Raw genomic sequence first — 42,576 nt, 5'->3', positions numbered from 1 at the left:
CATACCATCGAATCATTAAACCATTAACTCCCAGTCCCTACGTCTCCACTCCCCAAAACCTCTGAGCCCTTTGTGGTTTCTTTGCGCTCTCTGTGACTGAATTATTATTACCTCATCTCCCTATCTAACAGCAGCACCTCGCCAGGATGAGTTTAAAACATCAGCCGTCCATTTCTCGGGTTTTTTTCTGAAAAATTTACCAGCTAAAGCATGTTTATTCACACTTTTTGCTCAAAAAATCGCTTCAATTAAACGTAATTGCTTAAATTATAGCAATTGCATCCTAACATTCCTAAAATCGATAAAATGATTTCAAAAAACATCAACATCCTTCTTGCCGATGACGACCCATCCGATTGCCTTCTTTTTAAAGAAGCCTTGGATGAGCTGCCGGTAACGGCAAGTCTCACCATGGTGCAAAATGGGGAGCAGGTGATAGAAGAGCTTACCAAAAAAGGAAAGGAGCTGCCCGACGTGCTGTTTTTGGATATTAACATGCCGCGAAAAAGTGGCTTTGCAACCTTAGGAGAAATAAAACGCAACACCGGGCTGCAGAAACTCCCGGTTATAATGTTTTCCACTTCTTCGGATCTGGAATCGGTTAAGAAGGTTTTTAGAGATGCAGCTCACTATTATATCTGCAAGCCGGTCGAATTTTCACAGTGGAAAAAAGTGATTTACGAAGCGCTAACCCTGGTAATGAATAAAGACAATCCCTTGCCGCTCCAGGAAAATTTTATGATTACAGGTGCTTCTGTAATAATTCCAGATAACACAAAAAATTAAGCAAAAGGTAACACATGTCAGCGAGAGAAAGCTCGCTTTCAATACTATGATATTACCTGAATGACAATGAAAAAGAGCCAATCAAAATCCACCCGGTCCAAACCTCTTCCTGCATCCAAAAACCATTTTCCAATTGTTGCCATAGGTGCATCTGCAGGAGGTTTGGAAGCAATGACAGAGTTGTTACAATACCTGCCCGCAGACACCGGCATGGCTTTCATTTACGTGCAGCACCTAAGTCCAGATCACAAAAGCATGTTAACTGAAATTTTGTCCAAGAAGACAAAAATGAAGGTGCAGGAGATTGATGACATGGATAAAATAAAACCCGATAATGTTTTCATCATTCCCTACAACAAAGGGATTGAAGTAACAGATGGGCGCATAGCATTAATCCCAAGATCCGAAAACAGTACGGCCATTTCTATTGATATTCTCTTCTCATCACTTGCCCAGTCGCAAAAGGAAAGAGTGATCGGCATTATCCTTTCTGGTAGCGCTAGCGACGGCACCGCCGGTATAAAAGATATAAAGCAGGAAGGCGGATTAACGTTCGCGCAAGACGACTCTGCAAAATTCACGAGTATGCCTCACTCTGCCATTGCAGCAGGAGTGGTTGACTTTATTTTAACGCCAAAAGAAATTGCACAAGAACTGACGCGACTCAGCAAGCACCCGTTTGTAAAACACAGGGGTGACCAACCGATTAGCGAAAAGGTGATTGAGAATGACAATCCGGACTTAAAAGTGATTCTCACTCAATTATACAAAGCTACAGGTATTGATTTCGGTGAGTATAAAATGAATACCATCAAAAGGCGCATCGTCCGCAGAATGTTGTTATACAAACTAACAGACCTCAAGGAATATGCGGACCTGCTTTCCAAAGAAAACAAAGAGACGGATATTCTTTACCAGGATTTGCTTATTAATGTAACCAGTTTTTTTCGCGATACCGACACTAATAAATATTTACAAAGTGACCTTTTTCCAGAATTACTGGAAAGGAAGAAAAGAGGTGAGTCGCTTCGCATATGGGTGCCAGCCTGCGCAACAGGTGAGGAAGTTTATTCCATTGCGATGATGTTGCTTGAGATTAGAGAAAGTCAATCTTCCAATATACCCATTCAGATTTTTGCGACGGACCTCAGTGTAGAGGCCATTGGTAAAGCCCGTATTGGTGCTTACACCAAGCAGGAATTAGAAACCGTTTCTCCAAAGCGCATTCAGCGTTTCTTCACAAAAGCAGAAGGTAGTTTCCGCGTGAACAAAGTCGTGCGCGATATGTGTGTGTTCGCTCCGCACAATGTGTTGCGCGACCCGCCATTTTCGCGCCTTGATTTTATCAGCTGCCGCAACCTCCTTATTTATTTTGATTCCGCCGCACAGAAAAAAGCGATCAACACGTTTCATTACGCTTTAAACAGCGACGGGTTTTTGATGCTTGGCAGATCGGAAACCATCAGTCACTCAACCCATCTTTTTTCCCCCTACAACGAGAAGTATAAAATTTTTTCGCGCAAAAAGAATTCAGGCTCGAGCAGGTTGCCTGAGCTTTCCCCGCGCATTACGCATAGCGACGTATCTGAAAAAAAAACTCCTTCGGCCAATCGGGAAAAATTTCAGGTCAATATTTCTGTTTCTCAACGGGAGCTGGACGATGCTATTGACGACATGCTTGTTTCGGAATTCATGCCCGCAAGCGTCGTAATCAATCACCACATGGAAATTCTTCAGTTTCGCGGGAACACCGATTTATTCCTGACGCATCCTAAAGGCAAAGCCACTTTTAATGTTTTAAAAATGGCCCGACCTGAAATTTCTTTTGAATTGCGTACGGCCATTTCCACAGTCATTAAATCGGAAAACCGCATTCGCAAAACTGGAATTGAATTGAAAGTAGATTCGGGAGTGAAAGTGATCAGTTTTGAAGTAGTTCCGCTTGACATCGAATGGGACGAGCCTTTGATCCTTATTCTTTTCACCGAACACGAACAGTCAGAACTTTATTTGAAGCAAGCCAATAGCGAAAAAGACAATTCGCCAGCAAAAGACAGAAGGATCAAAAAATTAGAACAGCAATTGGCTGCAGCGCGTGCTGATGCGCTTTCTGTCTCACAAGAGCAGGAGGCATTTACCGAGGAATTGCAAAGTGCGCATGAAGAAGTGGTTTCGAGCAATGAGGAGCTGCAAACAGTGAATGAAGAATTGGAAACTTCAAAGGAAGAAATAGAATCTACCAACGAAGAACTCATTACCACCAATCAGGAGTTGCAAACACGCATTGACCTGCTCAATGAATCGTACGAATATTCCAATGCCATTGTCTCTACCATGCACGATCCCTTGCTGGTTTTAGGGAGAGACCTTCGGGTAAAATCTGCGAATAAGGCATTCTACAAAATGTTCGACGTGACCGAAGAGGAAACAGAAGGAGTACCTTTATATGAACTGGGTAACAAACAGTGGAACATTCCCGAACTGCGCAAACTGCTTGAAAAGATTATTCCTAATAACGCTGAATTCCATAATTTCGAAGTGAAGCATACCTTTCTGGACATAGGCGAAAAAATAATGTCACTCAATGCAAGCCGTGTTGTCCAGAAAACCCATCGTGAAGACTTAATCCTTCTCATTATCTCTGACATTACCGAAGTAAGGCGCCTGATAGTAGAAAAGGAACAGCGGGATAAAGAATTTCTCAAAAAGGAAATTCGGGATCGAAAGGAAGAAAAATTGAGATTGGAACAAGCCGTTGATAAAAGAACGGAGGAGCTAAAAGAAGCCAATGAATCCCTTGATAGCAGAAACAAAGAGCTGCTGAACTTGAACAAAGAACTGGAAGCATTTGCCTATGTTTCCAGTCACGATTTGCAGGAACCTCTCCGTAAAGTACAAACCTTTGCTGGAATCATTTTAGAAAAAGAGGAGGGGTCTTTATCTGATAAGGGAAAAAAATATTTCCACCTTATCCAGCAGGAAATAGAAAGAATGCGGCAACTCATTCAGGATTTACTTGCCTTTTCAGGTATCAGCGCTGGCGAACGAAAATTTGAATACACCAATCTCAATAAAATCATAGAAGAAGTAAAAAAGGAATTTAAAGAGGTAATTGATGAAAAAAATGCCGTTATAGAAGTGAATGAAATGCACGAAGTGTATATAATCCCCTTCCAGTTTCGCCAGCTCATGCACAACCTTATTGGTAACGCACTCAAGTATTCCAGTCCAAATCGATCCCCTCACATAAAAATAACGAGCAGGATTGTAGATAAAGAAAAATTAAGTGTGGAGGAGCTTTTACCTGACAAAGAATATTGCCAAATCACATTTAGCGACAATGGCATCGGCTTTGAGCAACGTTTCAGCACCAAAATATTTGAAGTATTACAAAAGCTCCACGGCAAAGATGAATATGCCGGTACAGGCATCGGACTTGCCATCGTAAAAAAAGTAGTTGACAATCACAATGGTATCATTACCGCAACAAGCGAACTCAATAAAGGTGCTACTTTCAATATTTACCTGCCTACTAGCCAGGAAGGAATTACTGGGTAACAATAAAAGTAAATCAACGTGGAAAACGAACCATTACATAATCTTCTTGCCGATGATGATGAAAACGATCGTCTTATTTTTAAAGAAGCTTTCGCTGAATTAAAAATCAAAACGGTTGTTGGTACGGTAAATGACGGAATACAACTCATGGAAAGACTCCATGATAGTACGATTCCTTTACCAGACCTCCTATTCCTTGATCTCAACATGCCACGCAAAAATGGATTGGAATGTTTGAAAGAAATCAGAGGCAATGAAAAACTAAAAGAGATTTCCATAGCTATTTATTCAACATCGGATAATAAAAAGGATTTGGAAGAAACTTTCCTTAATGGTGCGAATATCTACGTAATCAAACCCAATAGTTTTAACAGGCTCAAAATGGCATTAGAAAAAGCGTTAATGACGACCTATCACTATCAAGACAAGGAAATGAATAGGGAAAATTTTTTACTACTGGTTTAAATACTAGAAAGGACGGCAATTCGAAGGGTACGAATAAGTGTAATTAAAGACTATCCACAATATCGTGGAGCTTCTCGGCCGTAATTGGTTTAAATGTAAAATCTGAAACTTCATTGATGGATTTTGCTCGGGCCACATCGTCTGGTGAAATAGAGGAGAAACAGATGTACATGGTGATATTTTTTGATTTGAGTTTCAAAACCAACAACTATTTTTTCAAGGCAATTGTCCAGGTATAGTTTATCTGCAGCAATGCCTGTATCCTGTTTGACCTGTATGGATTCTACCAATTCGTTGAACACTTCCATTAGGTGATTTACAATCAAATCCTGGATGCCTCCAATAGCTGCTGAAAACTATTTGGAATTTAGGCAAAAAATTAACCATCCTCTTACTCACCTATAGAACGAATAGGGTTTCACGAAAACTCAGGGAGGGTTTAGCGGTGTTTCTTCCCGGTGGCGAGTGCCGCTTTATTTATTGTAATACCGTGCCTGGAAATTTGAACGCTATCAAATCTATATTAAAGAAGGAATTAGGTCAAGTTCATATTGGGCTTTCGCAAGAATCCGGAAAGAACCTGTACGGGTAAATAAGCAAATACATAAAAAATATTTATGGGTTTCATACTAAATCAAAATGAAAACTTATGTAAAATTTTTTTAAAATTTGTACCTGCAATCAATTGCTAAGGAAGATAGCATGGCCTATCAACATGCTTAATTGAATTCATTTAAAAAAACCATTTATGACAGAAAACTTTCTAACCTTACTTGCCACGCTCTCTCCTGCTGTGTTTGTCGCAACCGCCGTAGCCTCGTGGTTTCAGCCAGGATGTAAGCCAAAACAAATCATCGCCATAAGCAAAACCGCAACGATAGTTAGCATATTAGTCGTTGTTTTGAGTAGTATTTATGTAACAAAGCACGGCCTGTTAGAATCCGGGTTATTAGGCATTAGCGGGATTGGTTTCAGTATTCGCCTGGATGCACTGAGCATACTTATGTTGGGGATGATCGCGCTCCTGGGTTTTATTATTATCAAATTCAGTAGTAATTACCTGGATGGTGATCAAAGACAGGGGGCATTTATTGGAAAGCTCGCTGCCACCATCGCTTCAGTACAGTTGCTGGTAATTTCAGGGAACATCGGTTTGCTATTTGTTTCCTGGGTTTTGACCAGTATTTCGCTGCACCGTTTGTTGGTTTTTTACCACGAAAGACCGGGTGCGCAAGTTGCCGCAAAAAAGAAATTCATTTTGGCCAGGTTGGGAGATGGCTGCTTATTGGTAGCCATTGCCTTTCTCTACAACCAATTCGGTTCCGGGAACCTAGAGGTGATTTTCTCGGCTATAAAAGGGGGATTATCCGCAGAAAGCAGCTCCCTTCCCCTGGAACTTTCAGCCTTGTTTTTAGCCCTGGCAGCAATCCTAAAATCTGCCCAATTCCCAACTCATGGTTGGTTGATTGAGGTGATGGAAACGCCCACCCCCGTATCCGCCTTGTTGCATGCAGGCCTGCTTAATGCGGGCCCCTTCCTGATTATCCGCATGGCTTTTGTAATGGATGCCAGTACGGTGGCTCCCATTTTGTTGTTGAGCCTGGGAGGATTTACGGCACTCTTCGCTTCCGTGGCTTACCTGACACAAACGTCCATCAAAACTGCTTTGGGGTATTCAAGTGTCGGCCATATGGGTTTTAGTTTAATGGTTTGTGGATTGGGTGTATACCCGGCGGCCACGCTGCATCTGGTAGCACACTCCTTTTATAAAGCGCATGCCTTTCTTTCTTCCGGAAGTGTGATTGATCTGGTACGCGCATCAAAGGTAGCAGATCAGGCTCAAACACTTAGCCCAATAAAAGTGGCATCTGGAATTGCAATGGCCCTTCTATTATACACCGGCTTCGCACTGCTTTGGGGGATCGATCCGCAGAGAGAACTGTCTCTTTTGTTTATCGGTGCCGTTATCGTCATGGGGTTATCCCGGATTTTTACAGCAGCGATTGCCCGCTCATGGAACCCGCGACTGATGGCTCGGGCAGTACTTCTGGCGTTGACGGTTACTGCGGCCTTTTTTGCGCTGGAATCTGGGACCCACCTGCTGCTTGGCTCGCAAGTTCCGGAGCTAACGGTCCCGGGATTAGGCAAAATTCTATTAGTAAGCGTTATTTTACTGGGATTCGGGCTGATTGTTTTCATGCAGATCATTGCGCCACAGCTCTCCAAAAAACCATACTATCAGGAGCTGGCCGTTCATGTTCGAAACGGGTTTTACGCCAATGCATGCTTTGACAGGTTGATACAGGCCTTAACCATTTTATCTCCAGAAAGCAGGCAAGAATTGGTTGTTACTGCACCCACAAATTCCCATTCGGGATCAGGGCTGACAAAAAGAAAAAAATAACGGCTCCCAAAAACCTTTAGAAATTTTAGAGAAAAACGAATTGTTGATTTTATGAAAATGGAAGATCAAGTTTTAGTACGACCTAAGGAAATAAACAAAACCACGCTTGTAGACACACTTCGCAAAGCCTGTAAAAAAATTGCACCTGTTTGGCCCTTGGAAAATTTTGTGGCCGTGAACCCTTACCTCGGACTTACCGACCAGAATTTTGAGACAGTGGCCCAGCAGTTGGCTACTGTGGGCGGTATTCAAATGACCTTACCGGTATCTTTTTACAGGAATAAAATCAAGGAAGGAAAAATTACGCCAAAGGACCTGAAGGCAGCATTCGAAAAGAAATTTATCTATGAAGCAGATGTAGACGTATTTATTAATCAGTTGGAAAATAGGAGCGACGCTGAACAAAAAGGTGCTGCCATCGCTTCCGTGAGCGACGTAGCCATGCAGGTTTCGAAACAAGACTGGACTCGTTTTGTAACGGGCAGAATTTCAACCTGGGCGGCATCCTATTTTGACAATGACCAGGCTATTTGGAAGGCAGCAAATCAACAAGCCGGGGTTTTTGAATCCTGGAAAGCAGAGGCCGAAGTGGATTTAACGAGCGAAATCACAGGATTGAAGGGCTTTAGGAAAACGGTAAAAGTTTTACCGAATCATCCACTGAAGGCAGCTCAAAAAGCCTTGGATATACTTGCGATCCCGGAAGAAGCCCTGCCCACCTACTTGCATCGGTTGCTCTTGGGGGTAGGTGGCTGGTCGGCTTATGCCGCGCGATTGGACTGGGACAACGAATTGTATGGCAAAAAAGGAGGAGCGTCCATCGAGTTTCTGGCGGTTCTTATTTGCTGGGAAGCCTGTTTGCTTCAATGCCTGGACGGGCAGCAACTTCGGTCCCTTTGGTTGAAGGCGAAAAATGAACTTTTGGTAGCAAGTGGGAATACCGAAATAAGCCAGGAGCTATCTGAAAAGCTGGTCTTACAAGAGGCATTCGATTTAGCTGTTCAACGAGAAATCATCGAAAAATTTCAGGGTTCTAAAACCAATCCACCTCAAAAACCAGATCGGCCAAAGGCACAGGCCATTTTCTGTATCGACGTGCGCTCAGAAGTTTATCGAAGAAATTTGGAACAAGTAGACCGGAGAATAGAAACCATTGGGTTTGCCGGATTTTTTGCTTTCCCTATTCATTTTGTCCCTATTGCCCATAATAAAGGAGAGGCACAGTGCCCGGTGCTCATACCAGCAGGTCCCACCATCCTGGAAGAAATTCCAGATAAGGTGGCCAATAAGTCCGCGTATAACAAACGCGTCCTTGGCCATCAGGTATCGGAGGTTTGGAAATCCTTTAAATCCGGAGCCGTGACTTGTTTCAGTTTTGTGAGCCCCATGGGTTTGTCCTACCTCCCAAAACTCTTCACCGACTCGTTTGGACTCACGCGCCCTGTTCCTCATCCCGATCAGGCCGGATTGGACGCCAAGGTGTCGAAGCAAAAAGGTATTTCGCTGAATGTGGCCAATCATCACCGTGAAACAGTGGGCATACCGCTGGATCTACAGGTTGAAATGGCTAAAAATGCATTGAATGCCATGTCGCTTACCGAAAATTTCGCTGGTTTCGTGTTGATTGTAGGTCATGGGTCTACCACTGTCAACAACCCCCATGCCACCGGACTTGATTGTGGCGCTTGCGGAGGTCGTTCCGGAGAGGCCAATGCCAAAGTAGCCGCGGCTGTATTGAATGCCAAAGCAGTGCGTAAGCAATTAAAGGACGAAGGTATCGCTATTCCGGAGGATACGGTATTTTTGGCCTGCCTGCACGATACGACCACGGACACAATCCGCATCTATAACGAACAAGAGGTACCTGCTACGCAATCGGAAGCACTAGCAGACCTTAAAAGTTCTTTGGCAAAAGCAGGAAAGACCGCCCGCGCAGAAAGATCCTTGAGAATGGCCATCCATAAAAATGAAGACAAGGCGATCATCGCCCGTAGTAAGGACTGGTCGCAGGTCCGACCGGAATGGGGATTGGCGGGTTGTTCCGCCTTTGTGGTGGCTCCGCGTGAGCGAACAAAAAACCTGAACTTTAGCGGCCAATCTTTCTTACATTCTTATCAGTGGAAAAAGGACAAGGGATTTTCGATTCTTGAATTGATTATGACCGCCCCCATGGTGGTGACAAGCTGGATTAACCTTCAATATTATGGATCGACGGTTGATAACAAGAATTTTGGATCCGGAAACAAAACCTTACATAACGTAACCTCCGGGCTAGGCGTGCTGGAAGGGTATTCCGGAGACTTACGGGTAGGATTGCCCATGCAGTCGGTGCACGATGGCGAAAACTACCAACACGAACCGCTAAGGCTCAATGTGATTATCGAAGCACCCATTGATGCCATGAATGCCATCATAGAAAGGCATCGGTCAGTAAAAGATCTGTGCGACAACGGGTGGATTTACCTGCTTGCCATGGATGAGCATGGTGAAGTTGCCTATCGGTACGTAGGAAATTTACATTGGGAAGCACTTTAGATTCGTTGGTGAATAAAGAAATTGATAAGGTTTTGACGCTTGACTCAATCGTTAATAGGGACGGTGAAAAAGTTAAAAAACTGGATTCGCTACTAAATAAAGCTTCGTCAAAAATGGATTCGATTTCAAGCGAGAAGCTGAGACTTTTGGAAAAAATCATCCAATAAAAAAGAGTAGGTTCTCTTTATTTCGGTAGTTGAAGATGATTCTATTGACCTTTATGCCTGCTCTTTAAACCAACCTTTTTCAGGCTGAAATGGATAAATACAGACAGGGAACGCAATATGAAGAGGGGCTGGGTTTTTGTTACAAGATTTAGCCCGCTGCTCTCATGATGCGGCAGGCGGATAAGGGCAAAGGTATACAACAAATAAAGGTGACCTGATAGCAAGTCACCTTATTTGTTGAATTTGGTATGGAAAGACGGTTATTTTTTCAGGTCAAAACGGTCCAGGTTCATGACCTTATCCCAGGCTGCTACAAAATCCTGAACAAACTTTTCCTTACCATCACTACAACCGTACACCTCTGAAATAGCCCTTAATTCAGAATTGGATCCAAAAATAAGGTCCGCACGGGTGCCGGTCCATTTGCGTTCCCCGGTTTTGCGATCCCTACCTTCGAATACCTTGTCCGAATCGTCCAGGGCTTTCCAACTTGTTGCCATGTCCAATAGGTTGACAAAGAAATCATTGGTAAGTACGCCGGGTTGTTGCGTGAATATTCCGTGTCTGGACTGATCAAAATTCGTGTTCAGTACGCGCATACCGCCAACAAGGGCGGTCATTTCCGGAGCGGTCAGTGTCATCAACTGCGATCGATCCACCAGCATTTCTTCCGCCGCTACCTGATGTTGGGCATCCTGGTAGTTGCGGAAGCCATCGGCTGCCGGTTCCAGAATCGCAAACGCTTCTACATCGGTCTGCTCCAGGGAAGCATCTGTACGACCGGGTGTAAATGGAACAGTCAGGTCATGTCCCGCATCTTTGGCTGCTTTTTCGATTGCGGCGCATCCACCCAGGACGATCAGATCGGCAAGGGAGACTTTTTTATTTCCGGACTGAGATCCGTTAAAGGTTTCCTGAATACCTTCCAGCTTATTCAGGACCCTTGCGAGCTGTGTCGGGTTATTGACTTCCCAGTCTTTTTGGGGCGCCAGTCGGATTCTTGCCCCATTGGCACCGCCTCGTTTGTCTGACCCCCGGAAGGTGGAGGCAGAGGCCCAGGCAGTACCCACCAGTTCCGAAACCGAAAGACCGGTATCCAGAATTCTTTTTTTCAAATTGGCAATATCGCTGCTATCAATCAATTCATGATCCACCTCAGGTACGGGATCTTGCCAGATAAGGTCTTCCTGGGGTACCTCGGGGCCCAAATAGCGGGCACGTGGTCCCATATCCCTATGGGTAAGTTTGAACCAAGCCTTGGAAAAAGCATCGGCAAATTCATCTGGATTCTCCAAGAAGTTCCGAGAGATTTTTTCGTATTCCGGATCCATGCGCAGGGCCAGATCAGTTGTCAGCATAAACGGGGCGTGGCTTTTGGAAGGATCGTGTGGATCCGGCACGGTTCCGGCACCGGCACCGTCTTTTGGACGCCATTGATTAGCTCCGGCGGGGCTTTTGAATAATTCCCATTCGAAGCCAAAGAGGTTTTCAAAGAAATTGTTACTCCATTTGGTAGGCGTGGTGGTCCAGGCTCCTTCCAGGCCACTGGTAATGGTGTTGTTACCATTTCCAGATCCCAGAGTGGTTTTCCAGCCCAGTCCCATTTCTTCAATGCCTGCTCCCGCAGGCTCGGGTCCGACGTATTCGGTAGGGTCTCCTGCACCATGGGTTTTTCCAAAGGTGTGCCCACCGGCAATCAATGCTACGGTCTCGTAATCATTCATGGCCATCCTTCCGAACGTTTCACGAATGTCTCTGGCTGCCGCTACCGGATCCGGATGACCATTAGGCCCTTCGGGATTCACGTATATAAGCCCCATCTGTACGGCTCCCAGTGGGTTTTCCAGCTCCCTGTCACCGCTGTACCGTTTGTCTCCCAACCATTCGGTCTCGGACCCCCAGTACACATCTTCCTCAGGCTCCCAGATATCTTCCCTTCCACCCCCATAACCAAAGGTTTCTAGCCCCATGGATTCCAGCGCAACGTTTCCTGCCAGAATCATTAGATCTGCCCAGGAAAGCTTTCTTCCATATTTTTGCTTGACAGGCCAGAGTAGTAGGCGGGCTTTATCCAGATTGGCATTGTCGGGCCAACTGTTAAGTGGAGCAAATCGTTGAGATCCGGTGCCACCCCCTCCGCGGCCATCTGAAATCCGGTAGGTACCTGCACTGTGCCAGGCCATTCGGATGATAAAAGGTCCGTAATGTCCGTAGTCAGCAGGCCACCAGTCCTGAGAGGTGGTCAGCACTTGGTGTAAATCCTTTTTCACCTCCGCGAGGTCAAGGGAGTTAAATTCCTCCGCATAATTAAACTTCTCTCCCATGGGATTGGAAAGGGAAGAATGCTGCCGAAGAATGTTTAATTTTAATTGGTTAGGCCACCAGTCCCGGTTTCTGGTTCCTCCTCCTGCACTCTGCTTGAGGGCTCCTCCATGAAAGGGGCATTTCGCCACGCTCTCATTGAAATCTGATAGTTTTGCATTTGGGTTTGTGTTGTTTTCCATAACTACGTGTTAAATTTATTTCCTTCTTTGCCTTTCCAAGATACCAAATTTTACATTTATGAAAAATTTATTTCCATTGAAAAAATCTATGGCTCTTACCCAAACTCAATGATGTTTGGTGTCCGGTTTTATCTCTAAATCTAGGGTAAAAAAAAGTTGCACCACAGATTACTCAGATGAGCGCAGAGAAAAATCTGTGGCAATTGGTGTCAATCCGTGGTGAATCAAAAGTTTGCACCACAGACAGGATAGAGTAATAAAGATAGACCCAATAAATAATCTGTGGTGAATCTTTTGTGAATAAAAAAAGCAGCCGCTACGGGGTAACGGCTGCTTTTAAAGGTGTATAGGGGATGATCAACTCCCGCACATTTCACAATCATCCGGATTGTCTAGCGAGCAGGCAATGGCATCCTGGTGCTGTTTTTTAACTTCTGGTTCTGCTGCTGGCTCATGCTTTTTGTCTAGCTGGGATTTGTCCACGGTAAACTGAATGGCACTGCTGGCTGCTTTGGAACGCAGGTAATAAATCCCTGTTTTCAATCCTTTTTTCCAGGCGTAGAAATGCATGGACGTCAATTTTCCGAAGTTGGGTTCCTGTAAGAACAAGTTCATGCTCTGGGACTGGCACACATAGGCTCCCCGGTCGGCAGCCATATCAATGATCACCTTTTGAGAGATCTCCCATACGGTTTTGTACAGGTCTTTGAGGTTCTGCGGAATTTCAGGGAGGTTCTGTACGGATCCATTGGCCCCAATCAGCTTATTTTTCATGTTATCGTTCCAAAGGCCCAGACGAATCAGATCCCTCATCAGGTGCTTGTTTACCACCACAAATTCTCCGGAAAGGGTTCTGCGGGTGTAGATGTTGGAAGTGTACGGTTCAAAACACTCGTTGTTACCCAGTATCTGAGAAGTGGAGGCGGTGGGCATGGGAGCGACTAAGAGCGAGTTTCGTACCCCGTACTTATCCACTTTTTGTTTCAACTCACTCCAGTTCCATCGTCCGGACTTTGGCTTCACTCCCCATAGGTCAAACTGAAACAATCCCTGGGATACGGGAGACCCCTCATAGGTTTCGTAAGTCCCATGGAGTTTTGCCAATTCCATCGAGGTTTCCATGGCGGCAAAATAGATGGTTTCGAAAATATCTTCGTTCAGGCCTTTGGCTTCCTCTGAATCGAACGGCATGCGCAACAGGATAAAGGCATCTGCCAGGCCCTGAATCCCCAGGCCTACGGGACGGTGTCTGAAATTTGATTTTCGGGCCTCTGGCACCGGGTAGTAGTTGACATCGATCACCTTGTTTAGGTTTCGGGTCACCACCTTGGTTACTTCATAGAGCTTTTGATGGTCAAAATGTTTTTTACCATCTTTTGCGGTAGCTACAAATTTGGGCAGGGCAATGGATGCCAGGTTACAAACGGCGACTTCATCCGGAGAGGTGTATTCCATGATTTCGGTACACAGGTTGGATGATTTGATAGTCCCCAGGTTTTTCTGGTTGGATTTTTCATTGGCCGCGTCCTTATACAAGATGTAGGGAGTTCCGGTTTCTATTTGTGATTCGAGGATTTCAAACCAGAGTTCCTGGGCTTTGATGACCTCCCTGGCCCTGCCTTCTTTCTCGTATTTTTCATAAAGTCTTTCAAACTCCTCGCCATGACAATCCGCCAAACCAGGAGCCTCATGTGGGCAAAACAGGGACCAGTTCTCGTTGGCTTCAACCCTTTTCATGAAGAGGTCGGAAATCCAAACGGCATAAAAAAGATCTCTCGCACGAAGTTCTTCCTTACCATGGTTTTTCTTCAGGTCCAGAAAGTCCTTGATATCGGCATGCCAGGGTTCCAGGTAAATGGCAAAGCTTCCTTTTCTCTTACCGCCGCCCTGATCCACATAACGAGCGGTCATGTCAAAATTCCGCAACATGGGGACAATTCCATTGGATACACCATTGGTACCGCGTATGTAGGATCCTTTGGCTCGCACATTATGGATAGATAACCCAATGCCCCCTGCAGACTGGGATATTTTTGCGCACTGCTTCAGGGTATCGTAGATGCCATCGATGCTGTCGTCCTTCATGGTTAATAAAAAGCAGGAAGACAACTGAGGCTTTGGCGTACCGGCATTAAAAAGGGTAGGGGTGGCATGGGTAAACCACTTCTGCGAAAGCAGGTGGTAGGTTTCGATAGCTGCATCGATATCTTCCTTGTGAATACCAATCGAAACGCGCATCAGCATGTGCTGAGGCCTTTCTACTACCTTACCATCCAGTTTGATCAGGTAACTTCTTTCCAGTGTTTTGAAACCAAAAAAATCATAATCAAAGTCGCGGTTGTAATCAATGACTTCATCCAGCTTGGCGGCATGTTTTTTAACAATTCCATAAACATCGGGAGCAACCAGCGCTGCATTCTCGTCGGTTTTGGGATTGATGTAGGTATACAACCTTTTCATGGTATTCGAAAAGGATTGACTGGTGGTTTTGTGCAGGTTGGAAATAGCGATTCTGGCTGCCAGGACAGCGTATTCCGGGTGCTTCACGGTGAGGGAGGCACAAACCTCTGCGGCCAGGTTATCCAGTTCGGTGGTGGTCACCCCGTCATACAGACCGTCGATCACTTTTTTGGCTACTTCTATAGGCTGAATGTACCGGGCATCCAGGCCATAGCATAGGTTTTCTATGCGGGTAGTGATTTTGTCGAATCTGACGGACTCTCTTCTGCCGTCTCTTTTGATTACTAACATACTGATTGGTTATTAAAATGGTTAAAAAGTATCAAAAATCCTCTTCTACGGAAAATTTCCCTGAACCGTTGGCGACGTCTTTGTTTTTCATTACGCCTGCTTTTTGATAATCCCCAACCCTCTTCTCAAAGAAATTGGTTTTTCCTTGTAGGGATATCATGTCCATGAAATCAAATGGATTGGTACTGTTCCAAACTTTTGGACAATCCAATTCCTGTAGCAGCCTGTCGGCTACAAACTCGATGTACTGACACATTAATTCTGCATTCATGCCGATAAGTCTTACCGGCAATGCATCGGTCACGAATTCTTTTTCAATTTCTACCGCATCTTTGATGATGCCAATGATTGTTTCTTCCGGTAAGCGGTTAACAACGTGTTGGGTGTACAGATGACAGGCAAAATCACAATGCAATCCCTCATCTCTTGAAATCAGCTCGTTTGAAAAAGTCAGGCCGGGCATCAGCCCTCTTTTTTTCAGCCAGAAAATAGAACAGAAGGAACCGGAGAAGAAAATACCTTCTACTGCAGCAAAGGCAATCAATCGTTCGTGAAAGTCTCCCTGATCAATCCATCTCAAGGCCCACTCCGCCTTCTTTTTGACGCAATCCAGGTGCTCAATGGCATTAAACAAGCGATCCCGTTCATCTGCACTTTTGATGTAGGTGTCGATAAGTAAGCTGTACGTTTCGCTGTGTATGTTTTCCATGGCTATTTGGAACCCATAGAAGAATTTGGCCTCGGTGTACTGAACCTCAGAGACAAAATTTTCGGCAAGATTTTCATTTACAATTCCGTCACTGGCCGCAAAGAAGGCGAGGACATGAGATATAAAGTGTCTTTCATTATCACTCAGATTTTTCCAGTCATTGAAATCCTGACCCAGATCGATCTCTTCCGCAGTCCAGAAACTCGCCTCTGCTTTTTTGTAATATTCCCAAATGTCATCATGCTGAATGGGAAACAAGACAAAACGGCTGTTATCTCCTTGTTCTAATATTGGTTCTGACTTCATTACTCCAAATGGTTTAATAAATTATTATAAGGTATTTTAATCAATGGCTAAGATGCCTCTCGTTGGCTTTAACTTGGTATGGTTCGTTTTCGTAACAACACCTTAACAAATATGGGTAAGAAAATTCAAAAAGTAAAGCCCAAATCCGTCGTAAAGCTCACTAAACTGACCTATGGTCAAACTACTATAAAAGGCTAAACACCAATAATATAGATTCACATAACTAAATCATAACTTTAATTTATAATGCTTTAAATCGTTGCTACAACTTTTTTGAATTAATTAAAATTAATCTTAGAGCGCCTGAAAAAGACCATTTTTTTGACCTATGGTCAACCTTTTTTCAAATTTGATGATTTTACCGGACTTTCAACTCATTGAAAGCCAAAAGGATAGGATTCATATGTGAATTTTGTAAATTTAAATCCGAAATACATACCGCAAAAAATGCAGGTCTCCTTAATTTGAAAGGGGCTTGCTCGTATATGGAAGAGGTTTGTTAATTAATATGTCACTACTATTTTATGTATCTGCAATTTTTTCTTATATTTGCACCTCAATTTTGATAATTGTAATCTATCAAATCATTATGTACGCAATAGTTAACATTTCCGGTAAGCAGTTCAAAGTAACAAAAGAGCAGCAGATCTTTGCACCCAGAATGCAAGGTGAAGTTGACGCTTCCGTAGAATTCGATCAGGTGCTGTTGGCAGACGACAACGGTACGGTATCGGTAGGCGCACCCCTTTTGGAAGGTGCCAAGGTATCGGGGAAAATCCTCGATCACGTAAAGGGAGACAAAGTGATTGTTTTCAAGAAAAAGCGGAGAAAGGGCTATAAGAAGAAAAACGGCCACCGTCAACAGTATACAAAAATAGTAATAGAAGATATCGTACTTTAAGTATCCGAACAGGAAACTCTAAACAAATAAAATTATGGCACATAAGAAAGGTGTAGGTAGTTCCAGAAACGGAAGAGAATCAGAAAGTAAGCGGCTTGGAGTGAAAAAATTTGGTGGAGAGTCAGTCATTGCTGGCAACATCATTGTCAGACAACGAGGGACAAAGCATCATCCCGGATTGAACGTAGGTTTGGGAAAAGATCATACCTTGTTCGCGCTGACACCCGGTACGGTGGCTTTTGCCAAGAAACACGACGGGAGATCCTACGTGAATGTACTTCCCAGCGAAGCATAATATTCCTTTTGAGGAGTAAATTACATAAGGCCTCTGCTAGAGGTCTTTTTTTGTGTATATGCCCTTCATAAAAGGCATATTCCAGCAATAAACTATTCATTTTATTTCCGGTAATCAGCCGGATTCAAATTTTGTTTCTGTCATGAACTATACTGAAAATTACAGAGGAATCAAGATCGATGTGCAGTCGGTAAACCTTGACATCGATGGCGCGGTGCAGGAAGAAATCAGATCTTCCATTGACAAACTATCCAAGTTTACCCAGGATATCAATGCGGTGGATGTTTACTTCAAAACCGAAGGTCAGGGAGGAACGGCTAAGCATGTAGTTGGCATGCGGGTGGGCATACCCGGTCCTGACGTATTCGCCGAAGATAAGGGAGACCATTGGGTTCCACTATTGAAGGATGTGGTGGATAAATTGGTCCGGCAATTAAAAAAGAGCAAATAATCTGTTTCAAAAAAGCTTCCGTTAGAACAAACGGAAGCTTTTTATTTCCTCCCAAAAGTACAAGGCATTTTGAGGGGAGATCAATACAATGACAGCAATACCGAAAACAGCCCCATAGAAATGTGCATCGTGGTTGATGGCATCGTCTCCCATTTTTCCCTTGTAAAAGGCATACCCTAGAAATAAAAGGCCCAGTATAAATCCAGGGAGACAGAAAATTCCAAAAATACAGATATCAGACAGTGGCATCAACACGATGCTGGCAAAAACGGTAGCAGATGTTCCTCCCGATGCTCCCAGGGCATGATAGGAGGGATTATCCTTTTCTTTGAGATAAGTAGGTATATCAGCCACGATAATGGCCAGTAGGTAAAATCCGATAAATGCAAGGGCACCCATTCCTTGGCCAAATTTATACATCAGGTATTGCTCTACTACATTTCCAAAAAAATAGAAGGTAAACATATTGAAAAGCAGGTGGGTACCGTCTTTATGGATAAAACCGGAAGTTACAAACCGCTCATAGGATTTGTTGCGCTGTATCAGGTAGGGAGTAAATAACTGCTTCTGCAAAAAAGCAGGGTTATTCCATCCATAGTAGGAAACCAGGCATGTGATGGCGATGACAATGATCGTTAAAGATAATTCCATGGTTTTTATTTTTCCCGGTTTGCCAGGTTTCGCGTAAGGTTCCAGAGAAGCTGCAGGCCATCTGGTCTTTGTACCTTTAGGCTGCTGAGCTGGTTAAATCCCTTTTCAAAAAAATCAGTCGTTATTCGTAGGGTGTGCTCACGAATCTTCAGCCGGTCGTAAATAGCCGTAACTGCGCGGACTTTTTCGTCCGGGTCGGGAACCATCGCCTGAATCCAATTCTCTAATTCTATTTTATCGTCCTCCCGGGCCAGCTCCAGAGCTTTGATGAGCAGGTACGTTTTTTTATTGGCCAATATGTCTCCTCCTACTTGTTTTCCAAACTTTTCCTTATCGGCATAAACATCCAGCAGGTCATCTTTTAATTGGAATCCCAGACCTATGTTGACGCCAAAATCATACAGATGCTGCACGTCTTCCTTACTGGCACCGGCCAGCAAGGCTCCCAACTGCAGGGAAAAGCCGATTAATACGGCGGTTTTTAGTCGGATCATATTCAGGTAATCCGATTCTGAGACCTGCTCCACGCCTTCAAAATTCATGTCCAATTGCTGCCCTTCACAGACCTCAGCTGCTGTTTTGCTGAAAAGTTCCAGGCTTTGACGCAAATGTTCAGGCGATACATCCAGCAACAATTCATAGGCTTTAACCAACATGACATCCCCCGAAAGGATTGCAGTATTGGCGTTCCACTTTTCATGGACGGTAGCCATTCCTCTGCGCAAGGGGGCATTATCCATAATGTCATCGTGCATCAGTGTGAAGTTATGAAACACCTCAATGGCGGATGCCGGTGTAAGGATGCGTTGGTAATCCTCTTTATACAATCCATAGGATAGCAAGGCCAGCAGCGGCCGGATTCGCTTGCCACCCAATCCCATTAAATAGTCGATGGGATCGTATAATTCAGGTGGATGGCCCTTTAGTTGGAGGTGTAGAATATGCGCTTCCAGGGAGGCTTTAATTTTCCCCAGTTGTTTTTCATTTACCATCGTTGACAAATTCCAGGTCTATGGTTCTCCGGTCGATGTCGGTTCGGGTAACACGAACCATGACCTTGTCCCCCAGCGTGATGATTTTCTTGTTTTTAGAACCTATAAGACGCATGTTTTTCTCATCAAAATCGTAATAGTCGTCCGTCATGTCCTGTACGCGCACCATTCCTTCGCATTTGGTTTCGGTGATTTCCACGTACACGCCCCATTCGGTGATCCCGGTGATGATTCCCTCATAATCCTTTTCTTCGGCCAGCTTCATGTATTCCACTTGTTTATACTTAATGCTGGCCCTTTCGGCATCGGAAGCCCGTTTTTCCCTCTCAGAAGCGTGAACGCATTTTTCTTCCCAGGCCTGGTTTTCCGGTGGTTTTCCTCCGTCCAGGTAATGTTGCAACAGTCGGTGAACCATCAAATCCGGATAACGCCGGATCGGCGAGGTGAAATGCGTGTAATGCGGGAAAGCAAGCCCAAAATGGAGTTTCGGTTCGGTAGTGTATTTTGCCTTGGCCATGCTTCGGATTGCTAATTGCTCCAATACATTCTGTTCCGGCTTACCAACTATTTCATCCATCAGCTTGTTCAGGCTGTTGGCAACTTTTTTTTCATCACTGAATTTTAGATCATGTCCGAATTTTCGTGCAAAATTGGCAAAGGTGTTGAGCTTCTCCAGATCCGGGTAATCATGTATCCGATAAACAAAGGTACTTTTCCCTTTATTCTTATCGTAAATGAATTGCGCCACGGTTTTGTTTGCCAGTAGCATAAACTCTTCGATCAGCTTGTGTACATCTTTTCGTTCTTTGATCAACAGTCCTACCGGCGTGCCTTTTTCGTCCAGCTTGAATTTTACCTCTACCGTCTCAAAATTAATGGCTCCTTTCCGGAACCTTTCCTTCCTGAGTTTTTTTGCCAGGGTGTTGAGTTTTATCAGTTCATCGGCGAATTCTCCCTTGCCCTCATCCATGTTTTCCTGGGCTTCTTCATAGCTAAACCTTCGGTCGGAATGAATAACCGTGCGTCCTATCCAAAAATCCTTTACCTGCGCTTCATTGTCTATTTCAAAAACACAGGAAAAGGTAAGTTTATCCTCGTTGGGTCGTAGGGAACAAAGCCCGTTGCTCAGCCTTTCGGGCAGCATGGGAATGGTCCTGTCCACCAGGTAAACGGAGGTGGCCCGGTCGTAGGCTTCTTTTTCCATGATGGATTTGGGGGTGACATAGTGACTGACATCAGCAATGTGCACGCCGATTTCCATGTTTCCGTTTTTCAAATACCGGAAAGATATGGCATCGTCAAAATCTTTGGCATCGGCCGGGTCGATGGTAAACGTATCAACCGACCTGAAATCCTTTCTTTTTTCCAGCTCACGAGAGGGAATGCTGTCTGGTATCGCATCAGCTTCTGCAATGGACTCCTCCGGGTATTCAAAAGGCAGTCCAAATTCTGCCATGATGGAATGAATTTCCACCTCGTGATCGCCCGCCTCTCCAAGTACCCGGATGATTTTGCCGGTGGGGCTTTTGTCTCCTTCTTTCCAATCGGTCAGTTTGACGACGACCTTCTGATTATGTTGTGCACCGATCAGGTCTGATTTTTTTACAAAGATATCCTGGTGCATCTTTTTGAAATCCGGGACCACAAAGGCAAACCGTGGTGAAATTTCCACCCTGCCCACAAATTCGTCCCGACTACGTTCCGTGATTTCCAGTACTTTTCCTTCCCGTTTATTTCCTTTGCCTTTGTGGGGCAAAATCATTACACGAACCTTATCGCCATCCAAAGCCGTTTTGAGATCGGCTTCTTTAACCAAAATGTCGTTTTCCTTTTTTTCCTGGTCTTCCGGAATAATGAAAGCAAAGCGGGCATTGACAAAATCTACCTCTCCGATGATGAACTCGGGATCGGCAGCCGAAGAATAAAGGTTCCGGGGACTTTTGGAAATGCTCCCGGCAGCCACCAATTCCTGCAAGGCTTCGTCCAATGATTTTTTGGCGGCAGCGTCCCGCAGGGCCAATTTTTTGATCAGTTGTTTTTCTGCAAATTCCTCTCCGAAATGGCTATCTAAAAATTGCGTTAGTTGGTGTTTTACCTTTGGCAATCCGGTAGGATTCTCCTTTTTGTTTTTGAAGCCTGATTTTTTTCTTCCCATAAAAGTGATTTAATGCATTAAAGGTACGGATATTTATTTTAAATTATTCCGGGGCTTGAGTTTCCGGTGGCGCCTCCAGATCCAGATTGATGGTCTCAAATTCCAAATTTCCCGGAAGCCCCTTGTAGGCCAGGTAAATTCGTGCCGTCACCTCCACATCCCGGAGGCAATAGTTTCGGATAGCAGGCAGGTCGTTATCGGTATAGTAAGCCGCATTGACACCGCTACCATCGATACCGTCCTTGGAACTGGGAATGTCAAACAGAGCTGCGAGCAGGTCCAGACGCGTGTAATGCTTGTAGTCTCCAAATTTCCACAGTTCCAGTGTATCCAGATGGCGTATTTCCCAAGGACGCTTGCCAGCAAGTTGAAGTACCTCTGGCAACGGTAGTTGATTGATCAGCATGCGCCTGCACAAATAAGGGATATCAAATTCTTTGCCATTATGGGCGCAAAGGGTCCAGTCCCTTTTGCAGAGAAGCTCCCGAAATTCACGGAGCATTTCGTGCTCTGTTTCAGCGGCAAAAGATTTTGTCCGGTACTGAAGCAAATCTTCTTCTTTGCGATAGGTAAAATAGCCCACGCCAATACATAGAATTTTACCAAATTCGGCATAGATACCGGCTTTTTCGAAATACAAATCCCCTGGCTCTTTGTTCTCCTGCCCGGGAATAAATCGGGATTTTTTCTTCCACTCTTCCTGCAATCGGGGAGGAAGTTCCTCCAGGCTTTTGGCTCCCGAAATGGTCTCCAGGTCCAAAAACAGAATATCGTTGAGATGTTCAAAAAAATCAGCCATATGCTTCAGGTATGTACAATGCCGTGCAAATCAAGTTCAGGAATATAGCTCATGTGCTTTTCCTGTATACTGCCGGATACAAAGATAAACTTTTTGTCAAAAATCTGATCCACAATATAATAACTTATCCAAAATTCGTTCGTCAGGGCAAAAAGATCGGGATCGATCCCTTCAATCCGGGCAAAACTAGTGGGCTCCAGCCGTTCTACCATGTGCCGTAAAACGGAGGATTTTTTTTCTATACCCTCAATTTTTCCATAGGCCCGGGAAGTAATCAGCAAAGTCGTCAGTTCGATCAGGTTATTATTGATCAGGTAGGCGGACCATTCATCGGCATCGTTTTCCCTGACAATGGCCATCTTGACGCCTGTTACCGGATGAAATTCAATATCCTTCTTCATTTGTTTGTCATTTTTATTTCAGCGGTCATAACCTGTCCGGCACTGAAGGTCGGGATAGCCTGTCCCGAATTTTCGCGGGAGAATCTCGCGGGCATTATAATCATCCCTGTGACGTTCTCGTCATGCTCGATTTCATGTCAATTCCTGGAGTTCCATTTCGAAAATCTCGGCCAAATGCCGTTTTAAGCGCTCTTTTACCTCCCACTCGTCTACCGGCCTGCCCAGTTCCACATGCATTGAGGTGACAGCTTTATCCCGGATGCCGCAGGGGATGATGTGTTCAAAATAACTCAGGTTGGCATTGACATTAAAGGCAAACCCATGCATGGTTACCCATCGGCTGGATTTTACCCCCAAAGCGCAGATTTTTCGGGGATTTTTTTGGTGGATGTGATCCAACCAGACGCCGGTGAGCCCTTCAATTCTGCCCGCCTCTATTCCGTAATCCTCCAGCGTAGCGATGACCGCTTCTTCCAAATACCTCAGGTATCGGTGAATGTCGGTAAAGAAATTGTCCAGATCCAAAATGGGGTAGCCTACCAGTTGCCCGGGTCCGTGGTAGGTAATATCGCCGCCCCGGTTGATGGGGTAATAGCTGGCTCCGTATTTTTTTAATCCTTCAGCATCGAGGAGAAGGTTTTCAGCTTTGCCGCTTTTGCCCAGGGTATATACATGCGGGTGCTCGACGAATAGCAGGTAATTTTTGGTGATTTGCTGTCTGGCAGATTCCTGCTTTCGATTATGGACCTTGACAGCGACGATATCGGCAAACAATTGCTCCTGATAATCCCAGGTTTCCCGGTAATCTTTCCTGCCCAGATCCTGAAAAATAACTTTTTTATTTATAAATTCATTCACGTTAATCCGATCGTTTTTTCAAAGATAGTCAATATCACAGAATGGCCGAACACAATGACAAGGGAAGAGAGGCAGAACAGCTGGCCAAATGCTGGCTTGAAGGGAAGGGCTATGTGTTTGTAGAGGAAAATTTCCGATACAAGCATGCCGAAATTGATTTGATCATGACCTTTCAGGGCTTATTGGTTTTTGTGGAGGTGAAATTCCGGGGAGGAACCGGCTATGGCTATGCGGAGGAGTTTGTGGATTACCGAAAACGACAATTGATTATCCGCGCTGCCGATTACTTTATCCATAAAATAGACTGGCACCAGGATATTCGTTTTGATATCGTAGGCGTGTATCGGGACCGCCACGGAAATATAGCCTTTAAGCACTTTGAAGATGCTTTTTACTAATTGGTAGTCCGGTAAATGAGGTTTCCTTCCTGATCCCATTCTGCCCGTATATAAGGCTTGAAATTATTGGTAAATGCTTCTGCCTGGTATTGGATTTCGCGTTTTCTTACCCTTTTATCATCTTGTCCGGGCCAGTACTCTGTCCATAGGCCTACCTTTTCTCCAAACTCATACTCGCCGGTTACAGCCACCTGCCCGTTTTGGAAAAAATGGTAAAAATTTCCTTCCTCCAATTCGTATTCGATGGGAGTTAATTTCTCAATTTTCCGTTCTCCCCTATTATAATACGTGATTCTGGAGTCCTTTGGCCAGCCTTCTGCATAGTGGCGCTTGTCAAGGAGGACGTTATTGCCATCATAGGACATCCACCTGCCATGTTTGGTGCCGAAATAATACATGCCGGATTCGACCACATTTTCTCCGATGCGCCTTTCATAGGGTCCGTGCAGCAGGTACCCTTTTGAAGCTTGATAGCCCGAATTTTTGATGGCCTTGTTTCTGGAATCGTACCAATAGATATCACGTATGTAAGGATCGGGTTGTTGGTGACGTTGGGTGAAATGAAAAACCTGATAGGTGACCTGATCCCTGAAACTGGTTTTGATCAATGTTTTTTTTGTTTTTTCTCCAAAATAGACGTTTTTCTTTCGTTTTTTCTTTTTGCTTTTTTTATCCTCTTTTTCCTCATCCTCTACGGATGAAAAAAGGAGTACGGGCGTGGAGGTAGGGAGCAAACGGCTATTATCCACGCCTGAGGAATCGGGATCCTGAATCGGAGCGTTTTCCTGGCTAAATCCAGATTTAAAGCCGATTAGAGTAAGTAGTCCCAACAGGTAAAAATGCGTTTTCATATCAGATGGATAACGTTAAGATATTCACTTTATTTTGGAAGGTAAACACCCTCCTGCATAAAACGGACGTAGAAGCCCTGGGATCCAACCAGTCAAAACTGGTAAAAGATTTAGGAATCGTTGGCTTTATCCTTATTTTTGCAAAATTAAAAAATGTGCCGGAAGGATCATACGATTGCACGTACTATTTCCCTTTCGGCGCGAACATATTATACTGATAGTCATACATAAATAAACATACCATAAATGAATTCCATCCTATCCGATCGCATCAACAATATGGAAGAGTCAGCCACGCTGGCTATGGCAAAAACGGCCAGGGAACTAAAAAACCAAGGCATAGATATCATTGGACTTAGTCTGGGAGAGCCTGACTTCAAGACCCCAAAACACATACAGGAAGCCGCAAAGGCCGCCATCGATGAAGGAAAATATTTTTCTTACCCCCCAGTGGCAGGTTACCAGGATCTTCGGGAGGCAATTGCCAAAAAACTCCGGGAACAAAACCATATAAGGGAAGCCAAAGCTGAAAATATCGTAGTCTCCACCGGCGCCAAGCATTCCATCGCCAATATTTTTATGTGCCTGATTAATGAAGGGGACGAGGTAGTGATCTTTGCCCCTTATTGGGTTTCGTATTCTGAAATCATCAAATTGGCAGGAGGCGTACCGGTGCTGATCGAAGGTAATCTGGAAAACAACTTTAAAGCTACCGCTGCTCAACTTAAGGAAGCCATTACCGATAAGACCAAGGCAGTCATTTACTCCTCTCCCTGCAATCCATCAGGGTCCGTTTTCAGTAAAGCGGAACTGGAAGCCATCGCGGAGGTGGTGAAATCGAAAGAAGACCTGGTGGTGATTGCCGATGAGATATATGAATTGATAAATTTTACCGGTCAGCATGCCAGCATCGCTTCTTTTCCCGGAATGTTTGAAAGGACCATTACGGTTAATGGGTTTTCCAAAGGCTATGCCATGACCGGATGGCGGGTAGGGTACATCTGTGCTCCTCTGGCCATAGCCAAAGCCTGTGAGAAAATTCAGGGACAGTTTACCTCCGGCGGTACGGGTATTGCCCAACGGGCCGCATTGGCAGGCCTGGTAGGAGATCAGGGACCGACTGAAGAAATGGCAGCTGCCTATCTTAAAAGAAGGGACCTGGTGTTAGAATTACTTCGGGATATTCCAGGCATTAAAACGCATGTCCCGGAAGGTGCCTTTTATTTCTTTCCGGATATTTCTGCGTTTTTTGGCAAATCCACTCCGGAAAACAAAAAAATTGAAAGTGCAGATGATTTTTGTCTGTATTTGCTCAACGAAGCCCACGTATCTCTGGTGACCGGGGCCGCCTTTGGCGCTCCTAATTCTGTCAGATTATCTTATGCTGCTTCGGAAAGCGAGCTAAAGGAAGCCTTGAAACGAATCAAGGAATCATTGGCAAAATTGAAATAACCTTTTTCCAAGGCCCTGGATTGCGTATCCAGGGCTACTTTAATTTCTGGACAAATGCAGGCACTCGTAGTTACACCCGTAAAAGATGCCTTGGAGGCTTCCTTAGAGACCTTCCGGGCCGTGAAGCAATCTACTGGCCAGTTTGCATATTGGGTGTTTAATGATTTTTCCTCTGAAGAAACCAAATCTTCGCTTCAGGCTGCCAGCCAGAAAATGGATTTTAAGCTGATTCACCTGGAAGATCTTACCGATCACCCCTCTCCGAATTATGACAAGGTACTGTGGATGTCCCAGAAGGAAGCGCTGAAAGCCAACGTGCCGCTAATCATCATCGAATCGGATGTGACGGTACAGCCAAACACCATCGAACAACTTCTTGCTTTTGCTCAAGCCAACCCCAATACAGGTTTGGTGGGTGCCATCACACATGATGAACAAGGAAAGGTAAACTTTCCCTACCTCAAATTTAAAAATGAAAAAAGAAAAGGTGCAATTAAGACCAACCGTAGTCTTAGTTTTTGCTGTAGCCTGCTTAGTGTAGAATTTTTGAAACGATACGATTTCTCCAATCTTGACCTCGAAAAAGACTGGTACGACACCCATATTAGTCATAAAGCGCATGAAATGGGCTTCGATAATTACATCCTGACGGACCTCCCTGTTTGGCACAAACCACATGGAAGTAGGCCCTGGAAGCAATTGAAATATTCTAATCCTTTTTTTTATTATTTTAAAAAATGGTTTTCCGGAAAAGATAAGATTTAGGGATCACTTACCGAGGTATCAAAAAACCACAATCGAAAGGACTGGGATTAGACTGCCTTTAGTTTACTATTTTTCTGCTGATAGCCATTCAATTCGATAGAAATAGCAAGCGGAACAATTCAATGAATTGGCTAAAAGTATTTTCCGAAGCATTCTTTAATTGGATTATTTAAATATTAAATTTTTTCGAATTTCCGGATTTAGCAGGAGTTTTAAAAGTAGGTAATAGCACTGGAATGTACGCCAATCTAGGAACATCTTAGCGTAATGGAGGGAAATACTGATCATCACTAAAATTAAGTCAAAACATAATTTAAATAATTTAATTATGTTTCTTTATTTCAATCATGACGGTTATTTTACTGGAAATTGGTCGATAGTATTGCTAATAATATATGGGAATTGTAATGAAGTTTTTACAAAAAATGAATATTCTAAAACAGGTTCATTGTAATTATTTCTTTAAAATTTCGAAACATACTAAGAATAATTAATTGCATTTCTGGGATTAATTTCCTTACCTTTGTTCTGGGTGATTAAGCAACTTTTCGCACTTATCTTTTTCTCGTTCATACTTAAAAGAGGAGGTTATTTCGAAATTATTTTTTCTGACCTCCTTTTTCATTATTAAAATGTTTAAATGGTTCATTATCGCAAATAGTTGTTCCTTCCCTGTATTGGCTTTAAATTGCTATAATGAAACATTGTCTGGTTTTTCTGAATGTATGGATCCTCTTCAGTACCCATTCCCTGGCTCAGGAGGCCGAACACGACAGTTCTTATTACCAGACCTATCCATCAAAACTAACCGGAAGGTATTATTTGTCCCGAAAATATACCGGGTTGGGATTGGAAACAGAAAGCAATAAACTATTGTACATGCCCAATTCCACGTTGAATATGGGGGTAGGGGTGACGTATCAGAACTTGACGCTAAATCTGGCCTATGGCTTTGGGTTTATCAATCCGGAACGGGGCAGAGGAGATTCCAGATACCTGGATTTGCAGGTACATGCTTATCCAAAGAATTGGGTTATTGACGTATTTGGTCAATTTTACAACGGCTATTACCTGCAGCGGCATCATCCAACAACCCCTGACCTGGAGACAACGCTGTTTCCTGACACAAAGCTCCGAAAAGTTGGGGCCTCAGTGCAATATTTGTTCAACGGAGATAAATTTTCCTACCGGGCAGCATTTTTGCAGAACGAATGGCAACAGCGATCAGCTGGATCGTTATTGGTTGGAATGGAAGTCTACGGAGGCCAAATCCGGAATCAAAAGGGAATCCTGCCCACTTCTTTGTCCCAGACGTCCGATCTTCGGCAGATTAAATACATGGAATGGGGCCCCAATATTGGATATGCGTATTCACTGGTTCTAAAAAAACATTTTTTCATTACCCTTTCGGCAGCCTCGGGGCTTGCTGTGGGCCGTACTTCCCTGCACGTGGCAAATGGCAATGGGGAGCGGAACTGGGCAGTACGACCAAATTATTTTTTACGCGGATTTACTGGTTACAATTCAGATCGCTGGTCGGTCAATGTCACCTATGTCTACAATCAGGTAAACCTGGCTCCTGTTTCCGGGTATAAGGTGAATATCGGTACTGGAAACTATCGTTTTAACCTGGTCTATCGCTTTTCTCCAGGCCCGAAGCTATCAAAAAGGCTGGAATGGATTGATAGAACTAAACGCAAACTGCTGGGGCGGTGAGATCCTTTGTTGCAGGAAATGGTGTATTCCTTTAGAGAATACGTTGATTTTTGGTTATCTTTCATCGGATCCAAAACAATAGCTTACCGTCAGCAATTAACCGAAATTTATTGGTCCAAACTTTTAGGGTCATTCAGCAAACCGGAAAACGTTGGTAATCTATAGTAACACAGCATTACGGGGCCATTTCGATTTTGAGGTGGTCCCGTAATTTTTTCGATAAATTTTAAACTTTGGCACCATTAATTCCGTAAATTTGACGAAATTTCACAACGATCTATGGGTGCTTCAAAAAATTGGATTTTAGGTTTTGGGTGTTTTTTTATGGCCTTTTTTATCCTGGCTTCTTGTACCAAAAATGTTTCCCTCACCCGCCTGATGCCGGCGGAGATTCCGGTTCCCAATCACGTGCAACGCTTATTACTAGTGGACCGAACGGTTCCGGAAAGTCAAGGCGTGGCCATTATTGAAGGCATCCTAACTGGAGAGGCTCCTTTTGAAATCCGAAATGCCATCGATGGGACTATGGCTACCATTCAGCAAGAACTTACTACTTCTCCCCGCTATGAAATCATCCGGGCAAGCGAAAGACTGAAGGGAGGCCTTTTTGGCCAGGCTTTCCCCCAACCATTGTCTTGGGAGCAAATCGATTATTTATGCGAAAAATACCAGGCAGATGGGGTGCTTACGCTGGAAAAATTCGATTCGGATTTTGTAGTTACTGAAAAAAAGGTAACCTTGAAAAAACAGGTTGGTTCCGGAAATGAGGAACGAACCATCGAAGTACCGGGAATACTGGCGGAAGGACTCGCTTCCGTGCAGGTAGGGTTCCGCTTGTATGATCCTGCTTCGGGCACGCTCGTAGATCAGGCAGACTTTTCGAAAACGAATACCTGGTCAGCCGAAGCAGAGACGAAAACCCAGGCACTGGCCCTTATGATCGATAAAGCGCAGGCCACCCGCTACGTGGGACAGCTAGCCGGCGCCGCTTATGCCCGTAGGGTCGCGCCTATGTATGTGGCCATCAACCGCTCCTATTATGGTAAATCCAAGGATAACCCTGCGTTGGGTATAGGAGCCCGGTATGCAGAGGTAGACCAGTGGGAAGAGGCGATTTTAGCCTGGAAAGACGGCCTTTCACAGCCATCCGATGCCAAAACACATGGAAAGCTATGCTACAACCTGGCGTTGGCCTATGAGGTTTTAGGAGATTTGCCTCAGGCTAAGGAATGGGCAGGAAAGGCCTATACTCAATTTGCATTCAAAGGCGGACGCACCTATGCCCGGGAGTTGGATCAGCGAATGATGGAAGAAGACAGGCTGCGCCAGCAATTAGCTTCGCCACTGACGGAATAAAAAGCCAGGGCTATTTTTGCGAAAACAGCATTTGGTCGACTGTCCACCTGCCACTACTATTCTGGATAGAAACACGGAACAAACCATCATTCGGATCAGCAGGGTGAATTTTTCTTTGCCTTTGTAAAGAATAAATTTTATTTCTGTTGAGCCTCACTGCTCAATCCATTTGCTTTCGCAACAGTTGGGCATTGGCGGCTACAATGATGGTACTCAAACTCATAAAGATGGCACCCACGGCAGGATTGATCAGCAGGCCGGGAATAAATCCGGTGGCCAGTGGCAGGGCAACGGCATTGTAGCCGGTGGCCCAAACCAGGTTTTGGATCATTTTTTTGTAGGTAGCCGTACCAAACCGAACCAATTGTGCAATGTCCTTGGGATTACTATTCACCAGGATAATGTCGGCGGTCTCGGCGGCTACATCCGTGCCGGAACCTACCGCGATGCCTACATTGGCTTGGGCAAGGGCAGGGGCATCGTTTACACCATCCCCGGTCATGGCAACAAAATAGCCGTCTTTCTGCAATTTTTTTATTATGTCCACTTTCTCATCCGGCAGGACTTCGCTGAAATAATCATCCAATCCCAATTCCTCACTCACTGCTTTGGCGGTTTGATCATTGTCTCCGGTGGCCATAAATAACTTCATTCCTGCTTTCTTTAGCGACTTGATGGCCGGCAAGCTGTCTTCCCTGACTTTGTCTGCCAGTGCCACAAAACCAACCAAGTCTTCTCCTCTGAGGATAAAAACGATGGTTTCGGCCTTGTCGGATTGGGATTTCTCTGGTAGAGAGATGTTTTTTTCTTCCAGGTACCCCGGGCTAACCACTTTCCAGGATTCGCCATCCACTTCTCCCTGTACCCCTTTTCCAGTAAGGCCTTCAAACTGGCTAACCTCATGTAGATCCAGCTTTTCTTCTTTGGCCTTTTTCACGATTCCCTGAGCAATCGGATGTTCCGATCCCTGCTCCAGAGAGGCGGCAAAAGCCAGCAACTGCTGTTCGCTGAGATCTTCAGACAGACTTTCATACCTGGAAACACCGAAGTTGCCCTCCGTGAGTGTTCCCGTTTTGTCAAATACCAGGGCGGTTATTTTCCGGGCATTTTCAAAAGCCGTTCGGTTCCGGATCAACAGGCCTTTTCCGGCCGAGACCGAGGTGGAGATGGCCACCACCAATGGAATGGCAAGTCCAAGGGCATGGGGGCAGGAAATGACCATTACGGTAACCATTCGTTCCAGGGCATAATCCCATGGTTTGCCCATGAGTAGCCAGACCACCAGGGTAGCCGTACCCGCACCCAGCGCGATAAAGGTAAGCCATTTAGCCGCTTTATCCGCGAGGTGTTGGGTTTTGGATTTACTGGATTGCGCTTCCTTTACCAGGCCGATTACCTTGTTTAAGTAACTTTCTTCTCCCGTTTTCTGGACTTTAACCTCCAGGGATTGGTTGCCGTTTACAGAACCTCCCACAACCTCATCCCCTTTGGATCGCTTTACGGGTTTACTTTCCCCGGAGATCATGCTCTCGTCCAGGTGACTTTCTCCCTTCTCTATAACCCCATCAGCGGGTATCTTTTCATTGGCTTTGATCAGAATCCGATCTCCTTTTTTTAATTCACTTACCTTCACCTCTTTTACATCCTCTCCATCCAGCAAATGGGCATCGGCTGGCATCAGTTTCACGAGTAGTTCCAGTGAACGGGAAGCCCCCATCACGGATTTCATTTCTATCCAATGTCCCAATAGCATCACCACAATCAGTGTCGCCAGTTCCCAATAAAAGTCCATTCCGTCCAGACCAAATACCACAGCGGTGCTGTAGCCGTACGCAACGATGATGGCGACGGCTATCAAGGTCATCATTCCCGGATTTTTTTCCCGGAGTTCATCAGCCAGTCCTTTCAGAAATGGCCAGCCCCCATAAAAAAACAGGATTGTGGATAAGCCAAATAGTACGTACTGGTCTCCCGTAAAGGAAAGGGTGTATCCCAGCCATTGCTGAATCATTTCGGAAAGCACCAATATCGGAATGGTTAACACCAGTGATATCCAAAATCGCTTCTTAAAGTCTTTGATCATCATGGCGTGGTGATCGTGGTGGGAGTGGTTCTTATGACTTTTTTCGTGTTGTTCGTGTTCTTCTTTCATAATTGCTTTTCGTTTATTTCCAGTTCATTGAAGTAAATGGAAGCATTGGGTTAGTGGTTGTGCCCGCCCCCAGCCGGTGTGCCGGCATTGCTGTTTTTCTGCATAACCGGTTTTCCCTTTTCATAGGTCGCTCGTACTTCTCCACAGCGTAGCATGTCCTCGCCAAAATAGGGATTGCGTATTTCTTCGGTTTCGCTCAGCCAAAAGGCCCCCTGGTCACCAAAAGCCATGGGACAATATTGCCGGTACACCTTGTCTTTTTCCAGACCAAAGGATTCGGTAATCTCCAGCATACTTTCCGAAAGAACCATAAATTGCTTGTGGACTGCCTGAATACCCGATGCTTCCCGAATGCCTTGAAGCGCGTTTTCGGCTTCAGCTTTTAATTCCATCCAGTGCGCGTGCGCATCCCCTTCAACCAGGTGCATTTCTACCTTACTCAACGCTACACCCACCTGTTGGCTGGCTTTCCTGGCTTCCTCGGTATCGTCCGCTACCAATGCATTTTTTAGCTCAAAATAGGCCTCCGCCAAAACGGTAAGCTGTTGACGAAAGGCAGATGAGACCTCGATTGTCTTACTTTCTGGCCGATTTAGCAGGCTGTAGTTACCGGCCAACTGGGCGGCGGCATCGATGGAAAAAACGCCATTGCTCACCACTTCTTCTCCTACCTGCAAACCATCCAATACGGGGTATATTTCCCCATTTCTAGGCCCGATGTTTACTTCTCTCATTTCATAGGTAGGGTAGGTCGCATCCGGAACCCGTACATAAACGACAGATCTATTTCCAGACCAAAGTAAGGCCGTTCGGGGTATGCTTAGGGTTCCTTCACCGAGATTTCCACTGCTTTGAATGTTGGCATTCACAAACATTTCCGGCATTAAACGGTCTCCGGGATTATTCAACACCACCCTTGCCTGGGCAGTTCTGGTATCAGGATCAATAAAAGGATCCAGATAGGAAACCGTTGATTCAAACGTTTCTCCAGGAATTCCTTCTACTGTCAGCGATACCTTATCTCCATTTCGAACGAATGGAAGTTGCTGTTCGTAAATATCTAACATAACCCAAACAGCACTCAGGTTTACGATTTCAAAAAGGGGCTCTCCGGTAGTTACATAATTCCCTTCCGCAACATTCCTTTGGATGACAATTCCCGAACGATCTGCCAAGACGGCAAAGCGTTCTATAAGTTCTCCTCCGGATTCTATGGATTCAATTTGCTCAGGGGTAATTTTCCAGGAACGTAACTTTTGCTTCGCAGCCGCATACAGGTCGGGAAAATCGGATTTGGTTTTGGTGGCCTCCAACAATTCCTTTTGGGCGTTTACCAGTTCGGGTGAATATACTTCCGCTAATTTTTCTCCTTTCCGGACAGCTTGACCGGTAAAATTAATAAAGAGTTGTTCGATCCTACCGGGAAAATTGGCAGCAAGGGTAGAGCGGCTTCGTTCATTCGCCTGAACTTTACCTGTAGTGTATATCTCGTTCCCACTTTCATTTGCCCTTACGGTGAACGTTTGAACTTCAGCCAATGCAACGGCCGCCTCGCTCATTTCAAGTACAGCAGGAGAGGAACTGCCCGAGCCTCCGGTAGTTGATGCTGGTATCAGGTCCATACCGCAGATCGGACATTGACCCGGTTCGGGTTGCCGTACTTGCGGATGCATAGAGCAGGTCCAGATTTCTGATGATTCGATGGATTGATCATCTGATGTGTTGATGTGTTGATGTGATGATGTGTTGATGGTTTGATCATCGGATGGGCTGATTAGCGTTGCTAACAGGAAGCCCAGGATGATTCCAATCGCAGTAAATACCAACACCTGTTTATTAAGCTTTTTCATCTGTATATAATTTTCTTTTTTCCTCTAACAATTCCGAAAATTCGATTACCTGCAGAGCAAACTCAAAACTCAGCTCTAAAATTTCATTCCTCTTTTTCATAATCCGATAATCAAACCGTTCTATCATTAAACCATTATTATAAGCCCGCTAAATTTTCCAATTGTGCTTCCAGCAAGTGCAGGTCGACAATGGCAGCGACCAACTTGAACCGGTAATCCAATACCGTACGCTGTATCTCCAGTAAAGCCTCAAAGTCCTGTCCGTTAGTGGCATACTTGTTTGTCAGTAACTCCAGGGTTTGGTTGGCCAGGTTGATCTGTTGTTGGTAAAGGGCTGCCGATCGTTCTGCATTTTCCCAATCGTTAAGCGTTTGACTCCACTCGGATAGTAATTGGTTGCTGGTGTTTTCCCTACGTTGCCGGATGGCTTCCTCCCGATATTCGCTTTCTTGTTCCAGGGCCTTGTATTTTTTTCGAAAAATCGGAAGGCTGATTTTGACCATGGGCATCACCATGTCCCGACCGCCCATTCTCATTCCGTTTTCGGTTCTTGGGCTAAAAGGCATGTAGCTAATCCCTGCGCCCATCATGGGTTTCCCCTTCAATACCTGTAATTCTTTTTGGTACTGCATGGCAGACTCGGCGGCTTCCAGTTGTTTTAACCTGGGGTTTTCACGGGTGATATTTTCCGGGTTTTCCTGACTTCCCCAGGTTAAGGCAGTTGCCTGTAAGGTATCAGGCAAAGATACCTGCTCCCCTGGGTCCCGGTTAAGTAAATGATTAAATGCCTCGATCAGTGCCTCCTGGGAATGATTCAGGTTGGCAAGGTTATTTTCCAATTCATTGATTTCCATTTTTAACCTCAAAACCCCGCTCATACCATCGAATCCCGGCGAAGGGTTTGCTGTACTCCCTTCCGACTGGTATCGGACCAAAGCAAGTCGCTCCAGCCTTCTCAGAATAGCGGTGTGTGCCTCCGTAATCCGGATTTCTTCCTTCTGCCGGTACAGTTGGTACCAGGAAGACTTTACCTGATAGATTAGCTGGTTTTTAGCCTCCCTGAATCCCTGAAAAGTGGCGAGTGCTTGTTGGTTGGCGGCCTCTTTCTGTGTGCTGAGGGTTCCAAACCATGGAAATGGCTGCATGAGTTGCAGGTCCGCATGCTGCCTGCCCATAAGCCGATCCATAGGTCTTGGAAAAATCCCGGCACTTAGTTCCGGATCGGGCAGAGTGCCTGCCTGGGTTTCCATTTCCAAGGCTGCCTGGTAATCCTGATCATAGGCTTTGAGTTCGGGATTGTTTTCGAGTGCGAGCTCCACGTAATCCTCCAGCGTTTGCGCCTGGAGCGTCTGCCCAGCGAACCATGCCAAGATCATCATGCCTCCAAACTTTGTCACCCGGCGCCGCCACCTGCCAGCTACCAACTTCCAATCCCTAACTTTTATATGCTTTTCCATTTTTTCATATGTTTATAATTGTCTTTAAGCGGCCATATGGAATTTCGCATGCTTTATAATCATCCCTCCGTGGGTCGCTTGCGTCATGCTCGATTTCTGCTGATTTGTGATCATTTTGCCTATTATCATCGGTGAATAACCCCCTTTTTTAGTAAAGGATTGGGTTAATTCAAACACCCGCATGGCCAAATCAAATGCCGTACATACACTTCTAAATCTTTTAATTTCTGTACCATCGATAACCATTTTGTTTTGTTAAACCTCTAACCTCCAGCCTCCAATCAAGACTCAGAACCCCCTTCCTGACTGATCTTGCTCTCCGCTCTCCAGCAATACAGCACGGGGACTAGAAACAAGGTAAGCAAGGCGATGGACATACCTCCAAATGCAGGCAGCGCCATGGGAATCATGATATCGGAACCCCGACCTGAAGAGCTGAGTATAGGCAAAAGGGCCAACAGCGTGGTGGAAGTCGTCATAAGGCAGGGCAGTATGCGTTTCTGTCCGGCCTCTAAGACGGCTCGTCGGATTTCCCGAATGCTTTCTGGCTGGTGCTTTTCAAAGCTCTGATCCAGGTAGGTGGCCATGACCACCCCGTCATCTGTGGCAATCCCAAATAAGGCAATAAAACCAACCCAGACCGCCACACTTAAATTGTAGGTCTTCATTTGAAATAACTCACGCATGGAAGTTCCTAATATATCCACGTTCAGAAACCAGTTTTGCCCATATAGCCACAGCATTAGAAATCCACCGGCAAAAGCCAGGGCGATACCCGCAAATACAAACAAAGAAGTGGAAACCGAGCGGAACTGGAAATACAGGATCAGGAAGATGATAATCAGGGAAAGTGGGATGACCAGGGACAGCCGTTTTTCTGCCCGGATCTGGTTTTCGTAGTTGCCTGAAAATTCATACCGAATACCGGGAGGCACTGTTAGCTCACCATTGTCGATTTTTTCCCGCAGGTATTTCTGCGCATCTTCCACCACCGTCACTTCGGCAAATCCCGGCATTTTGTCTAGCAATACATACCCCACTAAAAAGCTGTCCTCGCTTTTGATCATGCCTGGTCCCGGCCGGTAGCTAATGGAAGCTAGTTGATTTAGGGGAAGATAGGCTCCTCCTGGTGTAGGAAAAAGCATGTTTTCGATAGCGGTGGGGTCGTCCCGGTATTCCCGGGCATAGCGTACCCGGATGGGATACCTTTCCCTTCCTTCCACGGTAGTGCTGATCTGCTTACCTCCGATGGCTGTTTCAATGAAATCCTGCACCTCTCCGATATTCAATCCGTACCGGCTAATTTTTTCCCGGTCAATATCAATTTCCAGGTAGGGTTTGCCCACTACCCGATCGGCAAAAACAGCTTCTTTTTTGACAGAGGGCACTTCTTTTAGTAATTTTTCCAATTCGAAACCGAATGCTTCAATGGTTTCCAGATCCGGACCATACACCTTGATTCCCATAGGTGCCCGCATGCCGGTTTGCAGCATGATCAGCCGGGTCTCAATGGGCTGTAGCTTGGGGGAAGAGGTGACGCCGGGAATAGTGACTTTTGCAATGATTTCATCCCAAATATCGTCTGGACTTTGAATTTGTGTTCGCCATTGCCTGAAATAGGCGCCTTTCGGGTCCGGGATGAGCTGGGCAATGGATACTTTTTCAGGGCTGTTGGCTTCCGGATCATACGATTCTCCGTTTTCCAACAAGAACCGGTTATTATCGTCCACCCTGAATCGGAGTCGTTCTCCATTTTCATCGCTGGCGTATTCGCTTTTGTATTGGATGGTGTTTTCAAACATGGTCATGGGAGCCGGGTCAATGGCTGTTTCGGCCCTTCCTGCTTTTCCCACCACCATTTCCACCTCCGGGATGGCGCTGACCAGCATGTCGAGTTTTTGAAGGATTTCCCGGTTGGCCTCCACTCCCGCATGGGGCATGGAGGTAGGCATCAGAAGAAAGGTGCCTTCATCCAGGCTGGGCATAAATTCCTCTCCCAAGCCAGGGAATGTAGCTGTCATGCTTTCCCAGATGGAACTGTTCCGAATATTCCAGCCTACTTTTTCCATGGCCGTTGGTACCAGGAAAAAGGTACGGTCAAAACCAAGCCAAATGGTGAGTCCTGTTACAATAACCAGTAGGGGAGCCATTATAAACCGACCTTTGTTGTCCAGGCACCAGCCAAGTATTCGGGAATAGTAATGCATGAACAGCAAGAATGCGCCCAATACCAAGCCGATGATGATTCCGATAAACAGAAAGTTGGTCAGCAGGCTGCGCGAAACACCCAGGGGCATCCATTCTCCGGCAAGAAGCCAGGCGATGGAAAGCAAGGTGAATCCTACTTTCAGCAAATTCCGCCAGGGTTCTACCTTTTCAGGAAAATAGTAAAGCGCCAGGTTTATCAATCCAAAACCTACCAGCACCCATCCGGCCCAGGACCAAACAAAAATCCAGGTGAGAACCCCGGAAATCAGCAGGATAAAACTGCCTATCCTGGCGGATTTTCCGGTTCCTTTGCGAATGGAAAATATCCAATGGCTAAAAGCCGGCATGATAAGTAAGGTAAAAATAACGGCAGCGATCAGCGCAAAAGTTTTGGTATAAGCGAGGGGACCAAACAATTTTCCTTCTGCTGCTTGGAGGGTAAAAACCGGAAGAAAACTAATAATGGTCGTACTCACCGCCGTGAGTATGGCAGAGGCTACTTCGGTTGTTGCCGTGTAGATTATTTTAAGTTTGGATTCTGCAGGATCGGATTCCCTGAGATGGCGCAGGATGTTTTCATTCAGAATAATGCCCAGGTCCACCATGGTGCCGATGGCAATGGCAATACCGGACAAGGCGACAATATTCGCATCCACATCCAGGTATTTCATAAAAATAAAGCACATCAGGACGGAAAGGGGCAAAAGTGCGGAAATTAGCAGCGAAGCCCGAAGGTTGTACACCATGACCATAATGACCAGAATGGAAATCAAAACCTGAAGGCTGATGGCCTGGTAGAGGGTGCCCAGGGTTTCGTAAATGAGCCCGGTCCGGTCGTAAAACGGAACAATTGTCAATTGGGAAACCCTGCCGTCTTCCAGTGTTTTGCTGGGTAAACTACCGGAGAGTTGTTCTATTTTTTCCTTTACCCCCTGGATCACGGCAAGTGGGTTTTCCCCGTAGCGGGCGATGACCACGCCACCTACCGCTTCTGCGCCTGCTTTGTCAAGGATGCCCGTCATATTCCGGGGTTGGGGACCGATGGTAACCCGGGCCACATCCTGAATACGTATGGGAACATTATCGCTGACTTTTACCACAGCTGCATCCAGATCGCTGAGTTTTTCCACATAGCCCAGGCCACGGACGAAATAGTCCACCTTATTGATTTCAAGGGTATTAGCCCCTACGTCCATGTTGCTGTTTTTTAATGCCTGGACAACATCTATCAGCGTTACGTCGAAGGCCTTTAAGGCCGAGGGGTCCACATCTACCTGGTATTCCTTGATGTAGCCTCCTACCGAAGCCACTTCTGCCACACCCGAAACGCTGCTGAGTGCATAGCGAACGTTGAAATCCTGAACAGCCCGTAATTCATGCAGGTCCCAGCCACCGGCAGGATTGCCTGCTTCATCCCTGCCTTCGAGGGTGTACCAATACACCTGTCCCAATGCCGTGGCATCCGGGCCTAAGCGGGGCTGTACCCCTTCAGGAAGCACGCCTGCAGGCAATGCATTGAGCTTCTCCAATACCCGGGAACGACTCCAGTAAAATTCGATGTCTTCTTCAAAGAGGATATAAATGCTGGAAAACCCAAAAGCGGAGCTGCTACGCACCGTTTTTACGCCAGGAAGACCCAAAAGGGTGGTGGTCAGCGGATAGGTGATCTGGTCTTCTACATCCTGTGGACTGCGGCCCATCCATTCGGTAAAGACGATTTGCTGGTTTTCACCAATATCAGGAATAGCATCTACCGGCACGGGATCACGCGGCAGGAAATCAATCTGCCAGTTGAATGGAGCCGTTGCGATCCCCCAGCCAATGATAAGTAGCAGGAGCAGTACGGTAACCAGCTTGTTCTCTAAAAAGAATTTAATAATTCGATTGAGCATTTTTTTCTAATTTGATGATCGTTGGAAATTGCCGAAAGGGTTCCCTGGATTATAAAGGAAACGGCATGGGAATTCGGGAAGCCGGGATAGAGCATCCAGGCAGGTTTCCGATTACATCAAATTATTAAATAAGGAAGGATTGAATCAGGACCGGGATGTCCCGGGGAAGGAGTGGAGGGATATAAACCTCAATCGCCTCAATAAGCGGTAGTTCAGTGCTGGCGGAAAAGTAGGAGACAAGTAAAGAAAGAGCAGCGACAAGCTCAGGTTGGGTTTTCTGGAAAGCAGCAGTTTTGCTCAATTCGTCTTGCCCTTGCAGGATTCGTTTCTCATCTTCACAGCAATCGTCTTTGCTGCTTTTGTCCGGAAGAGTCGCATGACAGGATTTGCTGTGCATGTCGCAGGCGGGCGCCTGACTCATTAAGCGCACACTTTCCAGTTCTCCCATACAAAGGTGCATGTTGACCGTGAAGCTCATGGAACTAAGCACGACCAACAGGGAAAGGAATAGGGACGCTATGTTTTTCAAGACCTTCATACTACTACCCGATTATCAAATGTACACTATTTTTGATTTTCGAGTGATTAATTACTGGTGACAGCAAATATACCGCTATTTTGATCCAAAAAGTTACGTAATTTTTTCAAATTGTTATAGAGTTACCCATTATTTCAGAAATAGAAGTAGGTATCCCAACCCTTAGGAGGTGAACGGGATACCGGTTCTCCAATTCTTCCAAGTTAAGCCATGATCTTATAGTTGTGGTCTGACTTACAATTCCCCAAACACCTCATCCAGATTTAATTCAAACCCCGTAAGTGCCTGGGAACTTACCCGATTGCCCAGGGTATAGATCAGCAAGCTGCGCTCGTCGGGATGTACCACCCAGTATTCCTTTACACCGGAGGCTTCGTACACCTCGTATTTCAGTTGCAGCTCCTTCTTATTATTTCCCGGAGAGAGGATCTCCACGATAAGGTCCGGGGCACCCACACAGCCTAGCTCGTCCAATTTCTCCGGATTGCATACCACACAAATGTCCGGCTGCACCACGGTATCGATGTCCTCATGCTTTCTGGAGGAAACCGGAAGGCGCACGTCAAAAGGAGCCACGTATACTTTGCAGATCTTTCCTTTTAGGAATTCATACAGTTTATTTGAAAGGACCATAGAAATTTCCTGGTGCACCCTTCTGGGGGCAGCCGCTGCCTGTTTAAAAACCTTTCCCCGGATCAACTCGACCATCTCGTCCAGTTGCCAGGAAAGGTAATCCGCATAGGAAAAGCGTCCATATGCGGAAAAAGGTTCTTTGACTTTATCTGGTGGCTTTTCCATTTTTGGTAAACGAATCAGGGATTGTTTCTAAAGATACTAATATTTGTGCAAATCCGCCATTGGTGCAAGCCTCGATAACCTATTTGAAGGTACACGATTCCCCCTTACCACCTGATCTGCTTTTTATTGCTTAGCATCGAAACTACCAACAGCGGGATTGGTCTTCCTTTTTCGAATAGCGATTTTAAGATTTTCCATCCTAAAAATAGGCAGCTCTGGCGATTAGGAAAGCAAAAATTTAAACTATATATTTAAATATATTTTACATTTTGCCCGGAGTTGGTTTTCAATTATACTAGATTAAAGTGAAGGTAATCACCGTTTTTTTAAGCAAGTGGATGCTGCTAGTGGGGATAGTCCTCACATTTCATTCCTGTGTTAATCGGGAAGAAGAACCTCCTAAAATTGAGATACCTGTCGATACCTATTGGATGTATTCAAGCAATTGTTTGAGGGAGAATTTTGAAATGAATTTTTTAAATCAGCAATATCTCCGGATCACAGACAAAAAAGATTTTGATGTGCTGGTTTCCTGTTCTGTTGAACTTCCTGAGATAGATTTTAATAAATTTTTCCTTTTGGTTGCTAGGATTGAATCTATGAATTATCCCTACTTTAGGGATCAGGGGTTCTATTTAGAAAATGAAACTGAACTTGTATATACAATAAATATTGATCGTTCTGATTTTAACACGATAGGTATTATTTATTGTTTCGGTGTTATTCCCATTGATTTTTCTCAGGATGAGATTAAAGTAAAGGTTTTCGAAAATTAGACTTTTCAAGATCAAGCCAAATGCAGTTTTTACAGGCAATTGGTTGATTTGGGTAGGTATGGTTTTCCATTTGTCGATTCTTGGTGCTTGCCGGGATTACGATGAAACACCCGTCTTTCAGGCCGAAGGGTACTTGATTGGCCACCATCCCTGCCTTCGCGATGCTACAGTAATGACAAGTAAAGGAGAAGGCAAAGGCTATCTGGTTGCAACCATAGGTGCTAACTCGGATACCTTAATGCTGTTTGGGGTACCAACCGATATGTTTGATGTTCCACTGGAATGGCACAGTTCTTTAAGTTACTTTTTCCCAGCAGCGGGTCGAGGCATGTTCAAAATGAGATTTTCCTATCAGAAGTCGCAGGAAAACATTGGTTTGCAATATCCGTGTAACGCTTTTCTTCCTTTGTATCATTTATTGCGGTATGCGGATCCAGAATATATAGTCCTGAAGGCAGCAAAAATCAATTAAGCTCGGATTCGAAAACCTGGATAGGCAACCTGAAAGGATGAATTTTGCGACGGGGCGGGTCCGCTTGAAATGAATTGCCTATTTCGGATTGAATACCCCATTAATCTCAGCGATGGAAATCCCCAATAACTGCCGGGCAATTTCATCCAATGTACCTTCCTCTCCGGTAAAGTGGTAAACATGGTGGAAATGCTCCATGCTTTCGCC

At 45.1% G+C, this 42,576-nt stretch carries 33 protein-coding genes (1 of these 33 cut by a window edge); 15 read left to right on the top strand and 18 right to left on the bottom strand.

Going from position 1 to position 42,576, the window contains the following annotated elements:
• Positions 1-306: 306 nt before the first annotated feature.
• From GKS34_RS07555 to GKS34_RS07545, 3 genes are all read left to right on the top strand, one after another.
• On the top strand, positions 307-786 hold the full coding sequence (locus GKS34_RS07555; protein WP_163384189.1) for a response regulator: 480 nt from the start codon (positions 307-309) through the stop codon (positions 784-786).
• A gap of 66 nt (positions 787-852) precedes the next feature.
• A complete protein-coding gene (locus GKS34_RS07550; protein ID WP_163384188.1) occupies positions 853-4,344 on the top strand; it encodes a chemotaxis protein CheB in 3,492 nt (1,163 codons plus the stop codon).
• 18 nt (positions 4,345-4,362) lie between these two features.
• Positions 4,363-4,809 (top strand): response regulator, encoded by a 447-nt coding sequence (locus GKS34_RS07545; RefSeq protein WP_163384187.1) that lies wholly within the window; start codon positions 4,363-4,365, stop codon positions 4,807-4,809.
• Between the two features lie 43 nt (positions 4,810-4,852).
• Here GKS34_RS07545 and GKS34_RS23595 read toward each other — a convergent pair whose 3' ends face one another.
• Positions 4,853-4,981, bottom strand: coding sequence for a hypothetical protein (locus GKS34_RS23595; RefSeq protein WP_262888552.1), 129 nt, complete (start codon positions 4,979-4,981; stop codon positions 4,853-4,855).
• Between the two features lie 576 nt (positions 4,982-5,557).
• On the opposite strand from GKS34_RS23595, the gene GKS34_RS07540 reads away from it, so the two are divergent.
• Entirely contained in the window at positions 5,558-7,213 is a 1,656-nt protein-coding gene (locus tag GKS34_RS07540; RefSeq protein WP_163384186.1) for a proton-conducting transporter transmembrane domain-containing protein, read from the top strand.
• 51 nt (positions 7,214-7,264) lie between these two features.
• Positions 7,265-9,748, top strand: a complete 2,484-nt coding sequence (locus GKS34_RS07535; RefSeq protein ID WP_240459224.1) for a YbcC family protein — start codon at positions 7,265-7,267, stop codon at positions 9,746-9,748.
• Positions 9,749-10,175: 427 nt separating this feature from the next.
• On the opposite strand, the gene katG is transcribed toward GKS34_RS07535, so the two are convergent.
• The 3 genes from katG to GKS34_RS07520 form a co-directional block, all read right to left on the bottom strand.
• Positions 10,176-12,419 (bottom strand): catalase/peroxidase HPI, encoded by a 2,244-nt coding sequence (katG, locus tag GKS34_RS07530; RefSeq protein WP_163384185.1) that lies wholly within the window; start codon positions 12,417-12,419, stop codon positions 10,176-10,178.
• A gap of 357 nt (positions 12,420-12,776) precedes the next feature.
• Positions 12,777-15,170, bottom strand: coding sequence for a ribonucleoside-diphosphate reductase subunit alpha (locus tag GKS34_RS07525; protein WP_163384184.1), 2,394 nt, complete (start codon positions 15,168-15,170; stop codon positions 12,777-12,779).
• Between the two features lie 31 nt (positions 15,171-15,201).
• Positions 15,202-16,185, bottom strand: a complete 984-nt coding sequence (locus tag GKS34_RS07520; protein ID WP_163384183.1) for a ribonucleotide-diphosphate reductase subunit beta — start codon at positions 16,183-16,185, stop codon at positions 15,202-15,204.
• Positions 16,186-16,774: 589 nt separating this feature from the next.
• Between GKS34_RS07520 and rplU the strand changes: the two genes are divergently transcribed.
• From rplU to hpf, 3 genes are all read left to right on the top strand, one after another.
• Positions 16,775-17,086 (top strand): 50S ribosomal protein L21, encoded by a 312-nt coding sequence (gene rplU, locus GKS34_RS07515; RefSeq protein ID WP_163384182.1) that lies wholly within the window; start codon positions 16,775-16,777, stop codon positions 17,084-17,086.
• Positions 17,087-17,120: 34 nt separating this feature from the next.
• Positions 17,121-17,381, top strand: a complete 261-nt coding sequence (rpmA, locus tag GKS34_RS07510; protein WP_163384181.1) for a 50S ribosomal protein L27 — start codon at positions 17,121-17,123, stop codon at positions 17,379-17,381.
• Between the two features lie 142 nt (positions 17,382-17,523).
• A complete protein-coding gene (gene hpf / locus GKS34_RS07505; RefSeq protein ID WP_163384180.1) occupies positions 17,524-17,832 on the top strand; it encodes a ribosome hibernation-promoting factor, HPF/YfiA family in 309 nt (102 codons plus the stop codon).
• A 21-nt stretch (positions 17,833-17,853) separates the two neighbouring features.
• Here the strand turns inward: hpf and GKS34_RS07500 are convergent, their stop codons facing one another.
• From GKS34_RS07500 to lipB, 6 genes are all read right to left on the bottom strand, one after another.
• Positions 17,854-18,483 carry a rhomboid family intramembrane serine protease gene (locus GKS34_RS07500; RefSeq protein WP_163384179.1) on the bottom strand — a complete coding sequence of 210 codons (630 nt, stop codon included), beginning with the start codon at positions 18,481-18,483 and terminating at the stop codon, positions 17,854-17,856.
• Positions 18,484-18,488: 5 nt separating this feature from the next.
• Positions 18,489-19,475, bottom strand: a complete 987-nt coding sequence (locus tag GKS34_RS07495) for a polyprenyl synthetase family protein (RefSeq protein ID WP_163384178.1) — start codon at positions 19,473-19,475, stop codon at positions 18,489-18,491.
• A complete protein-coding gene (gene rnr / locus GKS34_RS07490; RefSeq protein ID WP_163384177.1) occupies positions 19,465-21,630 on the bottom strand; it encodes a ribonuclease R in 2,166 nt (721 codons plus the stop codon). Before rnr ends, GKS34_RS07495 begins: the two co-directional genes overlap by 11 nt.
• 43 nt (positions 21,631-21,673) lie before the next feature.
• Entirely contained in the window at positions 21,674-22,429 is a 756-nt protein-coding gene (locus GKS34_RS07485) for a 3'-5' exonuclease (protein ID WP_163384176.1), read from the bottom strand.
• A 5-nt stretch (positions 22,430-22,434) separates the two neighbouring features.
• Complete coding sequence (locus GKS34_RS07480) at positions 22,435-22,830, bottom strand: hypothetical protein (protein WP_163384175.1); 396 nt, start codon at positions 22,828-22,830, stop codon at positions 22,435-22,437.
• 132 nt (positions 22,831-22,962) lie between these two features.
• Positions 22,963-23,688 (bottom strand): lipoyl(octanoyl) transferase LipB, encoded by a 726-nt coding sequence (lipB, locus tag GKS34_RS07475; protein WP_163384174.1) that lies wholly within the window; start codon positions 23,686-23,688, stop codon positions 22,963-22,965.
• A 41-nt stretch (positions 23,689-23,729) separates the two neighbouring features.
• Here lipB and GKS34_RS07470 point away from each other — a divergent pair, with 41 nt between their 5' ends.
• Complete coding sequence (locus GKS34_RS07470) at positions 23,730-24,086, top strand: YraN family protein (RefSeq protein WP_163384173.1); 357 nt, start codon at positions 23,730-23,732, stop codon at positions 24,084-24,086.
• Here GKS34_RS07470 and GKS34_RS07465 read toward each other — a convergent pair.
• Positions 24,083-24,937 (bottom strand): toxin-antitoxin system YwqK family antitoxin, encoded by an 855-nt coding sequence (locus tag GKS34_RS07465; RefSeq protein WP_163384172.1) that lies wholly within the window; start codon positions 24,935-24,937, stop codon positions 24,083-24,085. The genes GKS34_RS07470 and GKS34_RS07465 overlap by 4 nt on opposite strands.
• A 246-nt stretch (positions 24,938-25,183) precedes the next feature.
• On the opposite strand from GKS34_RS07465, the gene GKS34_RS07460 reads away from it, so the two are divergent.
• The 4 genes from GKS34_RS07460 (at position 25,184) to GKS34_RS07445 (ending at position 30,226) form a co-directional block, all read left to right on the top strand.
• Positions 25,184-26,389: a pyridoxal phosphate-dependent aminotransferase gene (locus GKS34_RS07460; RefSeq protein ID WP_163384171.1), complete on the top strand. Its 1,206-nt coding sequence runs from the start codon at positions 25,184-25,186 to the stop codon at positions 26,387-26,389.
• A gap of 54 nt (positions 26,390-26,443) precedes the next feature.
• Positions 26,444-27,154: a glycosyltransferase gene (locus GKS34_RS07455; RefSeq protein WP_163384170.1), complete on the top strand. Its 711-nt coding sequence runs from the start codon at positions 26,444-26,446 to the stop codon at positions 27,152-27,154.
• 696 nt (positions 27,155-27,850) lie between these two features.
• Positions 27,851-28,870, top strand: a complete 1,020-nt coding sequence (locus GKS34_RS07450; protein ID WP_163384169.1) for a DUF4421 domain-containing protein — start codon at positions 27,851-27,853, stop codon at positions 28,868-28,870.
• 279 nt (positions 28,871-29,149) lie between these two features.
• Positions 29,150-30,226: a DUF6340 family protein gene (locus GKS34_RS07445; RefSeq protein WP_163384168.1), complete on the top strand. Its 1,077-nt coding sequence runs from the start codon at positions 29,150-29,152 to the stop codon at positions 30,224-30,226.
• A gap of 160 nt (positions 30,227-30,386) precedes the next feature.
• On the opposite strand, the gene GKS34_RS07440 is transcribed toward GKS34_RS07445, so the two are convergent.
• The 6 genes from GKS34_RS07440 to GKS34_RS07415 all read right to left on the bottom strand — a co-directional run bounded on the left by GKS34_RS07440 (position 30,387) and on the right by GKS34_RS07415 (position 41,121).
• Complete coding sequence (locus GKS34_RS07440) at positions 30,387-32,378, bottom strand: copper-translocating P-type ATPase (RefSeq protein WP_163384167.1); 1,992 nt, start codon at positions 32,376-32,378, stop codon at positions 30,387-30,389.
• Between the two features lie 50 nt (positions 32,379-32,428).
• A complete protein-coding gene (locus tag GKS34_RS07435; RefSeq protein ID WP_163384166.1) occupies positions 32,429-34,228 on the bottom strand; it encodes an efflux RND transporter periplasmic adaptor subunit in 1,800 nt (599 codons plus the stop codon).
• A gap of 137 nt (positions 34,229-34,365) precedes the next feature.
• Entirely contained in the window at positions 34,366-35,685 is a 1,320-nt protein-coding gene (locus GKS34_RS07430; protein WP_163384165.1) for a TolC family protein, read from the bottom strand.
• Positions 35,686-35,966: 281 nt separating this feature from the next.
• The gene (locus tag GKS34_RS07425) at positions 35,967-39,785 is read right to left on the bottom strand and encodes an efflux RND transporter permease subunit (RefSeq protein WP_163384164.1); all 3,819 of its coding nucleotides are present in this window, start codon (positions 39,783-39,785) and stop codon (positions 35,967-35,969) included.
• A gap of 124 nt (positions 39,786-39,909) precedes the next feature.
• Positions 39,910-40,323: an HYC_CC_PP family protein gene (locus GKS34_RS07420; protein ID WP_163384163.1), complete on the bottom strand. Its 414-nt coding sequence runs from the start codon at positions 40,321-40,323 to the stop codon at positions 39,910-39,912.
• A gap of 234 nt (positions 40,324-40,557) precedes the next feature.
• Positions 40,558-41,121 carry a Uma2 family endonuclease gene (locus GKS34_RS07415; protein WP_163384162.1) on the bottom strand — a complete coding sequence of 188 codons (564 nt, stop codon included), beginning with the start codon at positions 41,119-41,121 and terminating at the stop codon, positions 40,558-40,560.
• A 305-nt stretch (positions 41,122-41,426) separates the two neighbouring features.
• On the opposite strand from GKS34_RS07415, the gene GKS34_RS07410 reads away from it, so the two are divergent.
• Together GKS34_RS07410 and GKS34_RS07405 are read left to right on the top strand one after the other, a co-directional pair.
• Complete coding sequence (locus GKS34_RS07410; protein ID WP_163384161.1) at positions 41,427-41,897, top strand: hypothetical protein; 471 nt, start codon at positions 41,427-41,429, stop codon at positions 41,895-41,897.
• 58 nt (positions 41,898-41,955) lie between these two features.
• Positions 41,956-42,369, top strand: coding sequence for a hypothetical protein (locus tag GKS34_RS07405; RefSeq protein ID WP_163384160.1), 414 nt, complete (start codon positions 41,956-41,958; stop codon positions 42,367-42,369).
• Between the two features lie 78 nt (positions 42,370-42,447).
• On the opposite strand, the gene GKS34_RS07400 is transcribed toward GKS34_RS07405, so the two are convergent.
• Positions 42,448-42,576, bottom strand: the 3' portion of a protein-coding gene (locus tag GKS34_RS07400; protein ID WP_163384159.1) for a DUF6786 family protein. Its footprint extends 1,110 nt past the window's final position; the window shows 129 of its 1,239 coding nt (coding positions 1,111-1,239); the start codon falls outside the window, past its right edge — the gene reads right to left on this strand; it ends in the stop codon at positions 42,448-42,450.

The organism is Cyclobacterium jeungdonense (genome assembly GCF_010994275.1).
In the GTDB taxonomy this organism is placed as follows: domain Bacteria; phylum Bacteroidota; class Bacteroidia; order Cytophagales; family Cyclobacteriaceae; genus Cyclobacterium; species Cyclobacterium jeungdonense.
This window is presented reverse-complemented; position numbering and strand designations above follow the sequence as displayed.

Excerpts from the sequence above, each read along its gene's own strand:
- GKS34_RS07455 (WP_163384170.1), top strand. The coding sequence starts at position 26,444 with ATGCAGGCACTCGTAGTTACACCCGTAAAAGATGCCTTGGAGGCTTCC.
- GKS34_RS07540 (WP_163384186.1), top strand. The coding sequence starts at position 5,558 with ATGACAGAAAACTTTCTAACCTTACTTGCCACGCTCTCTCCTGCTGTG.
- GKS34_RS07555 (WP_163384189.1), top strand. The coding sequence starts at position 307 with ATGATTTCAAAAAACATCAACATCCTTCTTGCCGATGACGACCCATCC.
- GKS34_RS07525 (WP_163384184.1), bottom strand. The coding sequence starts at position 15,170 with ATGTTAGTAATCAAAAGAGACGGCAGAAGAGAGTCCGTCAGATTCGAC.
- rpmA (WP_163384181.1), top strand. The coding sequence starts at position 17,121 with ATGGCACATAAGAAAGGTGTAGGTAGTTCCAGAAACGGAAGAGAATCA.
- rplU (WP_163384182.1), top strand. The coding sequence starts at position 16,775 with ATGTACGCAATAGTTAACATTTCCGGTAAGCAGTTCAAAGTAACAAAA.
- GKS34_RS23595 (WP_262888552.1), bottom strand. The coding sequence starts at position 4,981 with ATGTACATCTGTTTCTCCTCTATTTCACCAGACGATGTGGCCCGAGCA.
- GKS34_RS07440 (WP_163384167.1), bottom strand. The coding sequence starts at position 32,378 with ATGAAAGAAGAACACGAACAACACGAAAAAAGTCATAAGAACCACTCC.
- GKS34_RS07535 (WP_240459224.1), top strand. The coding sequence starts at position 7,265 with ATGAAAATGGAAGATCAAGTTTTAGTACGACCTAAGGAAATAAACAAA.
- GKS34_RS07550 (WP_163384188.1), top strand. The coding sequence starts at position 853 with ATGAAAAAGAGCCAATCAAAATCCACCCGGTCCAAACCTCTTCCTGCA.
- GKS34_RS07420 (WP_163384163.1), bottom strand. The coding sequence starts at position 40,323 with ATGAAGGTCTTGAAAAACATAGCGTCCCTATTCCTTTCCCTGTTGGTC.
- GKS34_RS07430 (WP_163384165.1), bottom strand. The coding sequence starts at position 35,685 with ATGGAAAAGCATATAAAAGTTAGGGATTGGAAGTTGGTAGCTGGCAGG.
- GKS34_RS07480 (WP_163384175.1), bottom strand. The coding sequence starts at position 22,830 with ATGAAGAAGGATATTGAATTTCATCCGGTAACAGGCGTCAAGATGGCC.
- GKS34_RS07450 (WP_163384169.1), top strand. The coding sequence starts at position 27,851 with ATGAAACATTGTCTGGTTTTTCTGAATGTATGGATCCTCTTCAGTACC.
- GKS34_RS07465 (WP_163384172.1), bottom strand. The coding sequence starts at position 24,937 with ATGAAAACGCATTTTTACCTGTTGGGACTACTTACTCTAATCGGCTTT.
- katG (WP_163384185.1), bottom strand. The coding sequence starts at position 12,419 with ATGGAAAACAACACAAACCCAAATGCAAAACTATCAGATTTCAATGAG.
- GKS34_RS07425 (WP_163384164.1), bottom strand. The coding sequence starts at position 39,785 with ATGCTCAATCGAATTATTAAATTCTTTTTAGAGAACAAGCTGGTTACC.
- GKS34_RS07485 (WP_163384176.1), bottom strand. The coding sequence starts at position 22,429 with ATGGCTGATTTTTTTGAACATCTCAACGATATTCTGTTTTTGGACCTG.
- GKS34_RS07445 (WP_163384168.1), top strand. The coding sequence starts at position 29,150 with ATGGGTGCTTCAAAAAATTGGATTTTAGGTTTTGGGTGTTTTTTTATG.
- GKS34_RS07435 (WP_163384166.1), bottom strand. The coding sequence starts at position 34,228 with ATGAAAAAGCTTAATAAACAGGTGTTGGTATTTACTGCGATTGGAATC.
- hpf (WP_163384180.1), top strand. The coding sequence starts at position 17,524 with ATGAACTATACTGAAAATTACAGAGGAATCAAGATCGATGTGCAGTCG.
- GKS34_RS07495 (WP_163384178.1), bottom strand. The coding sequence starts at position 19,475 with ATGGTAAATGAAAAACAACTGGGGAAAATTAAAGCCTCCCTGGAAGCG.
- GKS34_RS07500 (WP_163384179.1), bottom strand. The coding sequence starts at position 18,483 with ATGGAATTATCTTTAACGATCATTGTCATCGCCATCACATGCCTGGTT.
- GKS34_RS07460 (WP_163384171.1), top strand. The coding sequence starts at position 25,184 with ATGAATTCCATCCTATCCGATCGCATCAACAATATGGAAGAGTCAGCC.
- rnr (WP_163384177.1), bottom strand. The coding sequence starts at position 21,630 with ATGGGAAGAAAAAAATCAGGCTTCAAAAACAAAAAGGAGAATCCTACC.
- GKS34_RS07470 (WP_163384173.1), top strand. The coding sequence starts at position 23,730 with ATGGCCGAACACAATGACAAGGGAAGAGAGGCAGAACAGCTGGCCAAA.
- GKS34_RS07415 (WP_163384162.1), bottom strand. The coding sequence starts at position 41,121 with ATGGAAAAGCCACCAGATAAAGTCAAAGAACCTTTTTCCGCATATGGA.
- GKS34_RS07405 (WP_163384160.1), top strand. The coding sequence starts at position 41,956 with ATGGTTTTCCATTTGTCGATTCTTGGTGCTTGCCGGGATTACGATGAA.
- GKS34_RS07520 (WP_163384183.1), bottom strand. The coding sequence starts at position 16,185 with ATGAAGTCAGAACCAATATTAGAACAAGGAGATAACAGCCGTTTTGTC.